The sequence below is a fragment of the Pseudacidovorax intermedius genome (assembly GCF_003350475.1).
GTDB classification, from domain to species: Bacteria; Pseudomonadota; Gammaproteobacteria; order Burkholderiales; family Burkholderiaceae_C; genus Xenophilus; species Xenophilus intermedius.
On record NZ_QQAV01000005.1, the window covers coordinates 166177 to 220713 of the forward strand.

Consider the following 54537-nt stretch of genomic DNA (forward strand, 5'->3'; position numbering starts at 1 on the left):
TCCCTCCCCGGCCCGACATCGGGCATCTGAAGAAGCAGGCCAAGACTTTGCTGGCCGACTATCGGCGCGGCCTGCCGGCCGCCCTGCAGCGCTTTCGCGCGGGCTTGCCCGCGGCGCGCGGCAGGGACGATGCCGCGCTCGCGGCGCAGTCGCTGCGGCTGCACGATGCGCAGTCCTGCATCGCGCGCGAGCACGGCTTTGGCAGCTGGGCCGATCTGCTGCACTTTGTCGAAGCCCGGCGTACGCTGCACGACGATCCACAGGCGGCGCTGCTGCACTGGCTGCGGCTGGTGTACGCCGGCGATGTGGCCGGCAGCACCAACGCCAGCCGGCCGGCGGTCGCCGCGCGGCTCCTGGCGGAATACCCAGCGCTGGTGGCCGGCTCCGATCCCTGGCTGGCCTGCGCCATCGGCGACGAAGCGGCGCTGCGTGCCGCCACGCAACGCGATCCGTCCTGGGTGCACCAGCCTGGCGGTCTGCTGCGGCTCCCGCCGCTGGTGGCAGTCACCCATTCCGGCCTGGCCCGTGTGCCCGGTTTCGCGGAGGGTCTGCGGGCCTGCGTGGCATGGCTGCTGGCTGCCGGCGCCTCAGCCAATCAGTCCGTCGGCAGCCGGTGGCCGCCTGCCTCGCTGCATGCGCCCGACGAGTCCCTTCGCCTGTCGGCGCTGTACGGTGCGGCCGGCCAGGCGGGCGATGCGGCCATGACGAAGCAGCTGCTCGACGCTGGTGCCCAGCCGGACGATGGCGAGTCGCTCTATCACGCGCTCGACACGCCCGCCTGCGCGCGCCTGCTGCTGGAGGCCGGCGCCACGATCGCGGGGACCAACGCCATCTACCGCGCACTCGACCTTGACGATCCGCAGCCCCTGCAACTGCTGCTGGCGCATGGCGGCAATCCCAACGAGCCGCCGCCCGGCCCGCCGACCTCGGACTGGGGCACGCCGCTGCTGTGGGCGATCCGGCGGCGCCGTTCGGTGGCGCATGTCCAGGCGCTGATCGATGCAGGCGCGCGCACCGATGTGCGCACGCCCGACGGTGTGACGGCTCGCGTCCTCGCGCTTCGCTTCGGCCTCCCGGAGATCGCCGCGCTGCCGGCGTTGGCCGCGTCGGGGCGTCCAGGCGGCGACGACCTCGACACGGTCGAGGCCTTCGTGGCCGCGTGCGCCCGTGGCGACACGCCGTGCGCGCTTGCCCTCCAGCGTGCCGAACCCGATGTGCTCGCCCGGTTGGACGACGCGCAGCGGCGCCTGCTGCCGGAACTGGCTGCCGATGGCTGCGACGCCGCCGTGCGTGCCATGGTGGCCTGTGGCTGGCCGCTGGAAGTTCGCGGCGGCGACATCGACGGCTCGGCCCTGAACCAGGCCGTGTTCCGCGGCGACGCGGCGCTTGTGCGCCTGCTGCTGGAGAACGGCGCCGACTGGCGAGCCCCGCATGGCTTCGGCGACGACGTGCGGGGCTCGCTGTCCTGGGCCTCGCTCAACACGCCGTCAGGCGAGGGCGACTGGGCCGACTGCGCCCAGGCGCTGCTGGATCACGGCATGCCGGTGGCCCGGCCCGATCCGGCGGGGTCGGACGCGGTGCTGATCGACGGCCGTCGCTACCTGTTCACGGACGAGGTGCGGGCCGTGCTGCTCGGCACGGTGGCACGCACCGGCTGAGCCCCGGCGGGCCACCCGCGGCCCATGAAACCGAAGAGCCGCCGGAGCTCGAATGGCCGCGGGGCAGCCCAGCTTCACTCGGCAATGCAAACCCGGTCGCGGCCGGACTGCTTGGCCTTCAGCATCGCCAGATCGGCCCGGTGCAATGTTTGCATGACGGATTCGCCCGCCCGCAGCGTGGCGATGCCGATGGAGACGGTCAGGCGTTCATCGGGCCGCGGCACCTGCGCAAGCAGCAGGCGCAGGCGTTCGGCCACCGCTGCCGCCCGGGCTTCCGAATGGCCCGGCAGCAGCACGCAGAACTCCTCCCCGCCGAGCCTGCCCAGCACGTCCTGCTGCGGCAGGGTCTGCCTCAACACCTCGCCCATTCCCCGCAGCACCGCGTCGCCCGCCGCGTGACCATGGCTGTCGTTGAGCCGTTTGAAATGGTCGATGTCCAGGTACAGCAGTGCGAGCGATGCCCCGGTGTCGCGCGCAAGGCCGGCCGCCTGTTCCGCCTGGTGCAGGAACTCGGCCCGGCTGCGGGCGCCCGTGAGGGCGTCTGTGGCGCTGAGCTCCGCGAGCCGGCATTCCTGGTCGAAGGCGCGGCGTTGGTAGTCCTGGACGCGTCGGTGGGTGACGAAGGCTGTAGCGAGGGCGATGCCCGCATAGAGCGACGCGAAGACGGTGTCGGTCCGGTTGGCCGTGTGGTCGAACACGAAGGGCAGGAAGAAGGCATAGCAGGCCAGCGAGCCGCCGACCCACTGCGCCAACGTGATCCAGAAGAAGCTGGTGGTGACGACGACGATGATTGCCGCGGGAAGGAAGTACATGAGCGGCCGGTCGGTGCCGAGCGCGCCCAGATAGCAGTTGAGGCTCACCATGGCGATGGTCGCCATGCAGGCCAGGCCATAGGTCTGGACCGAGGGTGCGCGCGCGATGAGGAAGGCGAACAGCGCAGTGAGCGGCAGCAGCAGTACCCGCAGCCCCACATATTCGGGCATCGGGATCAGCAGCCGCGCCAGCAGCGCCGCCAAAGAACCGGCCACGGCGGTCACGCCCATCTCGACCGCCGTGAGCTGCAGGCGCTGGCGGGTGTGGTCCCGGTAGATTTCTTCTCGGTCGTCGGCGGGGGCGGTGCGCAGGCGCATCAGCTTCTCGTCCCCCCACCCAGTGCCTTGCGCTCGCGCCAGGCCGTCTGGACGAAGGGATCGGTCACCGCATAGACGCCATGGCCCTTGCGGATGATGAGGTTGGCGTCGCGCAGTTCGTCGGCCACGCGCTGCACCTGGTCGGCCGTCACCTCGCGAGCCAGTTGGGCGGTGTAGTCGGCCAGGGCCTGGGCGCCGAACAGGCCGGTGGCGTCGCCCTCGGCCCGGGCCACGCGGTCGAACACCGCGCCGGCCAGCGTGCCCAGGTCTTCCACCTTGCGCAGCTCCACGTCGGCCGCTGCCGTCTTGAGCGTCGCCGCGATGACGGGCAGGAAGCGGTCGGCCTCGGCCGGGTCTTCCTGCTGCAGCTGGCGCAGGGCACGGATCAGCTCTTCCGGGCGCCGACCCAGGGTGTCGAAGGCCTCGACGGCGACGGGCAGGCTGGGCTGCACACGGGCGCCTTCCAGGCGCAGGCCATCCAGCACATGGGCCACGTAGTCGCCGTCCAGCGTCGGGTAGTCGACCGAAGTGGCGCCCGCGAACGCATGCTTGCCCTGCAGCGTCATGCCCACCACCTGCGCACGGTGCGAGCCTGTGCCGATGAAGATGAAATGGCCAGCTGTGGCGGGCCGCGGATTGATCGCGTCGCGGGCCGCCTTGATGGCCAGCAGCATCTGCGCGCCGTCTTCTCCGGCCAGGGCCTGCTGGACCTCGTCGACGATCAGCACGACATCGGTCCGGGCCTTGTCCACCACCTCGGTCAGCGCGTCGGCCAGCGTCACGCCGCCCTTGGCGCCCACCTCGTTCAACTGGAAGCCGAATTTGAAGCCGGCGGCGCCGACATCCAGCCCTTTGAGGCGTTTCAGCCGTGCAAGAACACCCGACCCGGGCGCCTGCAACTCGGCCAGTGCGCGCTGGATGGCGGCGTGGATGAGGGTGGCAGGGTTGGCCCGCGTGTCGGTCCACAGGTCCACATAGATGACGATGGCGCCCAGCGCTTCCAGCGCGGGGATCAGATCCTGCCGCAGAAAGGTGGTCTTGCCGGTGCGGCGCAGCCCGGACAGGAACAGTCCGGACCGCAGCCCTTGGTCGAGCAGGCCCGGACGCAGGAGCTGCTGCGCCATCTGTTCAGCCAGGGCGGTACGGTGGAACAAGATCATTTCGGCAATTTTATCGGAACGGGCTAATTATTTGAAACGGCTAAATCTGCCAAAACGAGGGTAGATCTTCGCGATTCCTTGGTCCGCTGTTTCAACACCGGCACAACGCAGGCGCCGTGCAGGCCGTCTCCCACAGCCGTCCGCGCCAGCCCCGCACGCCTGGCCGCCGGACTGTTCATCGAAGGTTCGCACCAGACCGGTCGAGAGGCGGCCGGTCCCATGTGACCATCTATGAAAGGAACAGTCACCATGAAGCAACGACAACAACAACGATCGCACCGTCTCCTCGCCTGCGCCCTGCTGGGCGGACTGCTGGCCGTCGGGGGCTATGCACAGGCCCAGGGCATCGGGGTCGGCGTGGGCGTCAATGCTGACGTGAATGCATCTGGCTCCGCCGCCGGCCAGCGTGCCGGCGCCGGTGTGTCGACCGGCACCAACGCGGGTGTCGGCGCGGGGACGACCCACAGCGGTTCCCACGCGAGCGGCAACGCGCGTACCGCCGGCAGCGCCAACGCGCAGACGAGCGGCTCGGGCACCGGCAACGCGGCGGGCGGCGTGGGCCATGCGGTCGGTGGCGTTCTGGGTGGCGTGACTGGCGCTGTCGGCAACGCGCCCAACGCCGTGGGGGGCGTGGCCAACACGGTGGGCGGCGCCGCGAACACGGCGACCGGCGCTGCCACCTCTGCGGGGGGCATTGCTGGCGGCCTGACCAATACCGTGGGCGGCTCGCTCAAGGGCGCCGGCGGTGCGGCGGGCTCTGCCGGCGGTGCACTCCGGGCGCCGGGGGCCGCGGTCAACGGCAGCGGCAATGCCCAGGGCTCGGGGGCAGTGAACCTGCAGAAGTAATCCCCTCTTGCTGACCCGGAAGGCCCGCGGCGTGAAAGCGCCGCGGGCCTTTGTTCGTACCGCGCGGAAAGGGTTGGCACGGATGCTGCAAGGGAAAACCAGACTGTCGATTGTTAGACAATCCAACAAAAATCCGCCCATCTCTCTGCCCACGTCGCTCCAGCCTCCAAGCCTGTCCCGTCATGACCCAGCCCATCCTGCGCATCAGCGGCCTCCACAAGCGCTTCGGCGATCACCATGTGCTGCAGGGCATCGATTTCGACGTGCAGCCCGGCGACCGCGTGGCCATCCTGGGCTCCAGCGGCTCGGGCAAGAGCACCTTCCTGCGCTGCCTCAACTTCATGGAGACGCCCAGTGCCGGCAGGATCGAGCTCAAGGGCCGCCCCATCGGCCGGCCCGACGCGCGTGGCGGCGATGCCGTGCGCTACACCCAGGCTGAGCTGGCGCAGGTGCGCCGGCAGGTGGGCATGGTGTTCCAGCAGTTCAACCTGTTTCCGCACATGACGGTGCTGGGCAACGTGATGGAAGGCCCCATCACGGTGCGTGGCATGGCCGCTGCGAGGGCCCGGGACATCGCCCTGCGCGAACTCGACAAGGTGGGCCTGGCCCACAAGGCGGACGCCTACCCCGGCCACCTGTCGGGCGGTCAGCAGCAGCGCGTGGCCATCGCCCGCGCGCTGGCCATGGAGCCCGACGTGCTGCTCTTCGACGAGCCCACGTCATCGCTCGACCCCGAACTCGTGGGCGAGGTGCTCAACGTCATCCGCGACCTGGCCGAGGAAGGCCGCACGATGCTGCTGGTGACCCACGAGCTGGGCTTTGCCTACCACTACGCCAACAAGGTGCTCTTCCTGGCCGACGGCCTGATCTATGAAGCCGGCACCCCCGACGAGGTGCTCAAGCACCCGCGCAAGGAGCGCACGCAACGCTTCCTCGAACGCTTCACGGCCTTCAGCTTCTGAAGCAGCCGCTCCCTCATTCCGCGCCCTCCTCCCATGCAGCTTTCCAACCCCGCCTCCGCCACCAGCTCCCAGGCCTACCGGGCCGACGACCGCAACGAGCAGGTGCTCGTCTACCTCAACGGCGACTTCGTGCCCCGCAGCGAGGCCAAGGTCTCGATCTTCGATGCCGGCTACGTCTGCGGCGACGGCGTGTGGGAAGGCGTGCGCCTGGTCAAGGGCCGCGTGATCTCCTTCGACGCCCACATCGACCGCCTGTTCGAAGGCGCCAATGCCATCGCCATGGACATCGGCCTGACCAAGCAGCAGGTCAAGGACGTGATCCTGCGCACCTTCGAGGTGAACGGCATGCACGACGGCGCGCATGCGCGCCTCATGGTGACGCGCGGCCTCAAGAAGACGCCCAACCAGGACCCGCGCTTCATCATCGGCAGCGCCACCGTGGTCTGCGTGGCCGAGCACAAGGTGGTCGACGCCGCGGCCAAGAAGCGCGGCCTGGCGTTGCACACCAGCACCATCCGCTGCAGCACGCCCGACGTGTTCGACCTGCGGCTCAACTCGCACAGCCGGCTCAACTTCATCCAGGCGCTGATCCAGGCCATCCATGTGGGCGCCGACGAGGCGCTGATGCTGGACACGAACGGCTTCGTCTCCAGCTGCAACTCCACCAACTTCTTCATCGTGCGCGGCGGCGCGCTGTGGACCTCGTCCGGGCGCTACTGCTTCAACGGCATCACGCGCGCCACGGTGCTGCGCCTGGCGCGCGAGAACGGCATCCCGGTGCACGAGGGCGACTACACGCTGGCGGAGGTCTATGCCGCCGACGAGGCCTTCGTCACCGGCACCCTGGGCGGCCTGACGCCCGTGGCGGCCATCGACGGCCGCCGCCTGCCCACCGAGGGCTACGGCCCGCTGACACAGCGCCTGGCCGAGCTGTACCAGGCCTACATCACGGCACCGGCGGTCTGATTTCCCTTCTTTCCCTGTCCACTTTGTAGGAGCGACGAATGAACATCCTGTCCCGCTTTGCCGCCGTCCGCCGCGGCCTGCTGCTCGGCCTGGTCGGCCTCGGCCTGCTGGCCGGCATGCCGGCCCAGGCCCAGACGCTGGAGAAGGTCAAGAAATCCGGCGAGCTGCGCATCGGCGTGGCGCCCGGCGACCCGTGGTACTACCGCGACCCCGCCACCGGCCAGTGGACCGGCGTGGGCGTGCTGATGGGCGAGCAGATCGCCAAGAACATCGGCGTGAAGATGGTGCCGGTCGAGACCACCTGGGCCAACAGCGTGGCCGGCCTGCAGTCGGGCCAGTTCGACGTGATGTTCGTGCTTGATGCCACAGAGGAGCGCAAGCGCGCCATCGACTTCCCGGCCGCGCCCATGCTCTGGTACGCCCAGGGCGTGCTGGCCAAGGACGGCCTGACGGTCAAGAACTGGAGCGACCTCGACAAGCCCACGGTGCGCGTGGGCGTGGCCCTGGGCACCGCCACCGACCGCGATCTCACCAAGCGCCTGCCCAACGCCAAGATCGAGCGCTTCACGAACACCGACGAAACCGTGGCCGCTTTCAATGCCGGCCGTGTGGACGCCATCGGCTTCTACCACTCGGTGCTGACCATCGCGTACTCGAAGATCAAGAAGGGCAGCGTGCAGATCCCGCAGCCGGTGGTCGCCATCGCCACTAGCGCCGGCGTGCGCAAGGAGCAGGACCCGGCCTTCCGCGACATGCTCGACGAGCAGTTCAAGAAGCTCTATGCCTCGGGCCAGACGCAGGCGCTCTACGCCCAGTATCTCAAGACCAAGGGCCTGGATCCGGACAAGATGCCTGGCGTCACGAAGGAGTCGCTGGAGAAGTAACGCCCGGCACGGCGGACGGCCAGTTGGCCGTTCGCCCTGAGCTTGCCTGTCCTGAGCCTGTCGAAGGGTCGAAGAGCCTGCATACGTGTGTGCCCCGGCTTCGACAAGCTCAGCCCGAACGGCATTTGGCCAACTGACTGGCGTTGCGCTGTAGCGCTCTTGCACATGAACTACGACTGGGACTTCGGCGCGGTCTGGGAATACCGCCAGATGCTGCTGACGGGCGTGCTCGGCACCTTCCGCATCGCGGCGGTGGCCATTGCGATGGGCGTGCTCATTGGCGCCGTGCTGGCCACGATGCGCCTGACGAAGACGCGCTGGCTGCAGTGGCCGGCGCTGTGGTTCACCGAGTTCTACCGCAACACGCCGCCGCTGGTGCACTTCTTCTGGGCCTTCTATGCCCTGCCCGTGGTGCTGGGCGTGAGCCTGGACCCGTACGTGGCGGCCATCATTGCCCTCTCCACCCAGTCGGGCGCCTTCTATGCCGAGGTGTTCCGCGGCGGCGTGGTCAGCATCGACCGCGGCCAGTGGGAAGGCGCCCGCGCCCTGGGCATGCGTCCGCCCGCGGTGCTGCGGCGGGTGGTGCTGCCGCAGGCCCTGCAGCGCATGCTGCCGCCCTTCATGGAACGCTCCTTCGAGCTCATCAAGACCACCGCGCTCGCGTCGACGCTGGCTTATTCCGACCTGCTCTACCAGGCCATGCAGGTCAACAGCATCACCTTCCGCCCGCTGGAGGTCTACACCGTGGTGGCGGCCATCTTCTTCGTCACGCTGCTGGTGCTCAGCACGCTGGCGCACCTGCTGGAGGCACGGCTCACGCGTGCCACCCGGCCCGTTTCCGCGACTGCGAGGTGACCGGCATGGACTTCTCCTGGGACTTCACCCCGGTGCTGCAGAACTGGCCCGTGCTGCTCAAGGGCGTGGGCATGACGGCGCTCCTGTGGGTCATCGCCTTTCCGCTGTCGATGGTGCTGGGCCTGCTGCTGTCGCTGGCCACCGGCTCCGGCCGGCGGGTGCCGGTGCTGCTGGGGCGCAGCTGGGTCGAGCTGTTCCGCAACACGCCGGTGATGGTGCAGCTGATCTGGTTCTTCTATGCCTTTCCCATCCTCACGGGCCTGCAGCTCACGCCGCTGGTGGCGGCGCTGTGCGGACTGGTGCTCAATGCCTCGGCCTACTGCTCGGAGATCTTCCGTGGCGGCATCGCCTCCCTGCCCGCCGGGCAGTGGGAAGGCGCCCGCGCCCTGGGCATGACGCGCACCCAGCTGATGCGCCGGGTGATCGTGCCGCAGGTGCTGGCGCGCATGCTGCCGGCCTTCACCAACCGTGGCATCGAGCTGGCCAAGAACACCTCCATCGCCTCGGTGATCGCGGTGCAGGAGCTGATGTACCAGGGCCGCGCGCTGTCGGCCGCCTTCTACCGGCCGCTGGAGATCCTCACGGCCGTGGGCCTGATCTACTTCGTGCTGATCTACCCGGGCTCCTACCTGGCCTCGCGGCTGGAGAAGCGATTCGCGCTGCGGGCCTGAAGCCCTTGCATCGCGCGAACCGCATCGATCCCTCGCCGAGAATCGCGCGCACACCATGAGCAGCATCCCCCGTTTCGAGCCCCTGCCCACGCTGACCCGCCGCGACCAGGTGGCCGAAACGCTGCGCCGCGCCATCCTGTCGGGCCGCATCGCGCCGGGCACGCAGCTGGTCGAAAGCCGTCTGGCCGGCGATCTGGCCGTGAGCCGCGGGCTGCTGCGCGAGGCCATCCGCGAGCTGATCGAGAGCGGCCTGGCCACCAACCGGCCCTATGCCGGCACCTTCGTCACCGAGGTCAATGCCGAGGTGCTGCGCGACGTGTACGAGATGCGCCGCGTGATGGAGACCCAGGCCTACCGCCGCGTGTGGCCGCTGCGCGACGCCGGCTTCCGGAGCGAGTTGCAGGCCCGCTTCGACCACATGATCGCGGCCGTGCGCAGCGATGACCTGTCGGAAGAGATCCGCGCCGAGGCGCACTTCCACGGCCTGGTGTACGAGCGCTGCGGCAACCACCTGATGCCCGCCTTCTGGCAGCAGATGACGCAGAAGATCCAGCTGGGCTTCGGCATCTGCCAGATCGCGCATGCGCCCAAGGTGGACTTCGAGGCCAACCACCGGCGCTTCCTGGAATGCGCGCTGGGCGACAGCCTGGACCAGATGCTGGCGGAGCTGGAGATCCACCTGGACCGCGGCCTGGCCACCATCCAGTTCGAGGCGGGCGGCTGAGCATCGATGCCGGCCGCGCCTGCAGCGGCCAGAAAGGCGACCGCGCGGCGCGTCAGGCCGGCAAGGCCTGCGCCCAGTCGGCGATGGCCTTGGCCACGGCGCGCGGCTGCTCGGGCACGAGCGCATGGCCGGCTTGCGGGATCACCTGCACCGTGACCTTGTCGCCCAGCAGCGCCTTCAATTCGTTGCGCGTGGAAGCCGGACGCCACGCATCCTGCCCGCCCTGCAGGTCCAGGATGGGCGCATGGCTTCGGCCGAACCACACCGACTTGGCCGGCGACTGTCCGGCAGCCCGGTAAGCCGCGCGCAGCGCCGGATGCCAGCCCTGCAGCCAGGGTGTGGGATCGTTGCCCGGGGCGAACATGCACAACCGCAGCGCGGCCAGGCGCTCGGGGGCCGGTCGTGTCGGGTCCGACGCGATGGCCAGCGCCTCGGCCATGCCCGCCGGAAAGACCTGGGCCGATGCGCCCAGCACCACCACGCCACGCACGAGCGCCGGATGGTTCATGTCGGTGACGCGCGCGGTCCAGTGCCCGTAGGCATGACCGACGACGACCGCCCGGCCGCCGCCGAAGCGCTCGATGGTGAATGCGACGTCGCCGGCCAGCGTGTCCAGCGTCATGCCCGGGGGCGGTGCGGAACTGCGGCCCATGCCGCGCGGCTGGGGCCGCAGCACGCGGAATCCGCGGGCAGCGATCAGTGCGGCGACTTCGTCGAAGTCCTCGGAATCGCGCAGCGACGACGGCAGCATGACGATGGCCGGTCCATCACCATCGACGATGACGTCGATGGCGGTCGTGCCGTTCTTCAGCAGTTCGCGGTGGCGTTGGGGTGGAAGTGGGTTCATGGCGCAGCCGTGCAGCGAAACAAGCGCGGCGGGAAGGCCCAGCACCAGGGCGCGGCGCGGCAGGGGCCGATGGAGGTCCGGCATGGTCGTTGTCTCCTGCGTGTGATGTCTCCAAAGAATAGGCCGCTGCGAGCGGGCGAGCCATGCACATCGGCGCATAGCAGGCTTGCCGGCGCAGCGCCTCTGTGGCGCATGTCGATCGTTTAGCCTTGCCGCGAGACACGGCTTCCGATCCACCATGGCACGCATTCCCCTCTTCCCTTCGGACAACATGGACGCGGCGCAGCGCCTCGTGCTCGACAAGGTCCTCTCCGGCCCGCGCGGCCGGATCCAGGGCCCCTTGCGGGCGGCCCTGCACAACCCCGAGCTGGCTGACAAGTGGCAGGCGCTGGGCGCCCTGCTGCGCTACGGCACCTCGCTGCCGTCCCGGCTGTCGGAGATCGCCATTCTCGTGACGGGCCGGGCCTGCCGCTCGCCCTTCGAGTGGTATGCGCACCGCATCGAGGGCGAGAGGGCGGGCCTGGAGCCGGCCTTCATCGAGGCACTGCTCGCCGAGTCCGAGCCGCCCGCCATGTCGCCCGACGATGTGGCTGTCTGGCGCTATGCGGTCGAGCTGAACCGGCACCGCTCGGTGTCCGAGGCCACCTATGCCGAGGCGCTGGCGCGCTTCGGCACCAAGGGCGTGGTCGAGCTCACGGCGCTCATCGGCTACTACACCATGGTGGCGATGACGCTCAACTGCCACGAGATTCCCTTGCCCGAAGGCGTGGCGCCGGCCTTCGCGCTGCCGCAGCAGGAGGCACTGTCGTGACCGCCGGCGCTGCTGTGCCCGACAGCGCCCGGCCTGCAGGCGAAGCGTCAGGGCACGCGGCGGGTGCGCCATCCGAGCCCGTCGGCGGCTGGGACTGCCACGCCCACCTCTTCGGCCCCTACGCACGCTTCCCGTTGGCCGCGGATCGCAGCTACACGCCGCCGGAGGCGCTGGAGCAGCAGTACTTGGCACTGCTGCGACGACTCGGCCTGCGCCATGGCGTGCTGGTGCACCCCAGTGCCTACGGGGACGACCATTCGCTACTGCTGCACGCCCTGCAGTCGCAGCCGGCGCTGCGGGGTGTCGTCGTGGTGCCGCCCGGCAGCACGCTGCCGCTCGGCGATCTGCATGCCAGGGGTGTGCGCGGCGCCCGCTTCAGTCATCGCAGCGGCGCCGGCGCCAACTTCAGCGGCAGTGCCTCCTTCGACGACCTGCGAGCGCTGGCGCCCGCGCTCGCCGATGCGGGGTTGCATGCCGAACTCTGGACCGACTGCCAGGCCCTCCCGGCCATCGCCGATACGCTGCAGGACCTGCCCGTGCCGGTGGTGATCGACCACATGGGCGGCTTCGATGCGAAGGCTGGCGTCGACGAGCCTGGCTTTCGGGTGCTGCTGGATCTGCTCGCCAGCGGCAAGGTTTGGGCCAAGCTGTGCGCGTACCGCAACCTGCTGAACGAAGCGGACTGGGACGTCGGCCGCGCCTTCCATCAGAAGATGCTCGAAGCGAATCCGGAGCAGCTGGTGTGGGGCAGCGACTGGCCCCACCTGCGCGTGAACCCGGTGCCCGACGCCACGCAACTGCTGGACATGTTCATGGCCTGGGCCGGCAGCGACGCCCTCGTGCAGCGGGTGCTGTTCCACAACCCCGAGCGGCTCTACCGCTGAAGCACTGCCGCCAGCCCGGGCACGGCGCGAACCGGGGCACCACCGCCGGGGCTGGCGCACCCGACAGTGCCCGTGCCGCGGCCATGACCGCCAGACGAGACCCCTCAGCCGTCGATGGGCTCCGTGGCCTGGAACGAGGGCCGCTGCATCAGCTCCGCATGCCAAGCCGCGAGTTGCGGCGCGGTGTTGCGCCAGCCCAGCGCATCGAAGCGGTAGTCGATGTAGCCCAATGCGCAACCCACCGTGAGCGTGCCGATGGAGAACGGCGCCGCGCCCAGGGCGGCGGCCTCGGCATCCAGCAGCAGCAGCGACGAACGCACCTTCAGCGCGAAGGCATCGAGCAGGCCCTGCAGCGGCTGCGTACGCTCGCGCTCGTTGCGCCACAGGATCAGGGCATCCAGCAGCCCGTCGCCGAAGGCATGCCAGCGCAGGGCCTGCCAGCGGGCCTCACCCTGCGCGGGAAAGAGCGAGCCCCCCGCCAGCGTGTCCAGGTATTCGCAGATCACTACCGAGTCGAACAGCACCGAGCCGTCCTCCCGCACCAGCGTCGGGATCTTGGACAGCGGGTTCACCGCCATGATCTCCGCGTTGGGCTTGAGCATCGCCGCGACGGAGCGCACCAGATGCAGCCGGCCCACCAGGCCGAGCTCGTGCGCGCACACCATCACCTTGCGCACGTAGGGCGACTTGGGCGACCAGTGCAGGGTCAGTGGGCCGGTCATCAGATCGCCTCCTTCAGGCGCAGTGCGGCGATGTCCGCCTCGGCGTAGCCCAGTTCGGACAGGATGCCCGCGCTGTGCTCACCCAGCAGCGGCGGGGCCGAGCGGATGGGCAGGGCCGCACCGTCGAACTGCATGGGGCTGGCCACCAGGGGCACATCCACGCCGGCGGGATGCGGCACGTGCTGCAGCATCCCGCGGGCCTTCACCTGGGGTTCCTCGAACACCTCGGCGACGTTGTTGATCGGGCCGCAGGGCACGCCTGCGGCGTCCAGGGCGGCGATGAGCCGGTCGCGCTCCCACTGGCCGAAGGCCTCGCGCAGCACGGCCGAGAGTTCGGCGATGTTGCGCACGCGTTGGGCATTCGTGGCAAAGCGCGCGTCGGCTGCCCATTCGGGATGCGCGAACACCTGGCAGAGCTTGGCGAACTGGCCGTCGTTGCCCACCACCAGGATCACGTCGCCGTCGGCGCAGGCGTACACGTCCTGCGGCTGGATGTTGGGATGCGCATTGCCGTTACGTTGCGGCACCTTGTCGGAGACCAGGTAGTTCATCGCCTGGTTGGCCAGCGTGGCCACCTGCACGTCCAACATGGCGATGTCGATGTAGCCGCCCACGCCGGTCTCGTTGCGGCGGGCCAGCGCGGCCAGCACGGAGACGGCGGTATACATGCCCGTCATCAGATCCACGATGGGCACGCCCACCTTCTGGGGGCCGGCGCCCGGCTTGCCGTCCTTCTCGCCCGTCACGCTCATCAGGCCGCCCATGGCCTGGATCAGGAAGTCGTAAGCCGGCTGGTCGCGCCGCGGACCGGTCTGGCCGAAGCCGGTCACGGAGCAGTAGATGAGGCGCGGGTTGATCTTGCGCAGCGAGGCCTCGTCCAGCCCGTAGCGGGCCAGCGTGCCGACCTTGTAGTTCTCCAGCACGATGTCGGCTCGCTGCGCGAGCTCGCGGACGATCTGCTGGCCTTCGGGCTTCTCCAGGCTCACCGTGATCGAGCGCTTGCCGCGGTTCACGGCCAGGTAGTAGCCGGCCTCGCGCGTGTCGCGGCCCTCGGCATCCTTGAGGAAGGGCGGGCCCCAGCTGCGCGTGTCGTCGCCCGCCCCGGGCCGTTCGATCTTGATGACCTCGGCGCCGAGGTCCGCCAGGATCTGGCCGGCCCAGGGTGCCGCCAGGATGCGGCTGAGGTCGAGGACCCGGACGTGCGACAACGGGCCGGCGGCGGTGCTCATGGGCAAATCTCCTTCACGATGGCCCATTCTCGGAAGGGGCTTCCGAGGCGACTACCACGGCGGCCGCAACGCTGGGATGCGCGGGCGCGCATACCAGCGTCTGCCCTCAGAGGCCCTTGGCCAGCTCCAGCTTGGCGATGGCGTTGCGGTGCACCTCGTCCGGGCCGTCCACCAGGCGCACGGTGCGCTGGTGCGCATAGGCCTCGGCCAGCCAGAAGTCCTGGCTCACGCCGCCGCCGCCGTGGGCCTGGATGGCCCAGTCCACCACCTTGCACGACATGTTGGGCGCGACCACCTTGATCATGGCGATGTCGGCACGCGCCACCTTGTTGCCCACCGTGTCCATCTTCCATGCGGCATTGAGCGTCAACAGGCGGGCCTGATCGATCAGGCAGCGGGACTCTGCGATGCGCTCGTGCCACACCGATTGCTCGGCCAGCGGCTTGCCGAAGGCGATGCGCTTGCGCAGGCGATCGCACATCAGCTCCAGCGCGCGTTCGGCCGCGCCGATGGAGCGCATGCAGTGGTGGATGCGGCCTGGGCCCAGGCGGCCCTGGGCGATCTCGAAGCCGCGGCCCTCGCCCAGCAGGATGTTGTCCACCGGCACGCGCACGTTCTCGAGCAGCACCTCCATGTGGCCATGCGGCGCGTCGTCGTAACCGAAGACCGACAGGTGGCGCAGCACCGTCACGCCGGGGGTGTCGCGCGGCACCAGCACCATGGACTGCTGCGCATGCCGCGGCGCGTCCGGGTCGGTCTTGCCCATCACGATGAAGATGCGGCAGCGCGGGCTGCCCGCGCCCGACGAGAACCACTTGCGGCCGTTGATCACGTAGTGGTCGCCATCGCGGCGGATCGAGCACTGGATGTTGGTGGCGTCCGACGAGGCGACCGCGGGCTCGGTCATCAGGAAGGCCGAGCGGATCTCGCCGGCCAGCAGCGGCACCAGCCACTGCTTCTTCTGCTCAGGGGTGCCGTAGCGCTCGATCGTCTCCATGTTGCCGGTGTCCGGCGCGGAGCAGTTGAACACCTCGCTGGACCAATGGACCCGGCCCATGACCTCGCACAGCGGCGCGTAGTCGAGGTTGGAGACGCCGCCGTTGCCTTCATAGGGATGCGGCAGGAACATGTTCCAGAGGCCCGCCTCGCGCGCCTTGGGCTTGAGCTCCTCGATCAGCGGCACCGTCTGCCACGGGTCGCCGGCGCGCCGGAAGGCGTCCATCTCGCCGTGGTAGCGCTCCTCGTTCGGATAGATGTGCTGGTCGAAGAAGGCCTTGAGGCGCTGGAGCAGGTCGGCGGCTTTGGGTGATGGATCGGCGAACATGAGGATTCCTTTGGATGACCGCGCGATTGAACCGGCAGTGGCGTTTCCTGTCGATCACGCCAGCGACAGTGCGGGTGGATTCAACGACCCGTGAACACCGGCGGGCGCTTCTCGGCGAAGGCGCGCTGGGCTTCCTTGGCGTCCTCGGTCCTGGCGATCTGGGCCGTCATGTCCTGTTCGTAGCGATAGCCGTCGCGCAGGCTCATGTCCTCGATGGTGTTGAGCGTGTGCTTGAACATGCGCGTGGCGATGGGACTCTTCGATGCGATGCTGCGTGCGATCGACAGGGCCTTGGGCATCAGTTCTTCGGGCGGCACGCAGGCCTCCACGATGCCGAGGCGGTACATCTCTGCGCCATCGACGCGCGTGCCCGTGAGGGCCATGAAGCGCAGGCGCGAGTGGCTGAAGAGGCGCATGGCATGGCGGCCGCCGCCGAGCAGGCCGACGTCCACCTCGGGCATGCCGAGCGTGGCCTTCTCCGACGCGACCAGGATGTCGCTGGAGGCCGCCATGGCCAGGCCCGAGCCCAGTGCCGCACCGTTGATGGCCACCACCACCGGCTTGGCGCATTCGCGGATGGCGTGGAAGCATTCCCGGGTGCGGCGCGAATGGGCCGGCAGGTCGCCAGGCCCCTTGATGACGTCCTTGCGGCCCTTGAGGTCGGCACCGGCGCAGAACACCTTGCCGGCGCCCGTCAGCACCACGGCGCGCACTTCGTCCATCTCGGAGATGCGGTCCAGCGCCAGGGTGAGCTCGTCGTTGAGTGTGCGCGTGAGGGCATTCACCGGCGGCGCATTCAGGGTGAGGGTGGCGACGAAGTCTTCGATCTGCACTTCGAGCTGGGTGAGGTCGTTCATGGGTGGCTCCTGGGTTGTTCGGTTCAATCGATGCGGGCACCGGAGGTCTCGATGACCTTCTTCCACTTGGCGGCCTCGCTGCGGACCAGCGCGGCCATCTGCTCTGGCGTGCTGCCCTGGGGCACCACGCCATTGGCGGCGAACTGCTCCTTCAGCTCGGGCGACGCCAGCACGGCGTTGATCTCGCGGTTGAGCTTGTCGATCACGGGGCGCGGCGTGTTCTTCGGCACCGAGATGTAGTTGACTGGCGCGGCGTCGAAGCCCTTGAGCGTCTGCGCGATCGGCGGCACGCCGGGCAGCAGCGGCGAGGGCTTGGCCGTGGCCACGCCCAGCGGACGCAGGGCGCCGCTGTCGATGTGCGGCTTGTAGGCCGCGATGCTGTCGATGGCCATCTGGACCTGGCCGGAGAGCAGGTCGGCCAGCGCAGGCCCGGTGCCGCGGTAGGGAATGTGCATGATCGAGACGCCCGCGGCCTGCTTGAAGAGTTCGCCGGCCAGATGGCTGCTCGCGCCTTGCCCGGCACTGGCGAAATTGACCTTGCCAGGGTTGGCCTTGGCATAGGCAATGAGTTCCTCGATGGAGTGCACGGGCAGGTTCTTGTTGACCACCAGGACGTTGGGGACGATCGCCACTTCCGACACCGGCACCAGGTCATGGACCGGGTCGTACGGCAGCCTGGCCATCAGGTAGGGGCTGGTCATCTGGGGACCCGGCGTGGTGTACAGCAGGGTGTGGCCGTCGGCTGGCGCCTTGGCGACGATGTCCGCGCCCAATACGGCACCCGCGCCCGGCTTGTTGTCGACCACCACGGGCTGGCCCAGCCGCTTGGCCAAGGGCGCCGCGATGGCCCGCGCGACGAAGTCGGCACCGCCGCCGGGTGCGAAGGGAACCACCATCCGCAGCGGTTTGGTGGGAAAGTCCTGCGCGCCTGCGGTGCAGGCGATGGCGGCACACAGCAGTGCGGCGGTCCTGGCAAAAAGTTTTTTCATCGCGTTCAACGGGGCTTGTAGGTGACGCCGCAGCCTGGGCCGGGCGGCAATCGAAGCTGGCCGTGTTGCACCGGCAGCGGTGTGAAGGGGTCGTCCTTGAGGTGCAGGTGTTCCGACAGCTCGCAGGCATAGGGCAGGCGCCGAACGACGCTCGCGGCCTGCAGGGCCATGGCCTGGAGCAGCGACGGACCGAAGGCGGCACCGACGCGGCAGCCCACCTCGCCCGCCTCGCACAGGCGCACCGCCTGCACAAAGCGCCGGATGCCGCCCAGATTGGTGACCTTGAGGTTGATGACGTCCACGGCCCGCTCGGCCACCAGCCTGAACACGTCACGCACGCTCTGCGCGCTCTCGTCGGCCTCGATGGCCACCGGCAGCGTGCGCGTGAGCAGTGCCAGGCCGGCGAAGTCGGCGGCGGGCACCGGCTGCTCGATCAGGGCGATGTCGTAGCGCTCCATGCGACGGAAGGCCGCGATCATCTGCTTGGCGTTGTACGACTGGTTGGGGTCCAGGGTCAGGGCGACGGCGTCGCCCGCGGCGGCGCGGACGGCGGCGATCCGTTGCACGTCCAGGTCGGTGTCGCCCGAGAGCTTGAGCTTGAGCTGCCCGTAGCCTTCGGCCGCCAATCGGCCCGCCTGGGCGGCCATCTCGTCGGGCGCCTTGATCGGCAGGATGCGCGACAGCGGCACCGCATCGCGCAGCTTGCCGCCGAGCAGCACGTGCACCGGCACGCCCAGGCGGCGCGCCAACAGGTCGTGCAGCGCCATGTCGATGGCGGCCTTCACCGTCGGCTGGTAGGCGAGCAGCGCGTCGATCTCTTCCATGGTGCCGGCGAGGTCGTCCACGGCACGGCCCACCAGGCGTGGCGCCAGGAAGGCAAGCCCGGCCTGAGCTCCTGCGCCGTGCGTGGAGATGGCCGGGATGGCATGGCAATAGCCCATGCCTTCGTTTCCGTCCTCGTCCTGCAGGCGCAGCACCTGCCCTTCGAGGGACGGAACCTGGGCGCGCGCGAACTTCCATTGCGGGTCTGCCAGCGCCTGGGTGCAGGGCTCGACGGTGGCGGCGACGATCTTCATCGGGCCGCTGCTCATTGAATCGTGATCTTGGCCTTGGCGATGACGTCCCGCCACTTTTCCGACTCGGCCTGCATCAGCTGCTGGTACTCGCTGCCGGTGGAAGTCATCGGCAATGCGCCCTGCAGCAGGTACTGCTGCCGGGTGTCGGACGCATCGACGGCGGCGATGAAGGCGTCGCGCAGCTTCGCCGCGATGGGCGCGGGCACGCCCTTGGGCGCCACGATGCCGTAGGTGGTCTCCATCACCACGCCGGGCAGCCCCTTCTCGGCCGTGGTCGGCACGTTCGGCAGTTGCGGGGCGCGGCTCTTGGAGGCCACCGCCAGCGCCTTGAGCGAACCGCTGTTGACGTGCGCAAGCACCGGCAGCAGGTCGACCATGGCCACGTCGACCTCGCCGCCCAGCAGGCCGGTGATGGCGGGTGCCGCGCCCTTGTAAGGCACATGCAGCAGGCTGACGCCCGCCTGGTCGTCGAAGATCTCCATGCCGATGTGCGGCGTGGTGCCGGGGCCGGCCGAGCTGTAGCTCAGCTTGCCCGGCGCCGCCTTGGCCTTCTTGACCAGGGCGTCCAGCGAGTCGATGCCCGACTTGGTGTTGACCACGAGCACGCTGGGAATGCGGGCCACGAGCGTGAGGTACTGCAGGTCGCCGAGCGTGTACGGCGCCTTCATGAGGTTGGGCATGCCGACCAGCGGGCCCGGCGCGACCAGAGCGAAGGTGTAGCCATCGGGCGTGGCCTTGGCCGTCGCGTCGACGCCGATGGTGCCGCCGGCACCCGCGCGGTTGTCCACCACCACGGGCTGGCCCAGGCGGGCGCCCACCTTGGTGGCGAGCAGGCGGGCGATGGCGTCGGTGGGCCCGCCCGCGGCATAGGGGACGATCAGCTTGATGGGCCGGGCCGGCCAGTCCTCGGCATGGACGGCAGGGCTGGAAGCGAGGCTGCAGGCGAGTGCCAGGGCGGCAGTCGCGCGATACGAGGGACGGCCTTGGCCCATGATGCTTGTCTCCTTGGATTGGCTCTGCAGGCAGTCTAGGAGGCACCCTCTTCGCGAGCTATGCACCGATCGTGCAAGGCTGTTATGCGGGCGCGAACAAGCGGGTCGATGCGCTGCTCAAGGCGCGAAGGCCGTCCCATAATCGCCGCCCATGCACAAGCCTAGAGCCACCGACTTTGCGCTGGACATCGCCGCGGACCTGCAGAAATGGCGCTCCTTCGTGGCCATCGGCGAGCTCGGCAGCCTCACGCGGGCCGCGCTTTTCCTGGACAGCAACCAGTCCTTCCTGAGTCGCCAGGTCAATGCGCTGGAGCGCGAATGCGGCACGCGGCTCTTCAACCGCACGGGCCGTGGCGTGGAGCTGTCGGAGGCGGGACAACGCCTGTTTCCCCAGGTCAAGGACTTGCTGGAGCGCGCCCAGGCGCTGGAGCACGACATCCGCGCCGACCTGCGCGAGCCCGTGGGCACCGTGACGCTGGGCAGCCTGCCCTCCATCGGCACCATCCTCACGGGCCGCCTCTTCTCGGCCGTGCGTGCGCGCCTGCCGGGCGTGAGCCTCAAGGTGCTGGAGGGCTCCAGCGGCCAGGTGGAGGAATGGCTCACCGACGCGCGTGTCGACATCGCCATCCTCTACCGCTATGCCCCCACGCTGCCCGAAGGGGAGGAAGCGCTCGCGACGGTGGACAGCTACCTGATCGGCCCGCGCGACGACCGGCTCACGGCGAATGGACAGGTTCCGTTCGCGAGCCTCGATGGGTTGCCCTTCATCCTGCCCAGCGCGCCCAACGGGCTGCGCACGGCGCTCGATGCCGGCGCGCGGCATGCGCGCATCGCGCTGGCGCCGGTGATCGAGGCGGATTCACTGCCGCTGCAGAAGCAGCTCACGGCCCAGGAAGGGCTCTACACGGTGCTGCCGCTGCACGCCGTGTGGCAGGAGGTGCAGGAGGGCAGGCTGCAGGCGGCGCGCATCGTCGAGCCGCCTTTCCAGCGCACCGTGGCGATGGCCTTCTCGCGCGCGAAGGGGCCTTCGAGCGCAGTGACCGCGGTGACCGGGCACATCGTTCGCATCGTCGGCGAAATGGCGGCCCAGGGCATGTGGCGCTCCTGAGGCCGCAGGGACCCGCTAACCCACCCGGCTCGCAATCAGCACCGCATTCGTCCCGCCGAACGCGAAGGCGTTGGACATCACATGCCGGATGCCGCCGGCCGCGCGCGGGGCCAGGCCATGCACCAGGTCCACGCCCAGAGCGGCATCGGGCGCGGTGGCGCTGGCGGGCAGCTGGCCCAGGTCCATGGCGCGCAGGGCGCACAGCAGTTCGATGGCGCCACCGCCACCCATGATGTGACCGTGCAGCGTCTTGGTGGCGCTCACCGGCACGCCGCGCGCGCCGAAGATCTCTGCCAGCGTGGCGGCCTCGGCCGCGTCGCCGGCCACCGTGCCGGTGCCGTGCGCGTTCACATGGCCGATGTCGCCGGCCGCGAGGCCGGCATCCGCCAGCGCGGCCCGCACCGCGCGCACCTGGCCGTCGCTGTTCGGATTGCTGATGTGCACCGCATCGCAGCTGGTGCCGTAGCCCGCCAGCAGCGCGCGGACGTCCACGCCGCGCCGTTCGGCCGAGGCCACCGATTCGATGATGACCGCGCCCGCGCCTTCGCCCAGCGCGAAGCCGGCCCGGTCGGCCGAGAAGGGGCGGCAGGTGTGGGCCGCATGCGCCTCCAGCGGCGCCAGCACGCGCATGGCCTGCCAGCTGGCGATGACGCCCGGCGTCAGCAGTGCCTCGTGCCCACCCGCGATGGCCACGTCCACCCAGCCGCCGCGCACGGCCCGCATGGCCTCGCCGATGGCCACCGCCGACGAGGCGCATGCGCAGGCGTAGCCCACGGCCGAGGCGCGTGCGCCGAAGGCCAGCGCCAGCTCGGCCACGGCCGCATTGGGCATGGTCGTCAGCACCGTGGTGGGCCGCAGGCGGCGCTTGCGGCCGTAGAGCTGCTCGGTGGACTGGTCGAAGCTGCTCGCGCCGCCCATGCCCGTGCCCCAGAACACGCCCAGGCGCTCGGGCGACGGCTGGCGGCTGCTCTCGAACAGGCGCGACTGCTCCGCCGCCTCGAAGGCGGCGCTCAGGGCCATCGCCGTGCCGCGATCGAGCGTCACGCCCGAAGGGGCGCGGCTCTTGCGCTCGTCGAACTCGCTGCAGGCCGCCACGCCGACGGTGAAGCGCTCCACCCCGTCGATGACGACTTCGCGCGCCGCAATGGCGCACTGGTTGGCGGCCAGCGCCCGGTCCAGCGCCTGGACGCTGGTGCCCAGCGGGCTGACCAGGCCCAGGCCGGTGATGGCGACGGGCGTGCTCACAGCGTCACCTCGGCCCGGCAGGCGGCAAGGGCGTTCACTGGACTACCCTCCGCGCAAGGCGCTCCGGGATTCGCGCTTGGGAGCGGCCCGGCGCGCTCATGCGTGGGCCGGCGTGGCGCCGCCGGTCTGCTGCTGCTGTGCCATGTGCGCGTCGATGGCGTCGCACAGGTCACCGAGGGTGATGCCGGCTTCGCGCGGGTCCAGGCGCTCTTCCGGCAGGCGCAGCTTGAGCGCGTCCTCGACCGAGAAGATGAATTCCATCAGCGCCAGGGAATCGAGGCCGAGGTCGGCCAGCGGCACCTCGGGGCGCAGCAGCGCGGGGTCGCAGCGGTGCTCTTCCTGGGCGATGCGGGCGATGGTCTGGAAGGTGGTCGACGGCATGGATCAGCTTTGGTTGGAGGTGGAAGGAGCGCGGCCCTCGGCCACGGCGCGGGCGAACTCGATCGTCTCCTCGGCCACCTGGCGGCGGTCGTTGTCGATCGAGATCATGTGGTAGCTGTTCTCGAGCACCACCGTGTGCAGCGGTGCGTGCTTGAGGCCATGGGCCAGCAGGTCGATGTTGGACAGGCTGGCCACCTCGTCTTCGCGGGCGTGCAGGGCCAGCACGGGGCAGCGCACGCGGTCGAGGCTGCGGCGCACGGCGCGGCGCAGGCGGTCGTACTCGCGCAGATGGGCCACGCCGATGGCGGCGCAGCCGGCGCGGGAGATCTGGCGGTCCTTGAGCTCCTGCACGATCCACTCGCGCACGCGCTGGTTCTTGACGCCGTAGGGCGCGCGCTCGCGGTACCGCCACAGGCGGCCCAGCGGCGTGTACAGGGCCAGCGGCAGCAGCCAGCGGCTGCGGCCCACGCTCCAGCCGTCCATGCGCAGCGTGGTGGACATCAGCACCACGCCGGCCGCGGCCTGCCCCAGCCGGGCCACGGCCGCCAGGGCCAGTGCCGCGCCGGCCGAGATGCCGGCCAGCAGCACCGTGCCGTACTGCTGCCTGAGCTGCGCGAACTCGGCGCAGACCCGGTCCACCCACTGGTCGAAGCCGGTGGTGCGCTGGCCATCGGCATCGAAGGAATAGCCCGCGATGTGGGGCGCACTCACGTGCCAGCCGCTTCGGCGCAGCGAGGACTGCAGGTGCAGCAGTTCGTCGGACGTGCTGCACAGGCCCGGCAGCAGCAGCACGGCGCCGCGCACGGAAGGGGCGGCAGCGTCGGACAGGAAGGAAACGGTCATCGTCGGCTCCACGGACTCCTGCCTCGTGCGGGCGGACCATCCGTTCATTGGGAGCGCAGGTTACGCAGCCGTGCCTGAAGAAAGTCCCAAGAAATCCTGAAGAGTTCTTCAGGCGAAAAACCGGCCTGCAAAGGCATACTGCCTGCCCCATGTGCCCGCCTTCTTTGCCCACGCCCGATGCGCATCCTCCTGGTTGAAGACGACCGCAAGGCCGCCCGCGTGCTGGCGCGCGGCCTGCAGGAGGAGGGCTTCGTGGTCGACGTGGTCCATTCGGCCGAAGAGGCGGACGAGGAAGCCTTCGTCACCTCCTACGGCCTCATCGTGCTCGACCGCATGCTGCCCGGCCAGGACGGCCTGGGCTGGTGCCGCGCCCTGCGCGAGCGCGGCGTGACCACGCCCGTGCTCATGCTCACGGCCCGCGATGCATTGGTGGACCGCGTGGAGGGCCTCAACCTCGGCGCCGACGACTACCTGACCAAGCCCTTCGCCTTCGACGAACTGCTGGCCCGTGCGCGGGCCCTGCTGCGCCGCTCGGACCTGGCCCGGCCCTCGGTGCTGGTGGTGGGCGCGCTGCGGCTCGATCCGCTCAGCCATGCCCTCACCGGCCACGGGCAGCCCATCGACCTCACGCAGAAGGAGTTCGCGCTGCTGCACATCCTGATGCGGCATCCGGGCGAGGTGGTGAGCCGGGCCCGCATCGCTGAGCAGATCTGGAAGGACGACCTGCTCGCCATCGACAACCTCATCGACGTGCACATGGGCAACCTGCGGCGCAAGCTGGAGGGCATTGCCGACCCTTCCATCGTCACCGTGCGTGGGCGCGGCTTCCGGCTGGACGTGGGGGCCGCATGAAGCCCGTGAGCATGCTGAGCTTCCGCCGGCGCCTGGCCATGGTGCACTTCGCCGTCGTCTCGCTGGTGATGGCGGTGGTGGCGGCCGTGGGCATCTGGGCCTTCTCGACCGACCTGCGCGGCGACCTGGACGACGCCATCCTGGCGCTGGCCGAGCTGGAGTCCGGCATGTTGGCCGTGGCCGAGCCGGGCACGCCCGCCGTCGTGCACGAGGCCGCGCGCAACCGGGGGCCTTCCTATGCGCGCGTCGACCGCCTGGTGCAGGTGGTGGACAAGGACGGGCAGGTGGTGGCACGCAGCGCCAACATGGGATCGGCCACGCTGCCGGTGCCGGCGGACCTGCGGGCCCAACTGGTCGGCGGCGGCCCGCTCTACGAGGACCTGGAGCGCTTCGCCGGGGAACCCACGCGGGTGGTGTCGGTGCCGGTGCCCAACCGGCCCGACCTGATGGCCGTGCAGGTCGCCGCCTCGCTGGAGGACCTGAACCATGCCGTGGCCAGTGCCGGCGTCATGATGCTGCTGCTGACCGTGGTGCTGATCCTGGCGCTGGGCATCGCGGGCGAGCTGCTCACCCGCCGCGTCTTCAATGCCATCGACGACATCGTGGAGCAGGCGCGCCGCATCGGCCAGCGCAACCTGACCAGCCGGCTGCCGCACCCCGGCGTGCCGGACGAGATCGGGCGGCTGGTCGACACGCTCAACGAGATGCTCGACCGCCTGGAGCGCGGCATCGAGGCGCAACGCAACTTCACGGCCGATGCCTCGCACGAGCTGCGCTCGCCGCTGTCGCGCCTGCGGGCCGAGCTGGAGATCGCGCTGCGCCGCCCGCGCGATACCGCCAGCTATGTGGAGACGCTGCACTCCGCACTCGACGAGGTGGAATCGCTCACCCTGCTGGTGGAGGAGCTGCTGGTGCTGGCCCGGCTCGACGCCGGCCAGGAGCGCGGCGAGATGGAATCGCTGTCGCTGGCCGACCTGGTGCGCGAGACCATGCGGCGCATGGCGCCCGTCGCACGCCAGCGCCAGGTGGTGCTGACGGTGAGCGAAGGTGCCGACGTGCAGGCCGTGTCGGCCCGCGTGCCGGTGCAGCTCGCACTGACCAACCTGATCGACAACGCCATCAAGTACTCGCCGCAGGGTGGTGCCGTCAACGTGAGCCTGCTGGCCGATGCGACGGCCCGCGAGGCCATCGTGCGCGTGACGGACGACGGCCCCGGCATCGAGCCCAGCGACCTGCCGCACCTGTTCGAGCGCTTCTACCGCGGCGCCCGCGCCCGCGAGGCGGCGGCCGGCCTGGGCCTGGGCCTGTCGCTGGCGCAGGCCGTGATGCATGCCCACGGCGCGCGGCTGGAGGCGGGCAATGCGCCGGGCGGCGGGGCGCGCTTCGACCTGCGGCTGCCGATGGTGGCGGCCGCCTGAGTACGTCCGCGGCCGCCATGGTCCCTGCGGAGGCCGCCCTGCCGACGCTGCGGTCCTTGCGCGCGGCCATGGCGGTGGCCGCGCATGGCAGCACGACCGCCGCGGCCGGGGCGCTGCACCTGTCGCAGCCCACCGTGGCGCGGGCCATCGCGCAGATGGAAGTGGCACTGGGCCTGCGCCTCTTCGAACGCAGCCGCCAGGGCATGCGGCCGACCGCGCAGGGCGCGCCGCTCTTCGCGCGCATGCGCGAGACGCTGGCCCACCTCGCGCGTGCGGATGCCGGGCCCTGGCGGACGGCCGTCGGGGGCGGTCGCCTGGCCGCCCAGGTGAGCGAGCGCCAGCTGGACGTGGTGGCGCTGCTGGCCACCGCCGGCAGCCAGCGGCGCGCGGCGGCGCGGCTGGGCATGGCGCAGGCCTCGGTGCAGCAGGCACTGGCGCAGGTGGAACACCTGGCGGGCGAGCCGCTGTTCGACCGCCTCGCGGGCGGCCTGCGTCCCACCAGCCGTGGCGCCTGGGTGGCCTACCATGCGGCGCTGGCGCTGCGCGAGATGCAGGCGCTGGCAGAAGACGCCGCCGCCGCCCGCGGTCGCCTGCGGGGCCGCCTGGCCATCGGCACGCTGCCCTACTCCACCGGCGCCGTGGTCTCCGCAGCGCTGCAGCACGTCAGTGCGCGCTGGCCCGAGCTGCAGCTGTCGGTGGTGGACGGCACCTACGACACGCTGCGCAGCAGCCTGCAGCAGGCGCAGATCGACATCATGGTGGGCGCCTTGCGGCCCCAGGTGCCGGCGGACCTGCGGCAGGTGCAGCTCTTCCACGACCCGCTGGCGTTTCTGGTGCGTGCCGGCCACCCGCTGCTGGCGCGCCGCCGGCTGCGTCTGGCCGACCTGGGGCGCGCCCAATGGGTGCTGCCGATGGCAGGCTCGCCCGCCTGGGAGGCGCTGGTCCGTGCCTTCGATGCCCACGACCTGCCCGCCCCGGCCGGCGTGCACATCAACAGTCCGGCGCTGATCGCCACGCTGCTGCAGCAGAGCGATCGGCTCGCGGTGGCGCCGCCGAGCCAGTGGCATGGAGAGCTTCAGGCCGGGCTGCTCGCGACGCTCCAGGTCGAGCTGCCGCATCCGCCGCGGGCCATCGGCTTCACCGTGCGCACCGGCTTCGCGCCGCCCCCCGCCCTCGCGGCCTTCCAGGAGGCGTTGGCCGCCGCGGCGGCCCCGCGACGGTGACAGGCAGAACGCATGGAAAGGGGCGCACTCGCATGGTTGCGCGCTGCGCTGGAGGGCATCCTGCGACGCTCGGGCTGGAGCCCGCATCGACAGGAGACGACATGATCCCAGGCAACACCGGGCGCACACAGCCGCCCGCACAACCCGGCCGCCGGCGGGCCCTGGCCACGGCGCTGGCAGCCAGCGCCCTGCCCTGGCTGCCATGGGCCGCGCGGGCGCAGTCCGCATCGAAGGGGCCGGTGCGTGTCATCGTGCCGCATCCGCCCGGCGGGCCGGCCGACCAGATTGCGCGGATCACGGCGCAGGGCCTGCAGCAGGCGCTCGGCACGCCCTTCCTGGTCGACAACCGCCCGGGCGGCGGGGGCATGCTCGGTGCCCAGGCCGTGGCCCAGGCGCGGCCCGACGGCGAGACGCTGCTCGTCAACGCCTCGGTGCACGTCACCTATCCCGCGCTGTTCAAGCATGTCGGCTTCGACGTGATCGAGGACTTCGCGCCCATCACGCAGCTCACCCGTGTGCCAATGCTGCTGCTGGTGAATCCGCAGCTGCCGGTGCGCGATGTGCGGGGCCTCATCGCCTATGCCAAGGCGCATCCGGGTGCGCTCTCCTTCGGCTCCTCCGGCAACGCGGGCGCCGCCCATCTGGCGGGCGAACTGCTCAAGCAACTCGCGGGCGTGGACATGGTGCACGTGCCCTACCGGGGTGCCGCACCGGCCCAGACCGACCTCATCGGCGGGCAGATCCAGGTGATGTTCGACTCGGCCTCCTCGTCGATGCAGCAGGTGCGCGCGGGCCGGCTGCGGGCACTGGCCGTGACCTCGCAGGCCCGCATGGCGTTGCTGCCCGACCTGCCCACCATGGTCGAGTCCGGTCTGCCCGGCTATGTGCTGACCAACTGGTACGGGCTGTGGGCGCCGCGCGGCACGCCGGCCGCCGCGGTGCAGCAACTGCAGGCCGCCACGGCCCGGGCGCTGCACACGCCGGAGGTCGAGGCGCAGATCCGCCCGACCGGTGCCGAGGTGGTGGCCAGCACGCCCGAGGAATTCGGCCGCTTCGTGGTGGCCGAGAAGGCGCTGTGGGCCGGCATCGTCCTCAAGTCGGGAGCCAAGCTTGACTGAGGCCGCCGACGCCATGCAGACGCCGGCCCGGCCGGTGCTGCTGCTGATTCCCGGGCTGCTGTGCGACGAGGCCGTGTGGCAGGCGCAGGTGCAGGCCCTGGCACCGGTGGCCGACTGCGTCGTGGCCCGCCATGGCATGGCCGACACCATCGAGGGCATGGCCCGGCAGGCGCTGGCGCTGCTCCCGCCCGGCGCCCACTTCAGCGTGGCCGGCCACAGCATGGGTGGCCGCTGCGCGCTGGAGATCTGGCGCCAGGTGCCCGAGCGCGTGCAGCGCCTCGCGCTGCTGGACACGGGCTACCAGGCGCGCCCCGCCGGCGCGACCGGCGAGGCCGAGGCCGCCCAGCGCATGGCCTTGCTGGCCCTGGCCCGCGCGGAGGGCATGCGCGCCATGGGCCGCCAGTGGGCCTGCGGCATGGTGCACCCGGCGCGTTGGGATTCGCCGGTGTTCGCGCAGATCCTGGACATGATCGAGCGCTTCACGCCCGCGCAGTTCGAGGCGCAGATCCGCGCCCTGCTCCACCGGCCCGAGGCCACCGACCTGCTGGCCCGCATCACGGCGCCGACCCTGCTGCTGTGCGGCCGCGAGGACGGCTGGAGTCCGTTGTCGCGTCACGAGGAGATGCAGCGCCACATTCCGCAGGCGCAGTTGGTGGCGGTGGAGGACTGCGGCCACATGAGCACGATGGAGCAGCCGGAGGCTGTGACGGCCGCGCTGCAACGATGGCTCGATGAACGGCCCTCGCAAATCCAGAGCCGCCCGAAGTAGCCAGGCGCCCGGCAGCGGGCGCGTCAGGCCGCGGGCGCGGCAAGCCGACGCAGCGCGACCTCGAACTGCGCGCCGCCCGCAGCGAGGTTCTGCGCCCGCAACACCCCGCCGTGCTGCTCCACGATCCCGTAGCTGATGGACAGGCCGAGCCCCGTGCCCTTGCCCACGGGCTTGGTCGTGAAGAAGGGCTCGAAGATGTGGGACAGATGGGCCGTGGAGATGCCGGGGCCGTTGTCGGCCACGCGCAGATGCACGTGCTCGTCGGAGCTCACGATCTCGATGCGCACCTCGGGCGCCTGGCCCGGCAACTCGGACGTGGCATCGAGCGCGTTCTGCAGCAGGTTCATGACCACCTGCTGAAGCTGCCCCGCATTGCCGTGCACCCAGCAGGGCGCCTGCGGCTGCCAGTGCAGTGTCAGGCTGCTCGGCGCGCCTTTGGTGACCCAGAGCACGGCGCGGTCCACCACCTCGTTCAGGTCGATGTCCTGCCGGGTTTCGGGGTCGATGGCCGAGAAGCGCTTCAGGCCGTTGACGATGTCGGCGGTGCGTTGCGCGCCCTCCAGCGTGCCTTCGAGCAGCGAGGGCAGGTCGTCCAGGATATGGTCGACGCGCAGCCGGGTCCGCATGGCGCGGAGCTCGTCGGCGTCGCGGCCTTCGTGCGCGGCCTGCAGGTAGTCGCGCAGCCGTTCGCTGTAGCGGCCCAGGGCGTGTACGTTGCCCAGCACAAAGCTGATCGGGTTGTTCAGCTCGTGCGCCACGCCCGCCACCAGGCGCCCCAGCGACGCCATCTTTTCGGAATGCAGCAGCTGCTGCTGCGTGCGCTTGAGCGCCTCGTGGGCGGTGCGCAGTTCCTCGTAGGCGCGGCGGATCTCGGCCGTGGCGCGGGCCACGAGCACGGTGCCCACACGGCGCTGCGAGGCGGCGAAGCGCGGCGTGCAGTTGGCATCCACCGGTACGGCCTCGCCGCCGGCACCCCGCAGGTTCAGTTCGATCGATTCGCCGCGCCGCGTCGGGCTGCGGTTGGCCATCACCGAACGGGCGGCGGCCACGCTGCCGTCGTCGGCCAGCAGGTCGTAGAGCGAGGTACCGCGCAACTGCTGATCGGTGCGACCCACCAGCTCGCACAGCGCGGCATTGGTCTCTTCGATCAGCCCCTGCGCATCGCAGACGACCAGCACGTCCGACATCGCCGACAGCACGCTGAAGATGAACTGCTGCGACTGCTCCAGCTCGGCGTTCTTCTTCTCCAGCTCGATCTCGTCGGTGACCAGCTGGGAATAGACCTCGTCCATCTTCTGGATCACGTCGACCCAGGCAGCGTCGTCCATGCCCTGCGGCGGCAGGGGCGGCGGGGCATCCATGCGGCGGCGTGGGGCCATCAGTGCACCGTGCAGACCATGCAGGGGTCAAAGGAGCGCACGATGTGCTGCACGGCCACCGGCGTGTCCTCGCCGTCCTGCACCGGCGCACCGACCAGGGCCTGCTCCAGGGCGCCCGGTGTGCCGGCGGCGTCGCGCGGCGAGAAGTTCCAGCTGGTGGGCGCCACGATCTGGTAGTTGGCGATGCGGCCGTCGCGCACCGACACCCAGTGGCCCAGCGCGCCCCGGGCCGCCTCGTTCAGGCCCATGCCCTCGCCCTCCGCCGGCAGCCGCGTCGGCACGCAGTACGGCTGGCCGGGCTGCAGCGCCTGCAGCCAGCGCTCGATCTGCGGCACCACGCGCGCCAGCTCCAGCACGCGGGCCAGCACGCGCGTGAACACGGTGCCGCCGTGGCGACCCACGGCGTCGTGCACCAGGGCATGGCCCGCGGCCAGCTGGCGGGCGATGGCCCCGGTCTCCACCACCTGGCCGGCCAGGCGCGGCGCCTTGTTCCAGGTATAGGCACCGGGCTTGTCGGCGTCGGGCTCGGTCATGCCGTCGCTCGGATGGCGGGGGCCGCCGGTCGCCAGCAGCCAGGCGTGCGTGGCGTCCTCGGTGATGGCGGCGGTGTCCAGCGGCTGCAGGGCAGCGTGCGACGCATCCCACAGTCCCGCCGCGAAGCTGTGCCCGCCCTCGGGCTGGGGGTACGCGCCATAGCTCAGGTAGCGCCCCGGGCCGGGACCGAGGCCAGCGAGCGTCGGGTCGCGCATCGCGCTGAGGAAGAGGCGGAAGTCGCCGCGCGCGGGCTGCCCGGCATGCCAGGCCCACAAGGCCGGCTCGTCCGGCAGCGCATCGAAGGACTCCAGCGCCGTGCCGCCGAAGAGTTCGCGTTCCAGGAAGTTTCGGAACTCGCGCACCCGCGCCAGCAGCCGCGTGCGTTCGGCGGGCTCGATGGCGCGCGAGGAGCCCCCCGGCTCCAGGCTCTGCGTGTGCGGCCATTTGCCGGCCAGCGTGCCCAGCAGCTCGAACCAGCGCTGGCGCGCCGCGATGGCCTTGCGCACCTGCTCGCCGTGCCCGGCCGTAAAGCGCTCCATCGCATTGGCATGCCAGGGCCGGCCTGCGTAGGCGGCGCGCGCAAAGTCGGGCATGAAGAACAGGTAGAAGTGCGTCAGGTGGTCGGCCAGGTTCTCGATGGCGAGGATGGTGTTGGTCACGTGGCGGCCGTTGGGCGGCATCGCGACGCCCGCCAGGTCGGCCAGCGCATGGGCTGCGGCGACCGACTGCGAGACCGAGCAGATGCCGCAGATGCGCGGCACATAGACCAGGGCGTCATGCGGCGCCTTGCCCTGCAGGATCTGCTCGAAGCCGCGGTACATCGGCGCATTGACGCGGGCCGAGCGCACCCGGCCATCGGCGACGTCCAGCGTCACTTCCAGGTCGCCTTCGACACGGTTGAAGGGGCCGACGAGCAGGCGCTTCATTTCAGCCTTGTCTTGCGGATGGCCGGCGTGACGACGCGGTGGTCGGCCGTGGCATTGAGCTTGACCCGCTGCGGCGTGGCCGACTTGGACAGCGAGGCCAGCGCCACGAACCAGGCCTTGGGCATGTCGGTGGGCAGGCCGATGGGAATGCCGGCGATCTTCGGCGTCTCGTGGAAGCGATGCCCCGGCTCCTGGAAGCCGGGCTCGGTGCAGGCGATGCAGGCATAGCCGCCGCGCGTGCAGGAACCCTCCCCGTTCCACAGCCGCGTGTTGCAGTCCGCATGCACCTGCGTGCCCTTGCAGCCCATGTGCTCCATCATGCAGCCCAGATCCGAGGGCTTCTCTGCACTGGCCTTGAACTCGTAGAACTCGTTGCGGGTGCAGCCATGGTGGACCAACTGGTCCGCATACAGCCGCGGCCGGCCCAGCGCGTCCAGCGCATCGGCCGTCAACTCGCCCGCGGCCATGGCCATCAGAGTGTCGATCACCCAGCCGGGGTGGGTCGGGCAGCCGGCTACATTGACCACGGGCAGCCCGCCGCGGGACCGGAAGTCGGCGCCCAGCAGGCCGCCGGGGCGGTCGTCTTCGTACTGGAGGCCGCAGGCATCGGTCGGATTGGCGCCGCCCGCCGTGATGCCGCCCCAGGCCGCGCAGCTGCCCATGGCCGCGACCACACCGGCCTGCCCGGCCAGGCGCTGCACCCAGTGGATCATCGGCAGGCCCGTGCCCGCCAGCACATGGAAGCGCCCCGTGCCGTTGGGGCCGCGCAGCAACGCGCCCTCCACGCACAGCGCATCGAGCCGCACGCGCCCGTCCAGCACGTCGTTCAGGATCGCCACCACGTCGGCGCCGGTCTCCAGCGAAAGCGAGGGATGCCACAGCAACCGGATCCCGGCGTCGCGCAGCAGCCCGTGGAAGTCCGTGGTGTCGGCGCACAGCAGCGACATGCTGCAGCCGCCGCAGCCGCCCGACTGCAGCCAAAGCACGTTGAAGGGGTCGGTTCGCGTCACGTCGGTCTCCTTCAATCCTCGAGGCCGAAGCGCTTCATCTTGCCGCGCAGGCCCACGCGCGACAGGCCGAGCTCCAGGGCCGCCCGGGTCTTGTTCCAGTGGTGGCGCAGCAGCGTCTCGCGCAGCAGCATGGCCTCCACGGCATCCAGCCGCTCGGCCAGGGTGCCGCTGGACGGCAGGGCCTGCGCGTGGGCCTGGGTCTGGACACTGCGCCCGGCCTGGCCCCGCAGCACGCGCGACGAGAAGGCGGCGGCGCCCATCTCCTCGCCTTCGCTCAGGGCGACGGCGCGCGAGATCTCGTTGCGCAGCTCACGGATGTTGCCCGGCCACGGATAGGCCAGAAGCGCCGCCATGGCGTCGTCGCCCAGCCGGACCGCGCCGCGGCCGAGCGCAGGCGCGATCTCGGCCAGCAGGCGCCGGGCGATGGGCCCGATGTCGCCGCTGCGCTCGCGCAACGGAGGCACGGTGAAGGTGACGCAGGCGATGCGGTAGTAGAGGTCTTCGCGGAACAGGCCGTCGCGCACGCGCTGCTCCAGGTCGCGGTGGGTTGCGGCGATCACCCGCACGTCCACCGGCACCACGCGCGTCGCACCCACCGGGCGCACCTCGCCTTCCTGCAGCACGCGCAGCAGGCGCAGCTGGAAGGCCGGCGAGGTCTCGCCGATTTCGTCCAGGAAGATCGTGCCGCCATGGGCGCGCTGGAACAGGCCCACGTGGTCTTCGAAGGCGCCCGTGAAGGCGCCCCGCTTGTGGCCGAAGAGTTCCGATTCGAGCAGCGTGTCCGTCAGGGCCGCGCAGTTCTCGACCACGAAGGCGCCCGCGGCGCGCGGACTGGCGTAGTGCATGGCGCGGGCCAGCAGCTCCTTGCCGGTGCCCGATTCGCCCTGCACCAGCACGCTCAGGTCCACGCGGGCAATCCGTTCGGCCAGCGCGCAGACGGCATCCATGGGGCTGCCCGCCAGGCGCTCGATGCGGTCGAAGTCGAAGGTGGCGCGGGCGCGGTCGAGCTTGCGTTCGGCCCGCTGGCGCAGCACCGGCGTGCTGGTGCGCAGCTCCAGGTCGAGCCGGTTCATGTCGCGCTGAAGCGTGCGCGCCTCGGCCGCGTTGCGAACCGTGCCCAGCAGGTGCTGGGGGATCCAGGGCTTGAGGATGTACTGGTAGATGCCGGCGTCGTTGATGCCGGCAATGATGTCCTCGGAATCGGTATAGCCCGAGATGACGATGCGCACCGTGTCGGGCCAGCGCTCGCGCACCTCCTTCAGGAAGGCCACGCCGGTGAGGCCGGGCATGCGCTGGTCGCACAGGATGACGCTCACCTCCTGCCGCTCCAGGTGGACGCGCGCCTGTTCGGCCCCGCTGGCGGTGAGCACCACGAAGTCTTCGTCCAGCGTGCGGCGCAGGGCGTCCTGCGAGCGCACCTCGTCATCGACGACCAGCACGACGGGCAATGGCTGCGCGGGGCTCATACGCGATGGCGGGAGTCGAGACCGAAGAAGTGGTGGTGCATGCGGGGCGTGGATCCTGGCGATGGGGGGGGTGCGCCTTGTGCCTGGCGGCGCGCCGGATTGTGCGACAGGGCCCGGGTGCGCGCCCGTCGCGGCGGGGTCAGCAGATGCGCGGCAGCTGCTCGCCGCTGAGCCAGTCGACGACGCGGCGGCCGCCGAAGCGGGTGGCCATCTGCACGAAGCGGTGCGGGTCTTCCGTGACGCTGCCGATGCGCGCCGCCGCGGTGCCGTGCGGATGCGCGCGCATGGCCGCGAGCACCGCCTCGGCCGCCTCGGGTGCGCAGACGGCCACCAGCTTGCCCTCGTTGGCCACGTAGAGCGGGTCCAGCCCCAGCAGCTCGCAGGCGGCGTCCACCTGCGGCTTGACCGGGATGGCGGCCTCCTCCAGCAGCATGCCCACCCCGGACTGGCGGGCGATCTCGTTCAGCGTCGTCGCCAGGCCGCCGCGCGTGGGGTCGCGCAGCGCTCGCACGCCGCCCGGCGCCGCGGCCAGCATGTCGGCCACCAGACCATGCAGCGCGGCGGAGTCGGACTCGATGGTCGTCTCGAACTCCAGCGACTCGCGCTGGGACATCACGGCCACGCCATGGTCGCCGATGGTGCCGGACAGCAGGACCACGTCGCCCGGCCGGGCGTTCGAGCCGGACACGTCCACGCCTGCCGGCACCACGCCGATGCCGGTCGTGCTGATGAACACGCCGTCGCCCTTGCCCTGCTCCACCACCTTGGTGTCGCCGGTGATGACGGGCACGCCCGCCTCCCGGGCGGCGGCGGCCATGGCGTCGACCACGCGCTTGAGCTCGGCCAGGGCAAAGCCCTCTTCGAGGATGAAGCTGGCCGAGAGGTACAGCGGCCGGGCGCCGCACATGGCCACGTCGTTGATCGTGCCGTGCACGGCCAGCGAGCCCAGGTCGCCACCGGGAAAGAAGAGCGGCGAGACCACATGGGCGTCGGTGGCCATCACCATGCGGGCGCCCACCGGGATGGCGAAGGCCGCGCCGTCGTTGCCCTGGGCCAGCCATTCGTTGGCCAGCGCCGCCTGGAACAGCTCCTCGATGAGCTGGGCCGACGCCCGTCCGCCTGCGCCGTGGCTCATGTCCACCCGGCCATGGCGGATGTCCAGCGGGCGGATGTAGCCCTTCTTGGTCGGGGCGCTCACGCGACGGCCTCCACGTGCACCGGAATGTCCCGGAAGCGCCCGTACGAGTAATGCGCCGCGCAGGCGCCCTCGGACGACACCATGCACGAGCCCACCGGGTTCTCGGGCGTGCAGACGGTGCCGAAGATCCTGCAGTCGGTCGGCTTCTTCACGCCCCGCAGGATCGCCCCGCATTCGCAGGCCTTGTTGTCGGGCACCGCGCGGTAGTCCAGGCCGAAGCGCCGCTCGGCGTCGAACTCGGCATAGGCTGGCCGGATCTTCAACGCGCTGTGCGGCACCTCGCCCAGGCCGCGCCACTCGAAGCTCGGCCGCAGCTCCAGCACCTCGTCGACCAGTGCCTGCGCATGGCGGTTGCCTTCGCGGGTGACGGCGCGGGTGAACTCGTTCTCCACCTCCGCACGGCCGTCATTGACCTGGCGCACGAGCATCAGCACGGCCTGCATCACGTCCAGCGGCTCGAAGCCGGCGATGACCACCGGCTTGCGGTAGGCCGCGGCGAAGGGCTCGTAGGGCGCCGAGCCGATGACGATGCTCACGTGTGCCGGGCCGACGAAGCCGTCCAGCGGGACGGTGCCGTACTGGCGCACCTCGGGCGATTCGAGGATGTGGGTGATGGCCGCCGGCGTCAGCACATGGCAGCACAGCACGCTGAAGTTCTTCAGCCCCTCGTCGCGGGCGCGCTGGAGGGTCAGCGCCGTTGGCGGGGTGGTGGTCTCGAAGCCGATGGCGAAGAAGACCACCTCGCGGCCCGGCTCGCGGCGCGCGATCTCCAGCGCATCGGCGCCGGAATAGACCATGCGGATGTCGCCGCCCCGCGCCTTGGCCCGCACGAGCGACAGGCCGTCCGAGGCGGGCACGCGCATGGTGTCGCCGTAGGTGCAGACGATGGCGCCGCGTTCCAGTGCCAGCTGGATGGCCAGGTCGATGCGTCCGATGGGCAGCACGCACACCGGGCAGCCCGGGCCATGCACCATGCGCACGTTGGCCGGCAGCAGCTCGGCGACGCCGTAACGCGAGATGGCATGCGTGTGGCCGCCGCAGAACTCCATGAAGCTGTACTGCCGGTCGGGCAGCGCCTCGGCCTGCAGCCGGTCGGCGATCTTGCGGGCGATGTCGCCATCGCGGAACTCGTCGATGTACTTCATGTCACTGGGCCTCCTGCGCGGCGAGTTCGCCGAACATGCGCAGCGTGCGCTCGGCCTCCTCCGGGTCGATCCGGCCGATGGCGTGGCCGACATGGACGATCACGTAGTCGCCCACCACCACCTCGGGCACGAGGGCGATGGAGATCTGCTTGCGGATGCCGCCGAGCTCGACGAGGGCCTGTGCGCCCGGGCGGATCTCGATCAGACGGGTGGGAATGGCTAGGCACATGGGGCGGCCTCGGTCAGGGTTGCCAGTTGGCGGGCGGCGACCCAGGCCTGGCCCAGGGATAGGCCGGCGTCGCCGCAGTTCGTGGATCGCGGCGCCAGCACACGCAGGCCGTGCGACGCGAGCCGCCCGGTCACGTGCGTTGCCAGCACCGCGTTGAAGAAGCAGCCGCCGCCGAGGCAGACGGTGCGCACGCCGGTCTCGCGCGCCGCGGCCGCCGCCCAGTCGGCGAGGGCATGGGCCAGCGACAGGTGGAACCAGGCCGCCGCCTCGGGCGCCGCAGGGCCGTCGAGCGGGTGGGCAAGCAGGTGGCCGAGCAGCGGTCGCAGGTCCAGGTGCTGCAGGGCCTGGGGATCGACGAGGTCTTCTCGGGGCCGCACCTCGGCCTGCGCCATGTGCTGCGCCGCGAGCTTTTCCAGCGCCATGGCCGCCTCGGCCTCGTGCGCCTGCCTGACGCTCAGGCCGAGCGCACCCGCGGCGGCGTCGAACCAGCGGCCGGCACTGCTGGTGACGGGACAGTTCAGCCCCGCGGCCAGCATGCGCTGCACGGCCTTGGCGGCCGGCGCGCCGACGACGGGCGCGAAGCGCGCCTCGATCTCGCCGCCGCGCCCCAGGGCCTGCAGGGCCGAGGCCGCCATGCGCCAGGGTTCGCGCGCAGCCACATCGCCGCCGGGCAGCTGCAGCGGCCACAGCCGCCCGATGCGGCGCCATTCACGCGGCGCCACCCACAGCAGCTCGCCGCCCCAGGCCGTGCCGTCGGTGCCCAGGCCGACGCCGTCGAGGGCCAGGCCAAGGACGGGTTCCTCCAGGCCATGGTCGGCCATGACGACACCGATGTGGGCATGGTGATGCTGCACGGGCACGGCAGGCACGCCCCAGGCGGCGGCCAGCTCGACGGCCAGGCGGGTGCTGAAGAAGTCGGGGTGCAGGTCGTGCGCGACGCCGGCCAGGGGCCGGCGCGATTCGGCTGCCAGGCGCCGCACCGAGGCGTCCAGCGCGCGGCAGGCCTCGGGGTCGCCGAGGTCGCCGTGCACGGGCGACCACCGGGCGCCGGCGCCGTCGAGCAGGCAGGCCGCGTTCTTCAGCCAGGCGCCCAAGGCGAGCACGGCCGGCATCAGCTTTCCAGCGCGGCGCGGGCCTGGGCCAGCTCGGCCTCGAGTGCGGCGACACGGGCGCGCAGCGCATGCGGGCTGGCGTCCCGGGGCGCCGTCCATTCGAGCAGCCAGTCGAGCCAGGCATCCATGCCCTGCCCCGTCGTGGCCGACAGCTGCAGCACCTGCAGCGTCGGGTTGACGCGCCGGGCCATGTCGATGCAGCGCTGCACGTCGAAGCGCAGGTGCGGCAGCAGGTCCACCTTGTTGAGCACCATCAGCTCGGCGGCGGCGAACATGTCGGGGTACTTCAGCGGCTTGTCCTCGCCCTCGGTGACCGACAGAACGACCACTTTGGCGGCCTCGCCCAGGTCCCACAGCGCCGGGCAGACGAGGTTGCCGACGTTCTCGATGAAGAGCAGGCTGCCGGCCGCCTCGCCATGGCCGTGGTGGTGGTGATCGTGGCTGTGCAGCTGGCCGAAGGCCTCGGCCACCATCGGTGCATCGAGGTGGCAGCCCTTGCCGGTGTTGACCTGCACGGCCGGTGCGCCGGTGGCGCGGATGCGGTCGGCGTCGAAGCTGGTCTGCTGGTCGCCTTCGATGACGGCCACGTCCACGTGCGGTGTGCGGCTCTTGAGCGCCTCGATGGTGGCGCACAGCAGGGTGGTCTTGCCCGAACCGGGGCTGGACAGCAGATTGAGTGCCGTCACGCCATGGGCCTGGAAGTGGCCGCGGTTCTGCCGGGCGATGCGGCGGTTCTCGCCGAGGATGTCGGCCTCCAGCTTGACCGTGCGGGCCTGGCTCATGCCCGGCACCGACACGCGCGCCGCGCCGGCACCGAAATGCAGGTCGCCATGCTTCGGGTCCACGTGGACATGGTCGTGATCGTGGCCGTGATCATGGCCTTCTTCGTGCCCATGGCCGTGGGCCTGGGTCGCTCCGTCGCCGCCGTCGGCGCATCCGCACACCACACACATCGTCGTCTCCTCAATCGTCTACCAACAGGTCCAGCACCCGCAGCTCGGTCCCGTCCGTGGGCTGGAGCTGATGGCTGCCGCAGTGCGGGCAAGGGTCGCCGCGCCGGGCCAGCGGCACGGTCGCGGCGCAGGGCAGGCACCAGGCCTGGCCATCGGTTTCTTCGATGGCGATCTCGGCGCCCTGCAGAACGGTGCCGGGGGCGATGGCCTCCAGCGCAAAGCGCAGGGCCCGCACCTCGACGCCGGCCAGCCGCCCGGCTTCCAACCGCAGCACGGTCACGCGCCCGAAGGCCTCGCGCTGCGCGGCGTCTTCCACGAGCTTCAGGATGCCTCCGGCAAGGCTGGCTTCATGCATGGGCGCGTTCCTCTTGCGTGGGCTGCGCCTCGACCTCGAAGCGCACGCAGGGATCGTAAGCCGCCACCAGCGCCGCGATGCGACGCTGCGCCAGGGCGCCCTGCGCCGGATGCAGCTGCTCCAGTGCCGTGGCGACGGGGCCGTGGGCGTGGAAGTTCCATTCCGTCGGCGCGAGCACCTGGTAGGCGGCCACGCGCCCCGCCTCGTCCAGGATGACGTGGTGGACGAGCAGGCCGCGCGCCATCTCCGCCCACGCCAGCCCTTCGCCGGGCCCGACCTGGCGCGCGCCGAAGGCCAGCCAGCCGGTGCCGCTGCGGCCCGATTCGTCGGGCAGGCTCAGCCGCACCAGCTCCGCGATGCGCGCGCCCAGCCGCTGCCAGGGCGTCGCCGGCATGGGACGGGCGGCGTCGTTCACGCGGGTCCAGCTGCCGGTTTCGGCCTCATGGTCCTGCCAGCGCGGCTGGCGGGTGAAGCTGGGCGTGTCGCGCAGGCTGGCGGCGAGCTGGTGCAGCGATGCGACGTCGGCATGCACGTGCAGCGGTGCGGCCGCGCTTACCGGCCAGTCGGCGGCCAGGCGTGCGTCGCGCGCCAGCGCGGGCAACCAGCCCGGGCTGCCCTCGCTCCAGTCGGCCCACCAGCCGGGCGAGGATTCCCAGCCGCGCAGCCAGTCGGCGGGCGGCATGGCCAGCAGATGCTGCTGCAGCCACAGGCGGGTGTCGCCCGGGTCGGCGTCTCGCACGCGCAGGGATGGGCACACCTGCAGCGACCGGGTCGCGCCGGGCGCTGCGGCGGGCGACAGCGCGGCAGGCCAGTCCAGGCAAATGCGGCGCACGTGCTCGCACAGCGTCTCGTGCTGCAGCGTGCGGGCCGCCGCGGCATCGACGGGTGCGTCGCCGTGCTGTGCCGCCTGCAAAGCCATCTGCGCGTCCAGCCGGTGGGCGTGGCCGCACAGGCTGTAGAGACTGGCGAGGAGCCCCGGCACCTCGGCCGGCGCCTTGCCCTGCGTCAGTTTGCCGGCCCAGTCGGGCCGGTCGTTGCGCAGGTTCTGCGGCCGAGGCGCACCCGGCCGCAGCCGCAGCACACCGGCCAGGCGGTCCAGGCCGCTCACGGCCTTGCCTCGACGGCCGAGCGGCCGAGCAGGAAGCCGCGGCGCCCTTTCGAGACCGCCGCGGCGGGTGGCCGCAACGCGTCCAGCACCGCCCGCGCGGTCGCGCGGGCCTGGGCCTGGTCGGCGAACTCGAACATGGGCGAGGCGAGGGAGCAGGCTTCGTAGGCGCCCAGACCGGCCTCGCAGGCGCCGATGAATTCGAAGCGCGTGGTGCCGACCGCTCGCACGCGCGCCTGCCCCACCCGGTCGGTCCGTGCGTCGGGCTGCAGCGGCAGCCACACGAGGTTCATGAACCAGGGCGTCAGCAGCACCCCCAACGCGGCCGGCGTCTCGGGCGGCTCGACCGGCACGGGCTCGAAGCCCACGGCCTCGACCTGCAGCGCGGCATGGAGCACCGGCACGCCCGCCATGCGGGTGCGCTCGACATGGCGGAACAGCGCCACCAGCGCCTGCACGCGCGCCGCCAGGTCGCTCATGGCGCCAGCACCATGAACTGGTCGGGATCGCCATCGCACTGGGGGCAGCGCCACCAGGCCGGCAGGTCGGCGAAGGCGGTGCCGGGCGGCACCTGCCAGACCTCGTCGCCCAGCGCCGGGTCGTAGACCCACCAGCAGATCTTGCATTCGAGCCGCGCCTCGGCCCGCAGGCGCGCGGCGTCGCCCAGGTAGCTGCCCTCGAAGCTCATGCCCGCCCCTCGCCCGCCACCACGGCGGTCAATTCCCTGAGGCGATGCGTGGCGGCCCGGGAGCGGCCCGGCGCCCGGCACGCCCTCATGCCTGCTCCACCCACGCCAGCACCTCCTTCAGGCGCTCCAGCGAGTCCTCGAGGTCTTCGGCGGCCGCCTGGGCCACCTCGGGCAGTTCGCTGATCTCGACGGTGTTGAGGATGACCACGTCCTGCGAGTTGTAGTAGACGACCCGCCAGGTGTGGGGCCGCAGCGTGTTGGTGATGCGGCAGTTGCCGTAGCCGCGCGACAGGATCAGCACGCGCCCGGTGCCCAGGTGGTGGTCGAGGAAGCCGATGTCCTCCACCGACATGGGCAGCAGCGTGAGGTTGACCACATGCGCCGCCTGGCCCGGGCGCCAGACGCGCCATTGGTCTTCGATCTCGGCGAGCAGGGCCGGCGCGTTCTGCACGTTGGGCGGCAGCGCGCCCTGCCAGCGGGGCACGACTGGGTCGACGTCCTGGCGGGCCACCTGCTTGAGCACCTCGGGGATGGCGCCGAGCTCGATGGCATCGGACACCACGCGGCCATCGGCCGTGGTCACCACGCGCCAGACGCCGGCGAACACGGCCTCCTGCACCTGCACGGCCAGCCCGGCCTCACCGGCGGGGTGCACGACGGCGCTGACCTCGCCCTCGCCCAGCACCTGGTTGACCAGCGCGAGGTCGGCCGCGTCCAGACCGGCCAGGTCGACCTGGCGCGTGCCGGCGCCCTGGCAGACGGCCTCCAGCTGGGCCAGCGCCTCTCGCAGCGCCGCATGCGCGCGCTCGCGGCCGGCGAGTTGTTCGGGTTCAGGCAGCAACGGCGCGCGGAAGGTCTCCATGCCCTGGGGCATGGGCATGTAGTGGAGCACCTCGTCCTCGACCTGGCTGCCGGGGCCGATGCTGCGCACGGGGATGGGGAAGTCTTTCATGGGGTGTCCGCGGTCGAAGGGTTCAGTGGCAGCCGGCGCCATCGGCGGCGGCGGAAACCAGAGGAATGCCGATGCCCGGCGGCCGCGAGACGGGTGCGGCGAGCGCCTCCTCGGTCTTGCGCAGGAAGACGTCCCAGTCGTGCATGCCGGGCAGCGTCGTCACGTACTGGCCGTCGCGCAGGAAGAGCAGCGTCGGCCAGCGCTGTGCGCCATAGCGGCGGGCCACGGCCTCCTCGTTGTGGCGGCGGACGACGCCGATCGCGAAGCGGCCCGGCAGGCTGCGCTGCAGCTCGGGCAGCACGACGGCCACGTCCAGTCCTTCCGGATGGCGCACCGGGTCGCCCGCGAGCAGGACGACCCGGTCGCCACCCTCGGCGGCCCAGGCGTCGAGGGTGTCGGCATCCACCCAGGTGGCGCCGCAGGATTCGGCCAGGCGGCTCACCAGCGGCGAGGTGTCCGGCACGGACTTGGGGGCCTGCACGGGCAGGCTCAGCAGGGATTCGGTGCTCATGGGGTGGTCTCCGTGATGGGGGTGGCGCCCGTCAGCGCGGACAGGTCCGCTGCGCTCAGTTGCGAAGGCAGGGCGAAGGCGGCGTCCAGGCGGGCGCTGCCACCGTTCTGCGCGGCGGCCAGCAGGTCCAGCGTGGCGTTCACTTCCGCGGCGCGTTCCGGCGAGATGCGCTCCTGCGCGCTGTCCAGGAACACGAGCAGCCAGTCGCCGATCCGCGGCTCGCCGATCAGCGCAGTGCGCACGCGGCGGCGCTCGCCGCGGCCCTCGCACAGGGCATGGCCGGGTTCGAGCGCCAGCACCTGCATGGGAATGCCGATGCACATGGTCAGGACACCTCCCGCGTGGGCATGAAGCGCTCGTCGCCGGTGCGGCAGGCCAAGTCTTCGCCCGGCCGCTGCGACTCGTAGCGGCCGAGGGCCAGTTCGGCGAAGGTGACGCTCTCGACCTCGCTCAGCGGCCGCTGCCGCGGCGCGGGCTGTGCGCCCCAGCGGCGCAGCGTGTCCACGCCGAGCGCGAGCGCGTCCTCCAGCGCCTGCCGCACCACCGGGCGCAGGCTGCCGCCGTAGTCCTCGATCTCCTCGGGCTGGCAGCCGACCAGCAGCACCTCTTGCGGGTACTTCTCGGTCAGCAGGGCCAGCATCAGCACTTCCTGGAAGCCGGTCTGGTGCAGGCTCATCTTCTTGGCGCCCATGAAGCGGGGCACGTCCTCGTTCTCGACCCGCCGGAGTTCGCCCGGCGCCAGGCCGTAGTCGATGGCGTCGAAGATCAGCAGCCGGCCGGCCTGCTGCACATGCTGCACCAGGTACAGGCCCTGGGTGCCGCCGTCGATGAGCTGCACGTGGGATGCGAATTCGTAGCGCTGCTGCAGGGCCTCGACGCAGCGCACGCCGAAGCCTTCGTCGGCCCAGAGCACGTTGCCGATGCCCAGCACGCAGATCGTCTCGGGCCTGTCACCCGAGGGGTGACAGGCGTTTTCGGGCGCAGTGGGGCGTAGCGGGTCCATGGCGGGGCGGATCAGGAGTGGGTGCCCGGGCGCGACTGGGCGCGCATCTGCTTCCAGAGGTGGAAGCTGTCCCAGGCGGACTGCATGGCGAGCAGGAAGGCGGTGTCGCTGCCGAACACCAGGGCGCAGCGCAGGGCCGTGTCGGGCGACACGGCGCGCTGGCCATGCACGATCTCGTGCAGGCGCCGCCGCGACATGCCCAGGCGCCGCGCAGCGTCGCTCTGGTTGATGGCCAGCGGCGCGAGGTAGTGCCGCTGCAGGAAGCGGCCCGGGTGGGTCGGCAGGCGCACCGGCACGCCCGCAGGCGGGCGCTGCGGCAACGGGTCGGTGCGCTGCACGAGGCTCATGGGCTGTTCAGTCCTTGAACGTCCGGTGGCCGGAGATCATGGTGCTCACCACGCTGGAGCGGCCCATGATGTCTTCGCGGATGGCCGCGTAGATGTGCAGGATGATGAAGCAGACCAGCGCCCACATGCCCACGTGGTGCCAGGTGTGCACGTCCTGCGACTGGCCGAACAGCGGGATCACCCAGCCGAACAGCCGGTCCTGCCAGGAGTCGCGCTGCGCGCCTTCGGCATACAGCGCGAAGCCGGTGACGATCATGAACAGCGTCAGCAGCAGGAAGCCGAAGAACATCGCGAAGCGCGCCAGCGGGTTGTGGCCCACATAGCGCCCGGGCCGGGCGGCCACGAAGGCATACCACTTGACCATGCCCCACATCTCGGCCCAGTAGGCGCGCTGGAACAGCGGCACCCAGAAGAGCTCGCGGGCATGGTGGTTGCCCACCAGCGCCCAGTAGAGGCGGCCGATCAGCCCGACCGCCAGCACATAGCCGGCCGCGAAGTGGGCGAAGCGGATGTAGCCCATCAGGTAGTTGGCGCTGGCCTCGCCGGGCTGCGTGGGCAGCGGCGAGCCGATGAAGTAGCCCGTCAGCGCCAGCACGGTGATGGCCGCGGCGTTGACCCAGTGCCAGATGCGCACCGGCGCTTCGTAGACGTAGACCGACTTGATCGAGCGTGCAGCGGCGACCTCGCCGGCATCGGTGATGTCGTCGCGCGAGAGGCCGTGATGGGAGGTGCTGGTGGGGGACATGGCAGCGTCCTTCCGCGGTGGCCGGCTCAGAGGCGCCCGGCCAGCAGCACCAGGCCGCTCAGGCCCATCAGGCCCGCGGCCGTGCGCCACGCCCAGCCGCGACCCGCCTGCAGCCAGCTGCCGGCGGCAAGACCGGCACCGTGCAGCAGGGCCGAGGCCGTCATGAAGCCGATCGCATAGCCGGCGAAGGAGTGGCCCGCGCGCAGCTCGGCGCCGTGCGCCATGCCGTGCAGCAATGCGGCCAAGCCCACCAGCGCCAGGCCCGCGGGGATGGGCAGCTGCAGCGTCGTCGAGCGGGCCGCGATCATCAGCGCACCCAGGGCGACCACGCTCAGCGCGACACCAACTTCCACGCCCGGCAACTGCACGCCGAACTGCGGCAGCGCCGCGCCCACGAGCAGCATCGCCAGGAAGACGGCCGGCCCGGCCAGCCGCCGCCCCGCCGGCAGCGCCGCCGCCGACCACAGGCCCACGGCCAGCATGGCCAGCAGGTGGTCGAAGCCGGAGAAGGGATGGGCCAAGCCATCGACGAAGCTTTCCGTGCCGTGTCCCGGGTGGGCCTGGGCGGCACCGGCCGCCAGCAGGGCCAGCACGGCCAGACCGCCGCGGCAGGCCTTCGTGTTCGAGCGTTGCATGGTATGTCTCCTGTTCTTGTGGGGTCAGCGCACCTTGACGGTGGTGAGTTCTTGGCCGTCTGGGCTCATCACATGCGTGGAGCAGGCCAGGCACGGGTCAAAGGAATGCAGGGTGCGCAGGATCTCCACCGGCTGCTCCGGGTTGACCATGGGCGTGTTCATCAGGCTGGCCTCGAAGGCGCCGATCTGGCCCTTGGTGTCGCGCGGCGAGCCGTTCCAGGTGGTGGGCACCACGCACTGGTAGTTCTCGATGCGGCCGTCCTTGATGCGGATCCAGTGGCCCAGCGCGCCGCGCGGCGCGGCCACCGTGCCGACGCCTTTCGCTTCCTTGGGCCAGGTGGCCGGGTCCCACTTCTCGACGTTGGCGGTGGCCGTGTCGCCGGCCTTGATGTTGCCGATGAGTTCCTGGTAGTCGGCCAGCATCATCTCGCCGCAGTACTGGGATTCCAGTGCACGCGCCAGCGTGCGGCCGATGGTGGTGGGCAGCAGTTGCTTGGCCGTGTAGGCCGTCGTCGGCAGGCCCAGGGCCTTGGGGAAGTCGGTGTTGATGATGCGTGCGGAGCTCTCGACCTGCTCCTTCACGCGCTGGGAGTACTTGTGGCCCTTGAGCGCATGCGCATAGCCCAGGATGTAACGCGACAGCGGCCCCACCTCCACCGCGTGGCCGCGCCAGCGCGGCGACTTGATCCAGGAGTACTTGGCGCTTTCGTCCAGCTCCTGGATGTGGGTGCGGGTGCCCTTGGTGCCCGCGCCGAGCTGGTAGTTGGGCTCGGTGACGCCGTCCCAGGGATGCAGGCCCTTGGTCTCGTCGGCGTACTTGTACCAACTGTGGGCCACGAACTCCTGCACCTGCTCGGGGTCGCGCGGGTCCACCGGCAGGATCTCGTCCCAGTGGCCGCCGATGATGGCGCCGCCCGGCAGTTGCTGGGTGGCGGCCTGGCCCATGACCTTCTCGTAGGTGCCGTAGTCCATCACGTTGGTGGCCGACAGGCCCCCGCCGTGCAGCCAGCCCGCCTGCTTGTAGAGCGTGCCGATGGCCAGTACATCCGGGATGTAGACGTTGTTGTTGAACTCGATCATTTCCCGGATGCGGGCCTCGACGAAGTTCAGGCGCTCCATGTTGATCGGCGCGCCCGCGGCGCCCGTGCCGTCGAGGTTGATCGCGCAGGGCACGCCGCCGACCAGGTAGTTGGGGTGCGGGTTCTTGCCGCCGAAGATGGTGTGCACCTTGACCCATTCCTTCTGCAGGTCCAGCGCCTCCAGGTAGTGGGTCACGGCCATCAGGTTGGCCTCGGGTGGCAGCACATAGGCCTTGCTGCCCCAGTAGCCGTTCATGAAGGGGCCGAGCTGGCCGCTCTCGACGAACTTCTTCAGCCGGTTCTGGATGTCGCGGAAGTAGCCGGGCGAGGACAGCGGATGCGAGGGCGACACCGTCTGCTGCAGCTCGCTGGTCTTCCTGGGGTCGGCCTTGAGCGCGGAGACCACGTCCACCCAGTCCAGCGCATGCAGGTGATAGAAGTGCACGGCATGGTCGTGCACCTGCAGCGTCTTGGCCATGATCTCGCGGATCAGGTAGGCGTTCTTGGGGATGGTGATGCCCAGGGCGTCTTCCACCGCCCGGACCGAGGTCAGCGCATGGCAGCCGGTGCACACGCCGCAGATGCGCTCCACGAAGGCCCAGGCATCGCGCGGGTCGCGGCCCTTGAGGATGACCTCCAGACCGCGCCACATCGTGCCGGTGGAGACGGCGTTGCGGATCACGTTGTTGCTGTCGACGTTGACCTCGCAGCGCATGTGGCCCTCGATGCGGGTCACCGGGTCGACGACGATGCGCCGCCCGGAGTTGTCCATCTTGAAGCCTTGAGTTTCGTAGGCACCCATGTCGTGTCGTCTCCGTCTCAGACCCTGGAGGTCGTGTCCTTGTCCTGCTCGCGCTTCTGCGCCGCGCGCTTGATGGCCGAGGCGGCCGCGTGGGCCACCGCGGCGGCCCCCACCACGCTGGCAGCCGTGGCGCCGACCTTGTCGGCGTTGGCCTCAATGCCGAACTGGTGGATGTCGGTCAGCCGGTTGTAGAACGAGCCCTTATCCCAGAAGCCGTCCTCCGAGCAGCCGATGCAGCCATGGCCGGCCTTGATCGGGAAGCTGGTGCCCTCGTTCCACATCACCGTGGAGCAGGCGTTGTAGGTGGTGGGGCCCTTGCAGCCGACCTTGTAGAGACAGTAGCCCTTGCGCGCGGACTCGTCGTCGAAGGCCTCGACGAACTGACCCGCGTCGAAGTGCGGCCGCCGATAGCACTTGTCGTGGATGCGCTGGCTGTAGAACATCTTCGGGCGGCCCTGGCGGTCCAGCTCGGGGATGCGGTCGAAGGTCAGCATGTAGGTGATCACGCCCGTCATCACCTCGGCAATCGGCGGGCAGCCCGGCACCTTGATGATGGGCTTGTCGAAGATGACCTTGTGGACGGGTGTGGCCTGCGTGGGGTTGGGCTTGGCGGCCTGCACGCAGCCCCAGCTCGCGCAGGAACCCCAGCTGATGATGGCCTTGGCATCCTTGGCGACGTGCTTCAACTGGTCGATGAAGGGCTTGCCGCCGATGATGCAGCTCATGCCGTCCTGGTTGAGCGGGGGGTTGCCCTCCACGGCCAGGATGTAGTTGCCCTTGTACTTGGTCATGATCTCTTCGAGGATGGCCTCGGCCTGGTGGCCGGCGGCGGCCATCAGCGTGTCGTCGTAGTCCAGCGAGATCATGGACAGCACCACGTCCTTGGCGAGCGGGTGCGCGGAGCGGATGAAGGACTCGGAGCAGCAGGTGCACTCCAGCCCGTGCAGCCACAGCACCGGTGTGCGTGGCTTGGTCTCCATGGCATGGGCGATCTGCGGCACGAAGGCGGGGCCGAGGCCGAGCGACGTGGCGGTGAGCGAGCAGTACTTCAGCAGGCTGCGGCGCGAGATGCCTTGCCGGCGCATGACCTCGTAGAAGGTTTCCATCTGGGCTTGTCTCCTTGACCTGTGCGGCCTCGTCGTGGGACCGCTCCTCGGCGGCCCCAGGCTTCTTACAAGTCGCGCGCCAGTTCCCGGTCGCTCAGGGAAAACACCGAACGAGGGCGCTTAAGTCGTTGCCACGGCTTGACTTGAAGCCGCGCCCGCGGCGTTGAAACCGGACGCTGCCGAAAGCCGCGCTTCCAGTTCTCGGTCCACACTGGAAGGCCGGCGTCCAGCGTCAATGCGCCGACGCGAGGTGGCGCCGCAGCCGCCGCAGGTTCCACATCACCACCCCGACCACCACCGGCACCAGGGCGCCGACCAGCCAGACCTCGTTGATGCCGGCCGCTTTGGCAAGCGGCTTGAGGGCATAGCCGGCCAGGCCCACGCCGTAGTAGCTCATCGCGATGACGGACAGGCCTTCCACCGTCTCCTGCAGCCGCAGCTGCATGCCCTGGCGCCGGTCCAGCGAGGCCAGCAGGGCCTGGTTCTGCCGCTCACGCTCCACCTCGGAACGGGTCTGCAGCAGCTGCGCCGCGCGGGCGATGCGCCCGGACAGTTCCGCCTGGCGCGCAGCCGTCGCTGCGCAACTGTCGACGGCGGGGCGGAAGCGCCGGTCCAGGAATTCGGACAAGGGCTGGAGCCCGGGCAGCAGCACCTCGCGCAGCTCCGCCATGCGGCGGTCCACGATGCCGCTGTAGGCCCGCGTGGCGGAGAAGCGGGCCCCGTGATCGGCCAGCGCCTGCTCCACGCGTGCGGCCAGGCTCACCAGTTCTGCGAGCAGGGCCTCGTCGCCTTCCGCGGCGCCACGGAAGCGCTCCATCAGCGAGGCGAGCTGGGACTCCTCCGCGCCCAGCTCTCCCATGCGGCGCGCGGCCAGCGGCAGGCTCAGCAGGGCCATCATGCGGTAGGTGTCGATCTCCACCAGCCGCTGCACGGTGCGGCCCGCGCGGCGGCGGTTGAGCCGGTGGTCGAACACCAGGAAGCGGGTCACACCCTCCACGGTCCGCAGGTCGGTCATCACGGTGGCGGCGCCATCGGCGATGCGGTTGCCGACGACCGGCTCGCCGCCGAACAGCGGCGCCACCTCGCGCACATGCGGTGGTTCGCCCGCGCAGGGCTGCAGCGCCACCAGCGTGGCCGACACCATCTCGCCCGGCAGCCGTGCCAGCCAGCCCGATGGCAGCACATCCAGCCAGCCGGTGTCGAAGGTGCCGCCCCTGCCGTGTTCCCCGCGCTCGCAGAAGATGCTCAGGCTGAAGAACTCGGTATGCCGCTCCCACTTGATGCGCAGGCCGCGCCATTGCAGGCGGACGTGGGTCGTGCCCATGGCATCCGGCGCCGCCGGGTCCAGCTCGGCCAGGTGGGCCAGGCATTGCGCGTCCTGCGCGACACCGGCCCGCAGTGTGGCCACCGACAGTACCCGGCCCGGGCTCGCCAGCGTCTCGAAGGGCCGCGCGTGGAGTTCGTCGGCCAGGCGTTGGCGCTGCGGCAGTTCGCGCGGAAGGGGCAGTGTCTGCGTGGAGGGCAGGAGGCTCATGGCGCCTTCTGCCGCACATTGCGTGCCTGCCGCGCAGGCCGCCTCTTGCGCGGACGGGCGGCTCAGCGGCTCTGGGCCGGGTCGGCGGCGCAGCGATCGCCGGCCGCCGCCTGCTCATGCGGCAGCGCGAGGCCCCATCGCATGGACACCGTTCGCGTGCTGCCCTGCGCCCACGGCAGCTCGATGCGGCCCTGGCAGTCCGTCTGCGCCAGCCGCGTCTCCAGCGTGGGCCATTCGGACTGGAAGGGCCGCGTGTCCAGGATCACCACCATGCCACCCTCGCGTTCCAGCGCACCGGGCGCGATCCAGGGCGAGGTGCGTTCCTCGCCGTCGATCCACAGCTGCACCGGTGGGCCCAGCTTCAGCGCCACCGCGCCGGCGAACCAGGTGTCGCCCACCAGCAGGGGCAGCGGCCGGTCGGGCACATGGGCATGCCAGACGGCCTGCAGCCGGTCCGCGATCTGCTGCGAGGGCAGGCTGCCGCGCGTGATGTGGCCCCGGCGCGCCTCGCCGCCGCCCTCGGCCCAGGCGCCGCCGATGGCGCCCACCGCGTGGAAGAGGCCGGCGGCGGCGAGCAGCACCGCCCAGCGTCGCGGGCGCCAGTGCTCGGCATCGAGCCCCGGCACGCGCATCGCCAGCCACAGCGGCAGGGGCAGGAAGAAGGTGGTGAACCAGTGGCCGTGCGCCTTGGTGCCCAGGAGGGTGATGGCAGCGAGCACCAGCACCACCGGACCGAAGGCCGCCCAGGCCAGGAAGCGCCGATCCTCGGCCCGGAGCGCGTCGGACGCCGCTGTCCCGGTCGAAGCCGGGGGCGCGCTGGCCCTCGGCCGCAGCACGAAGGCCAGGGCCACCACCACCAGCATCGGCAGCAGCCGGCCGACCTGCATGCCCAGCTGCTGGCGCAGCTGCAGGGTGCGGTGGTGCCGGTTTCCGTGGCCTTCGACCGAGGCGGCGGCGTAACCCAGGGTCTGGTCGGTGTGGGTCAGGGCCCAGTAGAGGTGGGGCGACAGCAGCACCAGGGCCACGGCCGCCGCCAGCGTCAGGCCGCGCCAGATGCGCGGCTCACGCCAGCGACCGGCCTGCATCAGCAGCAGGGCGCCCACCGCGAACTGCACCACGGCGCTGTATTTGGTCAGCAGCGAGAGCGCGGCAAACACCCCCAGTGCGATCCAGTGCCGCGCGCGGGCGTCGCTGCGGCACAGCGTGCGCCACAGCATCCACCAGTAGCCGGCCAGGGGCAGCAACTGCACGGTGTTGTGGTTGAAGACGACGGTGCGCGGCAGGTGGTAGGCCACCAGCGACGCCAGCACCACCGCCAGCAGGGCCCGCTGCGGCGGCATGCATTCGCGCGCCCAGCGCCACAACAGGTACAGCGCGCCGGCCCCGCAGCCCACGCCCGCCACGTAGGTCAGCCAGGGCTCGGAGCCGGCCAGGCGCACCAGCACCGCCATGATCCAGGTCGGCAGCGGCGGGTGCTTGTAGTAACCCCACTGGAAACGCTGGGCCCAGAACAGCTCTTCCACGTTGTCCCACGGCGGCGACTGGTAGGCGAGCACCGGCGGCAGCGCCCACAGCAGTACGAGCATGGCCAGCACCAGCGCCAAGGCGCCGCGCGGGAGTACCTCGCGGGCAGGAATGGCAGGGGCCGTGGGACGGGCGGCAAAGACCGGGAGGGACGACATGGGCAGCGGTTTGTACGACGTTCCGCCTCACCAGCGTCTGACGCACCCGGAGGATGTAGGGCCATTCCGGGTACTTGTAGGCCTCGCGCATACTGGCCCGCCTTTTCCCTGTGCCACCCCGCCCTGCCCCTTGATGAGATCGCTTCGCCTGCAACTTGCCGTGTTCTGGGCGCTGCTCATCGCCATCTGCCTGCTGCTCGGCGTGGTGCTGCTCGGGCTGTACCGCCTGAGCCCCGCCATGCAGATGAAGGTGGGCCGCGCCCGGGTCGAGCAGGCCTGCGGGCAGCTGGCCCAGCGCTACGCCCAGTCGGCCCCGCCCGCGCCCGTGCTGCAGACGGACCTCGCGCGCGTGCTGCTGCAACTGGTGCTGACCGAGGCGCCCTATGTGGAAGGTGGCGTGTGGAGCCGGGACGGCGGCATGCTGGGCTATGCCTATCCCACCTACGAGGGCGGCGGCGTGAAGACCGACGTGCCGCCTGCGGAGCGTCCGCTGCTCGAACAGCTGGCGCGCCAGGCGGTGGACACCGGCCGCGCCCAGACCCAGCAGGTGCGCGGCAGCCGCGAGTTGCTGATCGTGGCCGCCTGCCCCTTGAACGTGGGTGGCGCATCGGCCTGGACCATGACGCGCACCCAGCTCGGGGCGGTAGCGGCCGAAGGCGGCCTGCGGGCCGGCATCGCCGCGCTGGTGGCGGCCATCGTCTTCTCGGGGCTGTGGCTGGGCTGGCTGCTCTACCGTGGCCAGGCGCGGCTGCGGCGGCTCGAAGGCGCCCTGGCGGCGGCGCCCGCCGATGCCATGCCGCGGCTGCCGCGCACCGGCCTGGACGAGCTGGATCGCATCGTCGCCAGCTACAACGGCTTCGCCGGCCGCTTCGAGGAAGCCCGCGCTGCCGCCCGCGAGGCGCAGGCCCAGCGCAGCCGCGACATGCGCCTGGCGGCCCTGGGCCGCATGAGCTCGGCCGTGGCCCACGAGATTCGCAACCCCATCGCCGCCATGCGCCTGAAGGCCGAGAACGCGCTGGCCGGCGACACGCCGGCACAGGGCCGCGCGCTGCAGACCATCGTCGGCCAGATCGACCGGCTCGATGCCGTGGTGCAGAGCCTGCTGGCCCTGGTGCAGCCGCTGGAGCTCAAGCCACAGCCGGTCGACCTGCCCGCCTGGCTGGACGAGCGCCTGGCCGCGGCCAGCGCCGGTGCCGCGTCCCGTCAGGTACGGCTGGTGCTGATCGAAGGCGCCCCGGACCACGTCGTCTTCGATCCCATGCACTTGGCCCGCGCCGTCGACAACCTGCTGGACAACGCCGTGCGCCATGCCCGCAGTCCCGGCGGCCAAGTGCAGCTTGCAGCCCGCCATGACGCCGACCGTGGCCAGCTCGTCCTGACCGTCAGCGACGACGGCGAGGGCGTGCCGGAGGCGCTGCGCGGCCGCCTCTTCGAACCGTTCGGCACCGGGCGCGCCGACGGTACCGGCCTGGGCCTGGCGCTGGCACGCGAGGTGGCCTTTGCCCACGGTGGCGAGCTGCGCCACGAACCCGGCGCGCCCGGCGCCCGCTTCATCCTGGAGATGCCATGGCAGACCTGCTGATCGTCGATGACGACGCGGCCTTCGCCGATTCGCTGCGCGAGACGCTCGAAAGCCTGGGCCACACGGTGCAGACCGCGTCCAGCGGCGAGGACGGCCTGGCCCTGCTGGGCGCGCGCCGCGTGGACCTGGTCTTCCTCGACCACCGCATGCCCGGCATGGACGGCCTGCAGACGCTGGCCGCCATGAACGCGCGGCTGGCGCGCCGCCCGCCGGTGATCGTGCTCACCGCCCATGCGGGCAGTGCCGGCACCATCGAGGCCATGCGCCTGGGCGCCTTCGACCACTTGGCCAAGCCCGTCGGTCGCGATGCCGTGATCGACGCCGTGCGTCGCGCGCTGGCCTCGGCCACGCCCGCCTCCGCCGCGCCGGCACCCCAGGCCATGGCGGACGACGGCGAGCTGATCGGCGTGAGCGAGGCCATGCGCGAGGTGCACAAGCGCATCGGCCTGGCCGCGGGCAGCCGGGCGCCGGTGCTGGTGATCGGCGAGACGGGCACCGGCAAGGAACTGGTGGCCCGCGCCCTGCACCGCCATTCGGACCGGGCCGATGGGCCCTTCGTCGCCGTCAACTGCGCCGCCATCCCCAAGGACCTGCTGGAGAGCGAGCTCTTCGGGCACGTCAAGGGCGCCTTCACCGGCGCGGTGGCCGAGCGGACCGGCTGCTTCAAGGCGGCGAACGGCGGCGTGCTGCTGCTCGACGAGATCGGCGACATGGCCCTGGAGGTGCAGGCCAAGCTGCTGCGCGTGCTGCAGGAAGGTGAGGTCACGCCCGTGGGAAGCCACCGCGTGCAGAAGGTGGATGTGCGCGTGGTGGCCGCCACCCACCGCGACCTGGCCCAGGCCGTGCGCGATGGCCGCTTCCGCGAAGACCTGCGCTACCGGCTCGACGTGCTACCCATCCGCCTGCCGCCGCTGCGCGAACGGCTGGCGGACATCGTGCCGCTGGCCGAGCATTTCCTGCGGCTGGCGGCCGCGCCGGGCCCGGCCAAGCGGCTGTCGGCCGAGGCGGCCCGCGCCCTGATGGCCTACGACTGGCCCGGCAACGTGCGGGAGTTGCGCAACGCCATGGAGCGCTGCCACGCCTTGCAGCGCGGCGCCGTGATCGCGCAGGTGGACCTGCCCGCAAGCGGCACACCCGCGGGTGAGGCGGCGGATGCCGAGGGCCTGTCCCCCGACTGGTACGACGCAACCCTGCCCGAGGCGGTGGAGCGCCTGGAGAAGCTGCTGCTGCAGCATGCCCTGGCCGCGGCAGGCGGAAACCGGTCGATGGCAGCCCGGCAGCTGGGCATCCACCGGCAGCTGCTCTATACCAAGCTGGCGCAGTACGGCCTGGAGTGAGCGCGGGCGCTCCGGCACCGGAGCGTCCCTCGCGCTGTCGTGTTCGCGGACAACCCTTGTCCGCTGCGCAGCCAAGCGCAGCGCTGGAGCGACGGCCAAGTCGTTGATTTGAAAGGGAAGCGCCGCTGGCACGGGTTTTGGAACTGGTCAGGCATCCGTCAACAGGAGCACGCCATGACCTTGACCCGACTTCCCCTTCGCGCCGGCCTGCTGGCCGGCCTGATCGCCGCCTCCGGCATCGCCGGTGCCCAGCCGGCGCCGCAGCCCCCCGAGCCCACCGCGCCCGTCTTTCCGATGACCGACGCCGCCCCGCGCCCGATGGGCGCGCCGCGGGCGCAGGGGGCCTTGCCCGCGCCGCTGCCGGAAGCACGCCCCGGCCCGATGGCGGCCCCGCTGCCCGAGCCGCGGCCGATGCCGGTCGCCGGTCCGCTGGGCATCCAGCCCATGGCGCAGGCCAGCGTCTCCGGCACCCTGGCACGCTGGCTGATCAACCCCAACGGCGAGGCCGATGGCCTGCTGCTGCAGGACGGCACGCAGATCAGCTTTCCGCCCCACCTGTCGGCCGAGCTGACGGCGAT

At 71.0% G+C, this 54537-nt stretch carries 56 protein-coding genes (2 of these 56 cut by a window edge); 19 read left to right on the forward strand and 37 right to left on the reverse strand.

The features are described from left to right. Positions 1-1658, forward strand: partial view of an ankyrin repeat domain-containing protein gene (locus DFR41_RS14690; protein WP_114803241.1) — the 3' portion only. 10 nt of this gene lie to the left of the window's left edge; the window shows 1658 of its 1668 coding nt (coding positions 11-1668); the start codon falls outside the window, past its left edge; it ends in the stop codon at positions 1656-1658. 74 nt (positions 1659-1732) lie between these two features. Here DFR41_RS14690 and DFR41_RS14695 read toward each other — a convergent pair whose 3' ends face one another. Next, positions 1733-2788: a GGDEF domain-containing protein gene (locus DFR41_RS14695; protein ID WP_017762385.1), complete on the reverse strand. Its 1056-nt coding sequence runs from the start codon at positions 2786-2788 to the stop codon at positions 1733-1735. Then, entirely contained in the window at positions 2788-3948 is a 1161-nt protein-coding gene (locus DFR41_RS14700) for an AAA family ATPase (RefSeq protein ID WP_114803242.1), read from the reverse strand. Before DFR41_RS14700 ends, DFR41_RS14695 begins: the two co-directional genes overlap by 1 nt. Before the next feature lie 249 nt (positions 3949-4197). Here DFR41_RS14700 and DFR41_RS14705 point away from each other — a divergent pair, with 249 nt between their 5' ends. The 7 genes from DFR41_RS14705 (at position 4198) to DFR41_RS14735 (ending at position 9856) form a co-directional block, all read left to right on the forward strand. After that, the gene (locus DFR41_RS14705; RefSeq protein WP_114803243.1) at positions 4198-4794 is read left to right on the forward strand and encodes an adhesin; all 597 of its coding nucleotides are present in this window, start codon (positions 4198-4200) and stop codon (positions 4792-4794) included. A 182-nt stretch (positions 4795-4976) separates the two neighbouring features. Next, on the forward strand, positions 4977-5756 hold the full coding sequence (locus tag DFR41_RS14710; protein ID WP_114803244.1) for an amino acid ABC transporter ATP-binding protein: 780 nt from the start codon (positions 4977-4979) through the stop codon (positions 5754-5756). 33 nt (positions 5757-5789) lie between these two features. After that, a complete protein-coding gene (locus DFR41_RS14715) occupies positions 5790-6722 on the forward strand; it encodes an aminotransferase class IV (RefSeq protein ID WP_114803245.1) in 933 nt (310 codons plus the stop codon). Positions 6723-6760: 38 nt separating this feature from the next. Beyond that, positions 6761-7606 carry a transporter substrate-binding domain-containing protein gene (locus DFR41_RS14720; RefSeq protein ID WP_017760380.1) on the forward strand — a complete coding sequence of 282 codons (846 nt, stop codon included), beginning with the start codon at positions 6761-6763 and terminating at the stop codon, positions 7604-7606. Positions 7607-7771: 165 nt separating this feature from the next. Beyond that, on the forward strand, positions 7772-8461 hold the full coding sequence (locus tag DFR41_RS14725; RefSeq protein ID WP_114803246.1) for an amino acid ABC transporter permease: 690 nt from the start codon (positions 7772-7774) through the stop codon (positions 8459-8461). Between the two features lie 5 nt (positions 8462-8466). Then, complete coding sequence (locus tag DFR41_RS14730; protein WP_114803247.1) at positions 8467-9132, forward strand: amino acid ABC transporter permease; 666 nt, start codon at positions 8467-8469, stop codon at positions 9130-9132. Positions 9133-9187: 55 nt separating this feature from the next. Beyond that, the gene (locus tag DFR41_RS14735; protein WP_114803248.1) at positions 9188-9856 is read left to right on the forward strand and encodes a GntR family transcriptional regulator; all 669 of its coding nucleotides are present in this window, start codon (positions 9188-9190) and stop codon (positions 9854-9856) included. A 52-nt stretch (positions 9857-9908) separates the two neighbouring features. Here the strand turns inward: DFR41_RS14735 and DFR41_RS14740 are convergent, their stop codons facing one another. Further along, positions 9909-10787 carry an alpha/beta fold hydrolase gene (locus DFR41_RS14740; protein ID WP_017759460.1) on the reverse strand — a complete coding sequence of 293 codons (879 nt, stop codon included), beginning with the start codon at positions 10785-10787 and terminating at the stop codon, positions 9909-9911. A 154-nt stretch (positions 10788-10941) separates the two neighbouring features. Between DFR41_RS14740 and DFR41_RS14745 the strand changes: the two genes are divergently transcribed. Next, positions 10942-11514 (forward strand): carboxymuconolactone decarboxylase family protein, encoded by a 573-nt coding sequence (locus DFR41_RS14745; protein ID WP_043116059.1) that lies wholly within the window; start codon positions 10942-10944, stop codon positions 11512-11514. After that, positions 11511-12398: an amidohydrolase family protein gene (locus DFR41_RS14750; RefSeq protein ID WP_017759458.1), complete on the forward strand. Its 888-nt coding sequence runs from the start codon at positions 11511-11513 to the stop codon at positions 12396-12398. The genes DFR41_RS14745 and DFR41_RS14750 overlap by 4 nt, the downstream gene beginning before the upstream one ends. Positions 12399-12502: 104 nt before the next feature. Here DFR41_RS14750 and DFR41_RS14755 read toward each other — a convergent pair whose 3' ends face one another. The 7 genes from DFR41_RS14755 to DFR41_RS14785 form a co-directional block, all read right to left on the reverse strand. Continuing rightward, positions 12503-13120, reverse strand: a complete 618-nt coding sequence (locus tag DFR41_RS14755) for a glutathione S-transferase family protein (protein WP_114803249.1) — start codon at positions 13118-13120, stop codon at positions 12503-12505. Beyond that, positions 13120-14349, reverse strand: a complete 1230-nt coding sequence (locus DFR41_RS14760; protein ID WP_114803250.1) for a CaiB/BaiF CoA transferase family protein — start codon at positions 14347-14349, stop codon at positions 13120-13122. Before DFR41_RS14760 ends, DFR41_RS14755 begins: the two co-directional genes overlap by 1 nt. A gap of 106 nt (positions 14350-14455) precedes the next feature. Then, positions 14456-15673 carry an acyl-CoA dehydrogenase family protein gene (locus DFR41_RS14765; RefSeq protein WP_114803251.1) on the reverse strand — a complete coding sequence of 406 codons (1218 nt, stop codon included), beginning with the start codon at positions 15671-15673 and terminating at the stop codon, positions 14456-14458. 80 nt (positions 15674-15753) lie between these two features. Beyond that, on the reverse strand, positions 15754-16530 hold the full coding sequence (locus DFR41_RS14770; protein WP_017759454.1) for an enoyl-CoA hydratase/isomerase family protein: 777 nt from the start codon (positions 16528-16530) through the stop codon (positions 15754-15756). A 23-nt stretch (positions 16531-16553) separates the two neighbouring features. After that, complete coding sequence (locus DFR41_RS14775) at positions 16554-17519, reverse strand: Bug family tripartite tricarboxylate transporter substrate binding protein (RefSeq protein WP_114803252.1); 966 nt, start codon at positions 17517-17519, stop codon at positions 16554-16556. 5 nt (positions 17520-17524) lie between these two features. Next, on the reverse strand, positions 17525-18595 hold the full coding sequence (locus tag DFR41_RS14780) for a mandelate racemase/muconate lactonizing enzyme family protein (protein WP_170159377.1): 1071 nt from the start codon (positions 18593-18595) through the stop codon (positions 17525-17527). An 11-nt stretch (positions 18596-18606) separates the two neighbouring features. Next, positions 18607-19587 carry a Bug family tripartite tricarboxylate transporter substrate binding protein gene (locus DFR41_RS14785; RefSeq protein WP_114803254.1) on the reverse strand — a complete coding sequence of 327 codons (981 nt, stop codon included), beginning with the start codon at positions 19585-19587 and terminating at the stop codon, positions 18607-18609. 151 nt (positions 19588-19738) lie between these two features. Between DFR41_RS14785 and DFR41_RS14790 the strand changes: the two genes are divergently transcribed. Then, on the forward strand, positions 19739-20695 hold the full coding sequence (locus DFR41_RS14790; RefSeq protein WP_017759450.1) for a LysR family transcriptional regulator: 957 nt from the start codon (positions 19739-19741) through the stop codon (positions 20693-20695). A 15-nt stretch (positions 20696-20710) separates the two neighbouring features. On the opposite strand, the gene DFR41_RS14795 is transcribed toward DFR41_RS14790, so the two are convergent. From DFR41_RS14795 to DFR41_RS14805, 3 genes are all read right to left on the reverse strand, one after another. After that, positions 20711-21940: a beta-ketoacyl-[acyl-carrier-protein] synthase family protein gene (locus tag DFR41_RS14795; protein ID WP_244917759.1), complete on the reverse strand. Its 1230-nt coding sequence runs from the start codon at positions 21938-21940 to the stop codon at positions 20711-20713. Positions 21941-22036: 96 nt separating this feature from the next. Further along, positions 22037-22321: an acyl carrier protein gene (locus DFR41_RS14800; protein ID WP_017759844.1), complete on the reverse strand. Its 285-nt coding sequence runs from the start codon at positions 22319-22321 to the stop codon at positions 22037-22039. Positions 22322-22324: 3 nt separating this feature from the next. After that, positions 22325-23164, reverse strand: a complete 840-nt coding sequence (locus DFR41_RS14805; protein ID WP_114803256.1) for an alpha/beta hydrolase — start codon at positions 23162-23164, stop codon at positions 22325-22327. A gap of 177 nt (positions 23165-23341) precedes the next feature. Between DFR41_RS14805 and DFR41_RS14810 the strand changes: the two genes are divergently transcribed. The 5 genes from DFR41_RS14810 (at position 23342) to DFR41_RS14830 (ending at position 28544) form a co-directional block, all read left to right on the forward strand. Further along, positions 23342-24016, forward strand: coding sequence for a response regulator transcription factor (locus DFR41_RS14810; RefSeq protein WP_114803257.1), 675 nt, complete (start codon positions 23342-23344; stop codon positions 24014-24016). Further along, entirely contained in the window at positions 24013-25434 is a 1422-nt protein-coding gene (locus tag DFR41_RS14815; RefSeq protein WP_342354301.1) for an ATP-binding protein, read from the forward strand. The genes DFR41_RS14810 and DFR41_RS14815 overlap by 4 nt, the downstream gene beginning before the upstream one ends. Positions 25435-25451: 17 nt before the next feature. After that, a complete protein-coding gene (locus DFR41_RS14820; protein ID WP_114803258.1) occupies positions 25452-26657 on the forward strand; it encodes a LysR family transcriptional regulator in 1206 nt (401 codons plus the stop codon). Between the two features lie 101 nt (positions 26658-26758). Then, the gene (locus tag DFR41_RS14825) at positions 26759-27775 is read left to right on the forward strand and encodes a Bug family tripartite tricarboxylate transporter substrate binding protein (protein WP_114803259.1); all 1017 of its coding nucleotides are present in this window, start codon (positions 26759-26761) and stop codon (positions 27773-27775) included. Between the two features lie 13 nt (positions 27776-27788). Beyond that, a complete protein-coding gene (locus DFR41_RS14830; protein ID WP_114803260.1) occupies positions 27789-28544 on the forward strand; it encodes an alpha/beta fold hydrolase in 756 nt (251 codons plus the stop codon). Positions 28545-28567: 23 nt separating this feature from the next. Here DFR41_RS14830 and DFR41_RS14835 read toward each other — a convergent pair whose 3' ends face one another. From DFR41_RS14835 to DFR41_RS14950, 24 genes are all read right to left on the reverse strand, one after another. Next, the gene (locus DFR41_RS14835) at positions 28568-29923 is read right to left on the reverse strand and encodes a sensor histidine kinase (RefSeq protein WP_114803261.1); all 1356 of its coding nucleotides are present in this window, start codon (positions 29921-29923) and stop codon (positions 28568-28570) included. Further along, the gene (locus DFR41_RS14840) at positions 29923-31383 is read right to left on the reverse strand and encodes a nickel-dependent hydrogenase large subunit (protein WP_114803262.1); all 1461 of its coding nucleotides are present in this window, start codon (positions 31381-31383) and stop codon (positions 29923-29925) included. Before DFR41_RS14840 ends, DFR41_RS14835 begins: the two co-directional genes overlap by 1 nt. Next, complete coding sequence (locus DFR41_RS14845; RefSeq protein ID WP_280525160.1) at positions 31380-32393, reverse strand: NADH-quinone oxidoreductase subunit B family protein; 1014 nt, start codon at positions 32391-32393, stop codon at positions 31380-31382. The genes DFR41_RS14840 and DFR41_RS14845 overlap by 4 nt, the downstream gene beginning before the upstream one ends. Before the next feature lie 11 nt (positions 32394-32404). Continuing rightward, positions 32405-33859 (reverse strand): sigma-54-dependent transcriptional regulator, encoded by a 1455-nt coding sequence (locus DFR41_RS14850; RefSeq protein ID WP_114803263.1) that lies wholly within the window; start codon positions 33857-33859, stop codon positions 32405-32407. A 139-nt stretch (positions 33860-33998) separates the two neighbouring features. Further along, on the reverse strand, positions 33999-34994 hold the full coding sequence (gene hypE, locus DFR41_RS14855; protein WP_114803376.1) for a hydrogenase expression/formation protein HypE: 996 nt from the start codon (positions 34992-34994) through the stop codon (positions 33999-34001). 59 nt (positions 34995-35053) lie between these two features. Continuing rightward, complete coding sequence (gene hypD, locus DFR41_RS14860; RefSeq protein ID WP_017759977.1) at positions 35054-36202, reverse strand: hydrogenase formation protein HypD; 1149 nt, start codon at positions 36200-36202, stop codon at positions 35054-35056. Between the two features lies 1 nt (position 36203). Next, a complete protein-coding gene (locus DFR41_RS14865) occupies positions 36204-36431 on the reverse strand; it encodes a HypC/HybG/HupF family hydrogenase formation chaperone (protein ID WP_114803264.1) in 228 nt (75 codons plus the stop codon). After that, positions 36422-37543, reverse strand: coding sequence for a Kae1-like domain-containing protein (locus DFR41_RS14870; RefSeq protein ID WP_114803265.1), 1122 nt, complete (start codon positions 37541-37543; stop codon positions 36422-36424). Before DFR41_RS14870 ends, DFR41_RS14865 begins: the two co-directional genes overlap by 10 nt. Continuing rightward, positions 37543-38496, reverse strand: coding sequence for a hydrogenase nickel incorporation protein HypB (gene hypB, locus DFR41_RS14875; protein ID WP_114803266.1), 954 nt, complete (start codon positions 38494-38496; stop codon positions 37543-37545). Before hypB ends, DFR41_RS14870 begins: the two co-directional genes overlap by 1 nt. 10 nt (positions 38497-38506) lie before the next feature. Beyond that, the gene (locus DFR41_RS14880) at positions 38507-38851 is read right to left on the reverse strand and encodes a hydrogenase maturation nickel metallochaperone HypA/HybF (RefSeq protein WP_114803267.1); all 345 of its coding nucleotides are present in this window, start codon (positions 38849-38851) and stop codon (positions 38507-38509) included. After that, complete coding sequence (locus tag DFR41_RS14885; RefSeq protein WP_114803268.1) at positions 38844-39959, reverse strand: hydrogenase formation protein; 1116 nt, start codon at positions 39957-39959, stop codon at positions 38844-38846. Before DFR41_RS14885 ends, DFR41_RS14880 begins: the two co-directional genes overlap by 8 nt. After that, positions 39956-40435 carry a [NiFe]-hydrogenase assembly chaperone HybE gene (hybE, locus tag DFR41_RS14890; RefSeq protein ID WP_114803269.1) on the reverse strand — a complete coding sequence of 160 codons (480 nt, stop codon included), beginning with the start codon at positions 40433-40435 and terminating at the stop codon, positions 39956-39958. The genes DFR41_RS14885 and hybE overlap by 4 nt, the downstream gene beginning before the upstream one ends. Further along, positions 40432-40644, reverse strand: a complete 213-nt coding sequence (locus DFR41_RS14895) for a rubredoxin (RefSeq protein WP_114803270.1) — start codon at positions 40642-40644, stop codon at positions 40432-40434. The genes hybE and DFR41_RS14895 overlap by 4 nt, the downstream gene beginning before the upstream one ends. Positions 40645-40729: 85 nt before the next feature. Beyond that, a complete protein-coding gene (locus tag DFR41_RS14900) occupies positions 40730-41596 on the reverse strand; it encodes a hydrogenase expression/formation protein (RefSeq protein WP_114803271.1) in 867 nt (288 codons plus the stop codon). Between the two features lie 22 nt (positions 41597-41618). Further along, positions 41619-42107, reverse strand: coding sequence for a thioredoxin domain-containing protein (locus tag DFR41_RS14905; protein WP_114803272.1), 489 nt, complete (start codon positions 42105-42107; stop codon positions 41619-41621). Beyond that, on the reverse strand, positions 42104-42430 hold the full coding sequence (locus DFR41_RS14910) for a HypC/HybG/HupF family hydrogenase formation chaperone (RefSeq protein ID WP_017759532.1): 327 nt from the start codon (positions 42428-42430) through the stop codon (positions 42104-42106). The genes DFR41_RS14905 and DFR41_RS14910 overlap by 4 nt, the downstream gene beginning before the upstream one ends. A 2-nt stretch (positions 42431-42432) precedes the next feature. Then, positions 42433-43110, reverse strand: coding sequence for a HyaD/HybD family hydrogenase maturation endopeptidase (locus DFR41_RS14915; RefSeq protein WP_043115644.1), 678 nt, complete (start codon positions 43108-43110; stop codon positions 42433-42435). A gap of 11 nt (positions 43111-43121) precedes the next feature. Continuing rightward, entirely contained in the window at positions 43122-43457 is a 336-nt protein-coding gene (locus tag DFR41_RS14920; RefSeq protein ID WP_114803273.1) for a HigA family addiction module antitoxin, read from the reverse strand. 7 nt (positions 43458-43464) lie between these two features. Continuing rightward, positions 43465-44202, reverse strand: coding sequence for a Ni/Fe-hydrogenase, b-type cytochrome subunit (gene cybH / locus DFR41_RS14925; protein ID WP_114803274.1), 738 nt, complete (start codon positions 44200-44202; stop codon positions 43465-43467). A gap of 26 nt (positions 44203-44228) precedes the next feature. Beyond that, positions 44229-44837 (reverse strand): HupE/UreJ family protein, encoded by a 609-nt coding sequence (locus tag DFR41_RS14930; RefSeq protein ID WP_114803275.1) that lies wholly within the window; start codon positions 44835-44837, stop codon positions 44229-44231. Positions 44838-44861: 24 nt separating this feature from the next. After that, positions 44862-46718, reverse strand: coding sequence for a nickel-dependent hydrogenase large subunit (locus tag DFR41_RS14935; RefSeq protein ID WP_114803276.1), 1857 nt, complete (start codon positions 46716-46718; stop codon positions 44862-44864). A gap of 17 nt (positions 46719-46735) precedes the next feature. Beyond that, positions 46736-47824: a hydrogenase small subunit gene (locus tag DFR41_RS14940; protein WP_017758695.1), complete on the reverse strand. Its 1089-nt coding sequence runs from the start codon at positions 47822-47824 to the stop codon at positions 46736-46738. Between the two features lie 232 nt (positions 47825-48056). After that, positions 48057-49358, reverse strand: coding sequence for a DUF3422 family protein (locus DFR41_RS14945; protein ID WP_017758694.1), 1302 nt, complete (start codon positions 49356-49358; stop codon positions 48057-48059). Between the two features lie 62 nt (positions 49359-49420). Then, complete coding sequence (locus DFR41_RS14950; RefSeq protein WP_114803277.1) at positions 49421-51040, reverse strand: glycosyltransferase family 39 protein; 1620 nt, start codon at positions 51038-51040, stop codon at positions 49421-49423. A gap of 133 nt (positions 51041-51173) precedes the next feature. Between DFR41_RS14950 and DFR41_RS14955 the strand changes: the two genes are divergently transcribed. From DFR41_RS14955 to DFR41_RS14965, 3 genes are all read left to right on the forward strand, one after another. Then, a complete protein-coding gene (locus tag DFR41_RS14955) occupies positions 51174-52622 on the forward strand; it encodes a sensor histidine kinase (RefSeq protein WP_114803278.1) in 1449 nt (482 codons plus the stop codon). Then, positions 52607-53959 carry a sigma-54-dependent transcriptional regulator gene (locus tag DFR41_RS14960; RefSeq protein ID WP_114803279.1) on the forward strand — a complete coding sequence of 451 codons (1353 nt, stop codon included), beginning with the start codon at positions 52607-52609 and terminating at the stop codon, positions 53957-53959. The genes DFR41_RS14955 and DFR41_RS14960 overlap by 16 nt, the downstream gene beginning before the upstream one ends. Positions 53960-54133: 174 nt before the next feature. Then, positions 54134-54537, forward strand: partial view of a hypothetical protein gene (locus DFR41_RS14965; protein ID WP_211322595.1) — the beginning only. It continues 472 nt past the right edge of the window; 404 of the gene's 876 nt are visible here — the first part of the coding sequence; it begins with the start codon at positions 54134-54136; the stop codon falls past the right edge of the window.

Bases quoted from the DNA above. Each gene is read 5' to 3' on its own strand.
- DFR41_RS14900 (WP_114803271.1), bottom strand. From the start codon at position 41,596: ATGAAAGACTTCCCCATCCCCGTGCGCAGCATCGGCCCCGGCAGCCAG.
- DFR41_RS14865 (WP_114803264.1), bottom strand. From the start codon at position 36,431: ATGTGCCTAGCCATTCCCACCCGTCTGATCGAGATCCGCCCGGGCGCA.
- hypB (WP_114803266.1), bottom strand. From the start codon at position 38,496: ATGTGTGTGGTGTGCGGATGCGCCGACGGCGGCGACGGAGCGACCCAG.
- DFR41_RS14745 (WP_043116059.1), top strand. From the start codon at position 10,942: ATGGCACGCATTCCCCTCTTCCCTTCGGACAACATGGACGCGGCGCAG.
- DFR41_RS14765 (WP_114803251.1), bottom strand. From the start codon at position 15,673: ATGTTCGCCGATCCATCACCCAAAGCCGCCGACCTGCTCCAGCGCCTC.
- DFR41_RS14930 (WP_114803275.1), bottom strand. From the start codon at position 44,837: ATGCAACGCTCGAACACGAAGGCCTGCCGCGGCGGTCTGGCCGTGCTG.
- DFR41_RS14870 (WP_114803265.1), bottom strand. From the start codon at position 37,543: ATGCCGGCCGTGCTCGCCTTGGGCGCCTGGCTGAAGAACGCGGCCTGC.
- DFR41_RS14945 (WP_017758694.1), bottom strand. From the start codon at position 49,358: ATGAGCCTCCTGCCCTCCACGCAGACACTGCCCCTTCCGCGCGAACTG.
- DFR41_RS14800 (WP_017759844.1), bottom strand. From the start codon at position 22,321: ATGCCGTCGACCACCTTCCAGACCATCGCCCGCATCGCCCAGGAAGAG.
- DFR41_RS14735 (WP_114803248.1), top strand. From the start codon at position 9,188: ATGAGCAGCATCCCCCGTTTCGAGCCCCTGCCCACGCTGACCCGCCGC.
- DFR41_RS14960 (WP_114803279.1), top strand. From the start codon at position 52,607: ATGGCAGACCTGCTGATCGTCGATGACGACGCGGCCTTCGCCGATTCG.
- DFR41_RS14760 (WP_114803250.1), bottom strand. From the start codon at position 14,349: ATGAGCACCGCCGCCGGCCCGTTGTCGCACGTCCGGGTCCTCGACCTC.
- DFR41_RS14785 (WP_114803254.1), bottom strand. From the start codon at position 19,587: ATGGGCCAAGGCCGTCCCTCGTATCGCGCGACTGCCGCCCTGGCACTC.
- DFR41_RS14835 (WP_114803261.1), bottom strand. From the start codon at position 29,923: ATGGCCCCACGCCGCCGCATGGATGCCCCGCCGCCCCTGCCGCCGCAG.
- DFR41_RS14755 (WP_114803249.1), bottom strand. From the start codon at position 13,120: ATGACCGGCCCACTGACCCTGCACTGGTCGCCCAAGTCGCCCTACGTG.
- DFR41_RS14850 (WP_114803263.1), bottom strand. From the start codon at position 33,859: ATGAGCCCCGCGCAGCCATTGCCCGTCGTGCTGGTCGTCGATGACGAG.
- DFR41_RS14905 (WP_114803272.1), bottom strand. From the start codon at position 42,107: ATGAGCACCGAATCCCTGCTGAGCCTGCCCGTGCAGGCCCCCAAGTCC.
- DFR41_RS14830 (WP_114803260.1), top strand. From the start codon at position 27,789: ATGCAGACGCCGGCCCGGCCGGTGCTGCTGCTGATTCCCGGGCTGCTG.
- DFR41_RS14820 (WP_114803258.1), top strand. From the start codon at position 25,452: ATGGTCCCTGCGGAGGCCGCCCTGCCGACGCTGCGGTCCTTGCGCGCG.
- DFR41_RS14935 (WP_114803276.1), bottom strand. From the start codon at position 46,718: ATGGGTGCCTACGAAACTCAAGGCTTCAAGATGGACAACTCCGGGCGG.
- DFR41_RS14950 (WP_114803277.1), bottom strand. From the start codon at position 51,040: ATGTCGTCCCTCCCGGTCTTTGCCGCCCGTCCCACGGCCCCTGCCATT.
- DFR41_RS14710 (WP_114803244.1), top strand. From the start codon at position 4,977: ATGACCCAGCCCATCCTGCGCATCAGCGGCCTCCACAAGCGCTTCGGC.
- DFR41_RS14770 (WP_017759454.1), bottom strand. From the start codon at position 16,530: ATGAACGACCTCACCCAGCTCGAAGTGCAGATCGAAGACTTCGTCGCC.
- hypD (WP_017759977.1), bottom strand. From the start codon at position 36,202: ATGAAGTACATCGACGAGTTCCGCGATGGCGACATCGCCCGCAAGATC.
- DFR41_RS14910 (WP_017759532.1), bottom strand. From the start codon at position 42,430: ATGTGCATCGGCATTCCCATGCAGGTGCTGGCGCTCGAACCCGGCCAT.
- DFR41_RS14775 (WP_114803252.1), bottom strand. From the start codon at position 17,519: ATGAAAAAACTTTTTGCCAGGACCGCCGCACTGCTGTGTGCCGCCATC.
- DFR41_RS14840 (WP_114803262.1), bottom strand. From the start codon at position 31,383: ATGAAGCGCCTGCTCGTCGGCCCCTTCAACCGTGTCGAAGGCGACCTG.
- DFR41_RS14825 (WP_114803259.1), top strand. From the start codon at position 26,759: ATGATCCCAGGCAACACCGGGCGCACACAGCCGCCCGCACAACCCGGC.
- DFR41_RS14700 (WP_114803242.1), bottom strand. From the start codon at position 3,948: ATGATCTTGTTCCACCGTACCGCCCTGGCTGAACAGATGGCGCAGCAG.
- DFR41_RS14810 (WP_114803257.1), top strand. From the start codon at position 23,342: ATGCGCATCCTCCTGGTTGAAGACGACCGCAAGGCCGCCCGCGTGCTG.
- DFR41_RS14780 (WP_170159377.1), bottom strand. From the start codon at position 18,595: ATGAAGATCGTCGCCGCCACCGTCGAGCCCTGCACCCAGGCGCTGGCA.
- DFR41_RS14880 (WP_114803267.1), bottom strand. From the start codon at position 38,851: ATGCATGAAGCCAGCCTTGCCGGAGGCATCCTGAAGCTCGTGGAAGAC.
- DFR41_RS14705 (WP_114803243.1), top strand. From the start codon at position 4,198: ATGAAGCAACGACAACAACAACGATCGCACCGTCTCCTCGCCTGCGCC.
- DFR41_RS14805 (WP_114803256.1), bottom strand. From the start codon at position 23,164: ATGACCGTTTCCTTCCTGTCCGACGCTGCCGCCCCTTCCGTGCGCGGC.
- DFR41_RS14730 (WP_114803247.1), top strand. From the start codon at position 8,467: ATGGACTTCTCCTGGGACTTCACCCCGGTGCTGCAGAACTGGCCCGTG.
- DFR41_RS14720 (WP_017760380.1), top strand. From the start codon at position 6,761: ATGAACATCCTGTCCCGCTTTGCCGCCGTCCGCCGCGGCCTGCTGCTC.
- hypE (WP_114803376.1), bottom strand. From the start codon at position 34,994: ATGAGCCACGGCGCAGGCGGACGGGCGTCGGCCCAGCTCATCGAGGAG.
- DFR41_RS14940 (WP_017758695.1), bottom strand. From the start codon at position 47,824: ATGGAAACCTTCTACGAGGTCATGCGCCGGCAAGGCATCTCGCGCCGC.
- DFR41_RS14695 (WP_017762385.1), bottom strand. From the start codon at position 2,788: ATGCGCCTGCGCACCGCCCCCGCCGACGACCGAGAAGAAATCTACCGG.
- cybH (WP_114803274.1), bottom strand. From the start codon at position 44,202: ATGTCCCCCACCAGCACCTCCCATCACGGCCTCTCGCGCGACGACATC.
- DFR41_RS14740 (WP_017759460.1), bottom strand. From the start codon at position 10,787: ATGCCGGACCTCCATCGGCCCCTGCCGCGCCGCGCCCTGGTGCTGGGC.
- DFR41_RS14725 (WP_114803246.1), top strand. From the start codon at position 7,772: ATGAACTACGACTGGGACTTCGGCGCGGTCTGGGAATACCGCCAGATG.
- DFR41_RS14815 (WP_342354301.1), top strand. From the start codon at position 24,013: ATGAAGCCCGTGAGCATGCTGAGCTTCCGCCGGCGCCTGGCCATGGTG.
- DFR41_RS14955 (WP_114803278.1), top strand. From the start codon at position 51,174: ATGAGATCGCTTCGCCTGCAACTTGCCGTGTTCTGGGCGCTGCTCATC.
- DFR41_RS14715 (WP_114803245.1), top strand. From the start codon at position 5,790: ATGCAGCTTTCCAACCCCGCCTCCGCCACCAGCTCCCAGGCCTACCGG.
- DFR41_RS14920 (WP_114803273.1), bottom strand. From the start codon at position 43,457: ATGAGCCTCGTGCAGCGCACCGACCCGTTGCCGCAGCGCCCGCCTGCG.
- DFR41_RS14895 (WP_114803270.1), bottom strand. From the start codon at position 40,644: ATGAGCTTCGAGGGCAGCTACCTGGGCGACGCCGCGCGCCTGCGGGCC.
- DFR41_RS14915 (WP_043115644.1), bottom strand. From the start codon at position 43,110: ATGGACCCGCTACGCCCCACTGCGCCCGAAAACGCCTGTCACCCCTCG.
- DFR41_RS14790 (WP_017759450.1), top strand. From the start codon at position 19,739: ATGCACAAGCCTAGAGCCACCGACTTTGCGCTGGACATCGCCGCGGAC.
- hybE (WP_114803269.1), bottom strand. From the start codon at position 40,435: ATGAGCGACCTGGCGGCGCGCGTGCAGGCGCTGGTGGCGCTGTTCCGC.